Here is a 55,703-nt window from a genome sequence, read left to right on the forward strand (position 1 = left end):
GTGGAGGTAGCGCCTGCGGTGCGTGGCTGATGGCCTGACCTGACGCTTCAACAGCATTGGTGGATCCCCCGGCTTGGTCTGGGGGATTTTTTTGTTCTCTTTGCTGGGGTGATCTTTCCCAGAGCTTTTCTAGAGTTAAATTGGGGCCATTGCCTCTGTGACTTAGGGATATGGCAATCATTTCTTCTCGGGATACAGGCCAGAACGCTGAGGGCCCCAAGCGGCGGCAGCAAAAGTCTTCAGCCTGGAGAAAAGAAGGCAGAGAGTTGAGCTTTGCTGGGGAAAGGGGAGCGGATCCCTCTGCCCTGTTGCAGCCGCAAGCCCACCCTGGCGAAGCCCAGGAAGAATCCCTGCGCCCGCGCACCCTGGCGGAATATATTGGCCAGACGGAACTTAAAGAAGTGCTCTCCATTGCCATTGCGGCGGCCCGCGCTCGCCAAGAGCCTCTGGATCACCTGCTGTTCTACGGCCCGCCTGGTCTAGGCAAAACCACGGTGGCAGCAGTGCTGGCGGCAGAAATGGGATCCCAGTTCTACATGACCACCGCGCCGGCTTTGGAGAGCCCCCGCGACATTGCCGGGTATTTGGTGCGCTTGAAGCGGGGGGATGTGTTGTTTATTGACGAGATCCACCGCCTGCCCAAGGTTACAGAAGAATTGCTCTATCCGGCGATGGAGGATTTTCGTCTTGATATCACCATTGGCAAAGGTCGCTCTGCTCGCATCACCTCTCTGCCCTTGGAACGCTTTACCCTCATCGGGGCCACAACCCGCATTGGCGCCCTCACTTCTCCGCTGCGGGATCGCTTTGGCCACGTGCAACGGCTGCACTTTTACGAGCCTCACGAGCTGGTGCAGATCGTGCTGCGCACGGCTCGCCTCTTAAATGTCTCCACCGATCCAGAAGGGGCTGCAGAGATCGCCCGCCGTTCTCGGGGCACGCCCCGCATTGCCAACCGCCTGTTCAAGCGGGTGCGAGATTACGCCCAGGTGCGAGGGGATGGCCACATTAGCCAAGAAGTGGCAGCAGCCGCTCTGGAGCTGTTCCAGGTGGATCCCATGGGTTTGGATTGGATCGATCGCAAGCTGCTGACGGTGCTGGTGGAGCAGTTCGGTGGAGGGCCAGTGGGCTTGGAGACGATGGCCGCGGTGACGGGTGAGGATCCCCAAACCATTGAAGAAGTGTATGAGCCTTATCTGCTGCAGATCGGCTACCTGCAGCGCACGCCCCGGGGTCGAGTGGTTACCCCTGCTGCGCTACGGCATCTGGGCTATGAAGCCCAGTCTCCTCTGCCTTTGTGGAGCTAATTTGTCTTTTCCCTCTCCCACAAAAGGAGAGAAGGGGTTGAGAGCTCCATATCTAGCTGCGGTCATTGCCCACAGGGCTGAAGCTGGGCACCACCAGCTCGCGGTTTTGCTTGGTGAGACGACCGTACAGCTCCTGGGTGTTGGGGAAGTTGGCCGCCGGCAAGGTGGGGAAGCGGCGATAGGGCACCGTGTCCTCGCCGAAGAGATCCCGATACTCCTGGGTGTTCAGCAGGGCGCGCACAAAGGCTTTCACCCCCTGGGTGGCCAAGATCTGGTTGTACTTGCGGATCTCCTGCTGGTTGAGAGGCGCACGGCCCAGGAAGTGCTTGGTGCCCAGCTCGATCACCTTGGTGTTGGGATAGGGGGCATAGAACTCGGAGCGGTACAGCTCGGAACACCCCAGGGCCTCGATGAACTCCTTGACGGTGATCTCGCCGTTGCGCAGCTTGGACTCGGCAGAGCTGAGCTCGGCGCTGATGTTGTAGATGTCCATATCCCGCTCGAAGACCTGCCGGTAGGCGGCGCGGATGAGGTTGTTGACTTCCGCTTTGTTGGCCAGGCTGGTGAGCTTGAAGACAGGGATCTCTTGGCGTACCTTGGGCACCCCCTGCTGGGCCCGCCGCTGGATTTCCAGCTCGCCGGAAGGCATATCCCGAGGCTGGCCCAACTTGACAAAGAGAGGGATGTCGTCGTCGGTGCGAATGGGCTTGGTTGCAACAGCCATGTCGCTGGATCCCGACCGCATCCGCCGCAACGCCAGACCGCCGGGGGTGAGGTAGCGCTCATAGGGCACGATATCTTCCCCGAAGACCTGCTGGTACTCCTCGCTGTCGAGGATGGCGTCCACGACGGCGTAGAACCCTTGCTTGGAGGCGATGTCAAATAGGCGGTTCATCTCCTGGCGCCCGTAGGTGGGTCGGCCCAGCAGCTTGCGGTGGATAAACTCGATGGCTTTGCAGACATACAAGCTGGACCAGTACTTGTTGCGGAAGAGATCCGACTTGGCCAGTTGGCGAATAAACTCTTTGACAGGAATTTCCCCCGACTCCAGCTTGATCTCCCAACGGGTTAGCCGTTGGCCTTCGTAGGGCATGTAACCGTACACCTGCTGGTAGCAGGCGCGGATCACCGCTTGCGTCGAGACTTCGCTGCCAACAATCCCCGCCCGCACCCCTAGCCGCCGGCTGCGATCGCCGGGAGTTTGGGTGAGCTTGAAGACTTTGGGGCCAAGGCTACCGGGATCCCCCACTGCCTTGGGATTGGTGCGGGCGTTGGTGAGGGCAAAGCCGCGCCGGATGAGGATGCGCTTGACATCCTTGTTGAAGGGGGCGGGGCGGGCGCTGAGGGAACGGGTTTCCTTGGGGAAGATAGCCCCAAATTGGATCTCCAGCGGGTCGTTGCCGGAGCCATAGGCATGCTGATCCGGCAGAGGCCGGTTGTAGCGGGCAAAGAGGGTAATGAACTGGGGCACCTTGCGGCGGGGGGCAGCGTAGGTGTAGAGGTCGAACTTGGCTCCCCAGTTGGCGCTGGTTTGGGCTTCTATCCCCAGCTTGCGCAGGTAGGGCACCGTCTCCTCGCCGAAGTAGTCCCCGTACTCGCGGCTATCCACCAGCGCGTCCACCAGGCCAGCCAGGCCCTTGCTGGAGATGATGGAGAAGTAGGTCTGCACTTCCTCGCGGGTTTCGGGAGCCCGCCCCAGGAAGTGGCGGAAGGCCAGCTCCACGACGCGGCTGTTAATGTAAGGCTCGTAGAACTGCTTGCGATACAGCTCCGATTTGCCCAGGCGGCGAATGAACTCCTTCATGGAGATCTCGCCGTTTTTCACCTTCGACTCCAGGTCGGAAAGCTTGAGGCCGTAGGCGCGGCGGATATCCCGCTCAAACACCTGTCGATAGGCGGCCTTGATGACTTCTTCTTTCTCGGCGTTGGACAGCCCCGGCTTCATGGCAGAAACGGGAACTTTTTCGGCAGCCAAGTTGTAAACCTGGGGTAGCTGCAGCCCCTGCAGGGGCAGGCCGTCGGCGGTGCTGGCATTGCGCTGCCGCAGCTTGTCAGAAGGGGCGGGGGCGATGAACTCGCTCAGCAAGACATCGAAATATTGGTTGATGATGGCAACTGCTTCGGCATCTTTGCGGAAGTAGCCAGCCGCTGCCCGCTTCATCTCTTGAATGGCGACAATGGTGGCCTCGGCGGAGCAGGCATTTTCGATGATCTCCCGCAGGCCGCGGGTGTTGACGGCGATGATACTGGGATCCCCGGCCACCAGGGCGTAGGTAACGTAGCGCAAAAACCAGCTCAGATCCCGCAGCGATTTGCGCATGTTGGCAGCTCCGTAGCGGGAGATGTTGATGGGGCGGAAATTGGGGGGAATCTCCACACCGCTGGCGCTAAAGATGTTGCGGATGGCCTCAATGAATCCGCCGGTGGATTCCACGTAGAAGGCAGTACCCAGCTTGAAGGCTTCTTTCTCGTCTTGGGTCGCTTCTGGCCGCTCCAGATAGGCCATGGGCGAGCCCCCTGTGAAGATGCGGTTGGCTGCCCGGCTGACGATGATTTCCGAATTGGCCGCAATGACCTCGGCAATCTCTAGCCGTTTCAGGCCGCTGGAGAAAAAGTCCTCGAGGCGATCCAGCTCGGTGCGTCCCAGATAGCGATCCTGCTGTTCCGCCTGGGAGATGGTCGATACAGGCACGGTTTGGTAGAGACGGGGGTTGGAAACGACTGTGCCAGCGGATACGTTGATACCCATCGATCTTTTAAACTCCGTTTTGATCGAAAAAACTGCCGACAAAGGCCGAGGACAGTGCCATCGAAGGGGGTGAAGAGGCTGACCCACGACTGGAGGAGCATCCCTCTCTGAGCTGAGAAGGATCGATGCCCGATCCCTGAGGGGGAAGCCAAGCCTAGAATACTAGGGGCACGGGCCCAGAGTGGGGAGGTTGTTGCAGTTTGTAACACTGTTTCTCATCCACAAAGACATGGCTCTCAACCCAGCTCTACCCTCCCATCTGTTGTCTTCCGCTTTTCTCCTTGAGGATTGGGAGCAGGGACATTACGAACGCGTTACCCAGGTTTTACAGCAACAGCTCGAGCAGGGATCCCCCTCTCCAGAGCTGTATTGGGAGCTGGGAGCCGCCTATCTCCTGCTGGGTCGGGAACTGGAGGCGCAGCTGGTGTGGCAAGAGGGCTTGGCGATGCTGCAAGGGGGGGGGGTGGCCGAATCCGAGGCCGTCTACCACCTGCTGAGGAGCTTGCAGGCTTTGGCGGAAAGCCTGTGGGAGAAGGGCCATTGGCCGCAGGCAGCAGCTCTGTATCGGCAGCTTCTGGAGTTGGGGGATGGACAGCTGGAGCTGTCTTCTGGCCAGGCTTTGGCTGCTCACCGCATTGGCCTGACCCAAGAGCGGAGCCGGCTGTGGGCTGCGGCAGCGGAGTGGTTTGAGCGGGCTTGCCAGCAGGATCCGGCGGCAGCAGAGAGTTTTTGGCGCTGGGGCTTGGCCCTGATGAAGCTGGGCCGTTTGCGAGAGGCGATTTCCCCTCTGCAGGAGGCTGCGCGGCTGCGCCCTGAGTGGGGGGATCCCTGGGTACAGATGGGCCTGGCGTGGCTGGATCTGCAGGATCCAGTTCAGGCTGTGGGGTGTTTCCAGGCGGCTGAGGCGCGGGGCACCAGGACGGCGCAACTCTACAGCTACTGGGCGGAAGCGGAAGTGCGGCTGGATCACCCTGAGGCGGCTTGGGAGAAGGTTTGCCGAGCGGTGGCAGCGGAACGGAATTGGGTGCAGGCGTGGTGCGAGGGCAGCGGCGGAGAAAGCCCTCTGCGATCTGGACTGGAGCAGGCATGCAGAGGGGAGGGCCCCGATTGCCTGCTGTACTCGGCTTGGCGGCAGCGTTGGGCTCCAGAAGGCGTTGCCCTTCAAGCGGACTCCTTTTCCCAGAGCACTCCCCCTACAACTGACTTCTGGCCGGTGCCAACCCAAGGCTACCTCACCACCCGACAGTGGCATCAGGCCACGGGCGAAGGGGACTACCAACTGCTGGATCCAGGGGGGGTTCTCTGTCTGAAAGCGCCCCCTGCGGCTGATCCCGCCATTTTGCAAAAGCTGCGCCCGCAGCGCATCCCCTTGGCAGAGACCTTTGTCGCCCAGATCCCCCGAGGATCCGTCCACGTGGGCCACTATCCCCGCCACCTCTACGCCAGCTTTGCCAGCGGGGTGCTCACCCGCCGGGGAGAATTGCTCGCCGATCTATCCCTGAGCTTGCCGCCGCCGGAGTTCCTCGACTGGGACTACAGGCCAGATCACCTGCGACACCACCCCCTGCTGGGCTTGCCCCATCTCCCCCCACCGATCCCACTGGATGGCCCCGTTGCCCTTTTGCCCTTGGGGGCAGTTAATTACTTTCACTGGATGGTGGATATTCTGCCGGCCCTCGATATCCTGCAGCGGTCGGGCGCCCTGGAAAAGGACATCCCCATCTTGATCCACGGGTATCAAAGAAAGCCCTTTCAGGTGCAGAGCTTGGCTGCTTTGGGGATCCCAGCCGAGCGCATCCTCAGCTTTGAGCAGTTGGGGGGATCCCATCTGCAAGCCCAGAACCTGATCGTGCCCTCAGCAGGCGCTCCGGTGGGGTGCTTGACGCCCAGGGGATTGGAGGTGCTGCGGCAACTGGCCCAGCCGAGTTTCTCCATCGACCCCCTGCAGCCGCGGCGGATTTACATCAGCCGTCGCTCTGCCCGCTGGCGGCGGGTGATCAACGAAGCGGAGGTGCTGGCCTGCTTGCGCCCCTGGGGATTTGTACCGGTGCAGATGGAAACCCTCTCTCTTCCCGAGCAAATAGCCCTGATGCAGGGGGCAGAGGCGGTGATCGGGATCCACGGGGCGGGCCTGACCAACCTCGCCTTTTGTCCACCCGGCACCACCGTCATCGAGATCTTGCCCAGCAATGCAGTGCTCCCCTATTTTTGGATCATTGCCCAGGTGGCAGGGTTAAGGTATTTCCCCTTGGTGGCGCCTGTTTGCGATCCGGCTTTGGTGGCTCTTCTTTCCAGCCCCGATTTGGATCGAGAAGATGCCTGGGTTCGGATCCCGGACTTGCTGAATGTGCTGGAACAGACAGGGATCAAGGGATGATGGGATCGGAGGGACTCGAACCCTCACGTTCTTGAGGAACAACGGATTTTAAGTCCGTAGCGTCTACCATTCCGCCACGATCCCAATCTGTCGGCAATAGCCGTACTACTCTACCAAACTGCTTGCCTTGGGGGGGCAAGTCTTTAAGTTGGTTCACCCAGCCCTGCAGTGGAGGGTATGAAGTAGGGGATTGCTGCCCCTGCTGATGGGATCCCTGCTGTGCCCGCTGGCTTGAAGCTCCTACAACTTCTCTTTCAAAAAAACGTTGGCCACCCAGATCCCCACCACCGCCAAGGCGGCCATCCCATAAAAGGTATAGCTATAGCTGCCCAGCCTATCGCGAATTTGCCCCGCGATCATCGTTCCCACCAAGGCCCCAACTCCATAGGCGGTAAACACAATGCCGTAGTTCTGGGCGTAGCGTTCGGGATCAAACAAGCGCAGGGTCAGGGCGGGAGCCATGGCCAGCCACCCCCCCAGGCAAAACCAAAGCAAGGAAAAAGTTACCCAGTAGGCCAGAAGGGATCCCTGAGGAGGCAGGAGCATTAGCCCACAGGCCAGCAGGATGAGCCCGTAGGAGCCCGTAGTGACCTGATGGGGATGTAATCGATCGGCCAACCAGCCAAACAGAGGACGGCTGAGCCCGTTGAAAATGGCGAAGAGAGCATGACTCTAGTCAATAATAAGCTCAACTATACTGAAAATAATGTATAATATGTTCAGTACGGATTACTACCAGTTGATCTTTCTGTTTACTTTCGAGTCTGCCAACATGGTAGCCAAAGCAAAGCAGAAAATTGGTAGTAAGACGACACGGAAACTGCGCTTTGGGTATTCTACTCAAAGCTTTGCGGGATACCGCCATTCTGGTTGGAAACAAACAGAATGCTATCGCTGCATAGTTGAACAGTGATGTTCAGCAGTGTTCAGCGTAAATGTATCAGCCACGCTGTTGGCAGCCGCAGGGGGATCCAGGCCGATCAGCTCTTCCCCCACAGGACCAGAAATCCCAATGGCGCTTAAACCAACCAGGGTGCCGATGGCATAGCAGATCCACAGGCCATAGAAGGAGGGGTTTCTCAGCAGAGGGAGAGAGCGCCGAGAAGTCAACGGAGAGCGATCTGGGCCATTCGTGGATTTTCTTGGAAAAGATGGGGAAGGGATCCAATCGGGAGGAGGAAATCTCAGTTGGGTTGCGATCCCCAAGATCACCGCTGCAAAGAGGATCCCCAAAATCAGCAGCGTAGGCCGAGCCCCCAGTGCCTCGATCAAGCAGTTGGCCAGGGGAGCGGTAAGCAGGGGGGATAGGCCAAAGCCGATAATGGTGGACCCCACCGCCAATCCCTTGCGATCCGGGAACCAACGGGCTGCCACGGCCATCGGCACCCCATAGGCAACCCCTACTCCGCTACCGGCAATCACCCCATAGCAGAGGGTGATCCACCCAATAGAAGGGGCAAAGCTGGCCAGCCCATAGCCCAAACCCACCAAGCTGCCCCCCAGAGCCAGTACTCGGCGGGATCCCCAGCGGGGGATGACAAACCCTGTGATGGGCATGAGGGTAGCGTAAAACACGAGGGCAACGGTGTAGGGCAGCAGGCTCTCACTGGCCCCAATCCCCAGCTCTGTTTCCAGAGGCTTGCGGAAAATGCTCCAGGAATAGACGGTTCCCAAGCAAAGAAGAACCAGGAGCCCCAGGAGGATGAAAAGCCATCTCCCCATATGGGCCGGTTGTCCATACAAAGTAACGGGGAATCCAACCCTTTTCATGGGTATCTAGAGCTTGTTGGAGCTGAGTTCAACCCATTCTCTCAGCCCTTTCGGGGATAGGCCAACAGAATTTTTAGCCAACCGTTGGCTAGAGGCGTTTGGCCTCTACCGTCTTGGGCAGAGACAAAGGCTCCGGCAGCTCCGGGATGGACAATTCCCAACCGTTGCTCAAGGTGAAAATGGTTTCCCCGGCCTCTGAACGGGTGGCCACAACCGACTCTTCCAGATCTTTTTTGGGAACGTAGACCATCAAATGCCCGTAGGCACTTTCGTGCAGGATGACTTTCATAGCCCTTTCTCCACAAGTTCCAGCTCTTGGGCACGGCACCCCACCACCAAGCCTTTGGCCAAGCAGTGGACGGCATAGACGTAAAACCGTTGTAGAAAGGTGCCAATGGAAATCACGTAACCTTCGTCGCCGGGAACGGCTAAGATTTTCCCCACCGGCTGGCCGAAAAAGGTGCCATCGTTGCGGATGACCTTACGGATGCGGACTTTGTCGCCCAGCTCAAATTGGGGAGGGCGATCCAGCTCCAGTTCGTCGCTCATGGGGTACCTCCTGTGATTTCTGCCAGCACCTGACAAAGCTCTTGGCGGGTTAGGCTGCGGCCTACTTGGCGCGCCCGTCGAGACACGGCTGCCAAAATGGCCTGAGATTTGGAAGTTTCCTTTCCGGACAAGCGGTTAGACAACATCGGGATGGCTCTCCTCTGGGATGGGTTCTGGAGTGTGTTGCGCCCATTGCGTCAGCGTTGCGCGGCAATAACGGGCCAGTTCCGCCGGCGGGATCGGATGTTTGCAGTGGGTGACGTGCTGCCGCACCTGTTCCAGGAGCTTTTCCAGTTGGCCAGGTGGGATCTGCTCGACAGGGATCCCGTGTTCCTTGAGGATTTGCAGCAGCAAATGCCGGCCGGAGTGTTTGCCCAACACCAGCCGCCGCTGGCCGCCCACGGCTTCTGGTGGGAAAGGCTCATAGGTCTGGGGATCCCGCAGCACTCCCGCCGCATGAATGCCCGACTCGTGGGCAAAGGCGTTGTCACCGACGATGGCCTTCCAGGGAGGTAGGGGAGCACCGCTGGCCCGCGCCACCTGTTGAGACAGCTCCCGCAAACGGCGGGTATCCACCCCAACATCGATCCCCAAGGTGCAGCGCAGAGCCATCACCACCTCTTCCAGGGGGGCGTTGCCGGCTCGTTCCCCCAGGCCGTTGACGGTGGTGTTCACCGACTGAGCGCCGGCGCGGATCCCGGCTAAGGCATTGGCAGTGGCCATGCCCAGGTCGTCGTGGGTGTGCATCTCCACAGGGATATCGATGGCCCGCACCAGACGGCGAATCTGCTTGTAGGTGCTAAAGGGATCCAAAATGCCCACCGTATCGCAGTAGCGGAAGCGCCGACAGCCCCAGCTTTGGGCCATTTGGGCCAACTCGATCACCTGCTCCAGGGGGGTGCGGCTGGCATCTTCTGCCCCCACCGAGACCCACAGCCCTTGCTCCAAGGCCATCTCCACGCATTGGCGCAACTGTCGCAGCAGCCGAGGGCGATCCCCTTGGAACTTGGCAGCGATTTGCCGATCCGAGACCGGCACGGAGATGTGGATCCGCTTGAGGCCGCAACGAATAGAGGCGAGGATATCGCTGGGCACAGCCCGGTTCCACCCCAGCAGGTGGGCCCGCAGACCCAGGCTGAGCATGGCGCGAATGGCTTCCGTTTCCACGGCGCCCATGGCCGGGATCCCCACCTCAATTTCGGGTACGCCAATGGCATCCAAGAGGGCGGCAATGGAGATCTTCTCGGGGATTTGGAAGGCTACCCCTGCTGCTTGCTCCCCATCGCGCAGGGTGGTGTCGTTGATGGTAACAGAGGAATTCATGGGATCCATCCTCCAAGACCTACGGCCCGCCTAGGCAATCGGTAACCGTCGATGGTGCTCCGCACCGCTAGCGGGACCCCGGTTGCGTCAGGGCAATCATGTCCAGGGTAGAAAGCTCAACCAAGTTGCCGCAGAATTCATCAGATTCCTGTAAGGCTTGGCTGTTCCTCTTAGCGGGGTGGAGTCTTTGGAGCAGGGGATCCTTGACAAAGTCCGACAAAGTCCGGCCTTTGGGATCCCGCTGCTCTGGCCATCAACGAATTAAGTCGAAGGAGATGTCGGTTTTGCCGGGGATGATGCTGCGCCGATCTGCCTCATCCAGAATGGTGTTGACAATCCAGTTAAGGAGGTTGAGCGCCCCCACATAGCCATAGGTGGGGTAGCGGTGCAGGTGGTGGCGGTCGAAGATGGGGTAGCCGATGCGCACCAAAGGTGTGCCCGTATCCCGCCACAGGTATTTGCCGTAGGAATTGCCGATCAGCAGATCCACCGGCTCGGTGAACATCAGAGAGCGCAGATGCCAGAGATCCTTGCCCCCCCAGACGGTTGCCCCCTGCCCATAGGGGCTAGAGGCCAGCAGCGTCCGCGCCTCGGTCTCAAACTCCTCGTTGCTGTTGGTCACCACCACATGGATCGGCTCCGCTCCCAGCTCCAGCAACAGGCTGAGCAAGCCCATCACCAGATCCGGATCCCCATACAGGGCTACCCGCTTGCCGTGGATCCACGCTTGGGAGTCCGTGAAAGCATCCACCGCCCGGCCCCGTTCGATCTCCAGCTCGGCGGGAATGGGCTTGCCCGTTAACTGGGATAGCTGCATCAAAAACTCATCCGTGCCCCGAATACCCACTGGCCGCGCCGTCAGGGTGGGCCGACCCGAGGCCTCTGCTAGAAACTCCAGGGTCTTGGGCGTGGTGTAGCGCTGGAAGGAAAAAGTAGCCTCGGCGTTGAGGCATTGGGCAGCCGCCTCCAAAGGGGTTCCTCCGGGATACATGTGGAAAGTGCCGTCGTTGGGCGAATCCAAATAGTCGGAGTTGTCCGCCAGCAAAGTCAGCGGGATCCCAAATAAGCCGAAGATGCGCTTGATCTCCCGCAAGTTGCCCACGTAGGTATCGAAGCCAGGGATGACGTTGATGTGGCCATTGCTGCCTGTGCGGCCCACCGGCTCGGTGAGGGTGCTGAGAATGGCCTTGAGCATGTTGTCATAGCCGGTGATGTGGGATCCCACAAAGCTTGGCGTGTGGGCATAGGGCACCGGGAAGTTGTGGGGAATAACTCCCTCATTTCTGGCCGTGGTGATGAAGGCTCCCAGGTCATCCCCGATCACCTCCGCCATGCAGGTGGTGCACACGGCGATCATCTTGGGCTTGTAGAGGGCGTAGGCATTTTCCAGTCCCTCGATTAGGTTTTTGAGGCCGCCAAACACCGCCGCATCTTCCGTCATCGAGGTGGAGACCGCCGAAAAGGGCTCCTTAAAGTGGCGGGTGAGATGGGTGCGAAAATAGGCCACACACCCCTGGGATCCATGGACGAAGGGCAGAGTTCCCTCAAAGCCGACAGCGGCGAAGATGGCCCCTAAGGGCTGGCAAGCCTTGGCAGGGTTTATCGTCAAAGCTTCCCGCTGAAAGTTTTTCTCCCGGTATTCCCAAGATTTTGTCCATTCGGCCACCCGGGCCACTTCTTCCGGGGAAGGGAGATCTTCAAAGGTTTGCTTGCACTGCAGAAGCGCCTGATATTCCGGATCTTGAAACAGGCGGGCGTGATCTTTGATGTCTTGGATATCTTGCGGCATGGTCGGTCTCCTAATGAGGGGCAGGGGAAGGAAGGGCCGTTCGCGTTTGGGATCCCGGCGGCAAGCTAAGACTTCCAGGGGGCTTTGACCAGATCCCAGGTGGGGCTATTCAAGGCCAGATCCATATCGCGGGCGAACACGGCAAAGCCGTCGTAGCCGTGGTAGGGGCCGGAGTAGTCCCAAGAGTGCATCTGGCGGAAGGGCAAAGCCATCTTTTGAAAGACGTACTTCTCCTTGATGCCGGAGGCGATGAGATCTGGCTTCAACCTCTTGGCAAATTCTTCAAACTCGTAGCCGGACACGTCATCGTAGATGAGGGTGCCGTCGTCGATGTACTGGGTGGTGCGCTTGTAGTCGTCGCCGTGGCCGAATTCGTAGCCGGTGGCAATCACCTCCATGCCCAGCTCCCGGAAGGCCGGGATGACGTGGCGGGGTCGCAGTCCGCCCACCATCAGCATCACCCGCTTGCCCTCCAGGCGGGGACGATACTTGGCAATGACAGCCTCGCTCTGGGGCTGGTACTTGGCGATCACCTGCTCCGCCTTGGCCTGAATGGTCTCGTCGAACCGCTGGGCGATGGCCCGCAGCGACTTGGCAATTTGGGTAGGGCCAAAGAAATTGAACTCCAGCCAGGGGATCCCGTAGGTTTCCTCCATGTGGCGGCAGATGTAGTTCATGGATCGGTAGCAGTGGATGAGATTCAGCTTTACCCGGGGGGCAAGCAACATCTCGTTCCAGGTGCCATCGCCGGAGAACTGGGTCACTACCCGCAGGCCCATCTCCTCCAGCAAAATCCGGGAAGACCAAGCGTCGCCGCCGATGTTGTAGTCCCCAATCAGGGCCACATCATAAGGGCCGGGCTCAAAGTTGAGGGATCCCTCCTTGGCTTTCTTGTCAGCAATGGGCAAAACCCAGTCCCGCACCGTATCGTTGGCGATGTGGTGGCCCAGGGACTGGGAGACCCCCCGAAAGCCTTCGCAGCGCACCGGTACCACCGGCTTGCCAATTTCTTTGGAAACTCTCTTGGCCACTGCCTCGATGTCATCCCCGATCAAGCCGACGGGGCATTCGGACTGGATGGTAATGCCTTTGGCCAAGGGGAAGAGTTCGCTGGCTTCCACCAAGAGTTTGGCCAGTTTTTTGTCCCCCCCGAACACCACATCTCGCTCCTGGAAATCGGAGGTGAACTGCATGGTGCCGAAGGTGTTCACCCCGGTGATTCCCACGTAGTAATTGCGCCTTCCCGACCAGGAGTAGTAGCCGCAGCCCACGGGGCCATGGCTGAGGTGGATCATGTCTTTGACCGGCCCCCACACCACCCCCTTGGAACCGGCATAGGCACAGCCGCGAGTGGTCATGACGCCGGGGATCGACTTGATGTTGGACTTTACTCCGCAATCCGTTTTGCCCTTGTCGTAGACGTTGAGGTGTTTGGCTCGCTTTTGCTTGGCCTTTTCCGGATAGGTTTCCAGAACTTCTGCAATAACTTTTCGGTTTTCCTCTTTGAGGGCGCTTTTTGGAGTAGTCATGGGAAGAGCCTCATCTACTGGATTTTTTTGAGAAAGAAACTAGGGGGAACCGAGGGCCGAGGGAGGAAGGGATCCACCCCCAGCCCATCTTTAAGTTCACACTGGGGCCAACTCTTTTTCGGTTTTGCCGATGAGGTGGGCGATTTTCTGGTCGTCGTCCAAAACGCCGAACTCTATCAACAACTGTTCCAGCTCATCCATAGAGATGGGGGTGGGGATCCTCAGATCCGTGTTGTTGATGATTTTTTTGGCTAGGGCGCGGTACTCGTCAGCTTGGTTGCAGTCGGGGGAGTACTCGATCACCGTCATGCGGCGCAATTCTGCGTGCTGAACCACATTGTCGCGGGGGATGAAATGCAGCATTTTGGTGTTCAGCTTTTCGGCCAGAGCCTCGATCAGCTCGATCTCGCGATCCACTTTGCGGCTGTTGCAGATCAAGCCACCCAAGCGCACGCCGCCAGAGTAGGCGTATTTCAGCACGCCGCGGGCGATGTTGTTGGCCGCATACATGGCCATCATTTCGCCGGAGCAAACAATGTAGATCTCTTGGGCCTTGCCCTCCCGGATGGGCATGGCAAAACCGCCGCAGACCACGTCCCCCAGCACGTCGTAGCAGACAAAGTCCAGATCCTCGTAGGCACCGTTTTCTTCCAAGAAATTGATGGCGGTGATGATGCCTCGTCCGGCACAGCCAACGCCAGGCTCGGGGCCACCAGACTCCACACAGCGCACCCCTCGGTAGCCGGTGAGCACCACTTCTTCCAGCTCCACGTCTTCTACGGATCCCCGCTCAGCAGCCAGGTGAAGGACGGTGGTTTGGGCTTTGCAGTGCAACATGAGGCGGGTGGAATCGGCTTTCGGGTCGCAGCCGACGATCATGATCCGCTGTCCCAATTCGGCCATACCGGCAACGGTATTCTGACAGGTGGTGGATTTGCCGATACCGCCTTTGCCGTAGAATGCAATTTGTCTCATGGTTCAGTTCTCCTAATGAAGACTTGAGGAAAAACTTGAGGGCGACTTAAGGGTTAGAAATCTCTTGCCAATGGGCGCAACTGGTCGCATTAGCGAGACGGGATCCTTACTGCAAAGGATTTCAGCTCGCGGGAAGGCAGCCTTGGATCCCTTGGAATCCAAAAGCAAACCGGTCGAGCGGTGGGGCTCTCCCGAATCGAGGCAGGAGATGGGGGAAGCGACGGGGAGTAACAGTGGGGCAGATCATAGGGCTCTCAGGCTTATCGAGAATGGGGAACTAGAGGGCATGCACGGTTAACGTGGGCCACACCTGTTCTTGCAGGCGGGTTTCGATGAGCAACCGCAGCGTGTTTTGCTGGCTGGGGCAGGCGGCGCAGGATCCCTTGAGGCGCACCCACACCTGATCCCCTTCCAGGTCGTACAGCTCCACATCGCCGCCATCGGCCAACAGCAGCGGGCGAACTTCCTCCTCCAGGACGGCCTGAATGCGGGCGATCTTTTGCAAGGTGGTGAGGGGAGAGGGAGCAGCGGGAGAGGGCTCTGTCTGGTTTTGGGAGTTCCCTTTTGAATTTCTTGAATCTTCTGAAGGGGTTGCGTCAGTCTCGGCCAGAACGGCGGCGATCAGGTCTTCAATCTGGGCCAGGCAGGAACCACAGCCACCACCCGCTTTGCTGTAGGCTGTTACTTCCTCAGCGGAGGTGAGGTGGTTTTCCCGGATCAAGCGGCGGATCTTTTGCTCGCTGACGCCAAAGCAGGAGCAGACCAAAGCGCTGTCATCATCCGTGTGGTCAGGCAGAGGAAGGCCGCGATAGCTGTAGATGGCTGCCTCCAGAGCCTCTTGCCCCATCACCGAGCAGTGCATCTTGGCGGGGGGCAAGCCGCCCAGGTAATCGGCGATCTGGCGGTTGTCGATCTGCAGGGCTTCATCCAGGGTGAGGCCGGTGATCAGCTCCGTCAGAGCCGAGGAAGAGGCGATGGCGCTGGTGCAGCCGAAGGTTTGGAAGCTGGCAGCTAAAATCCGCTCGCTAGCCTCGTCCACCTTTAAGTAGAGCCGCAGGGCATCGCCACAGGTGATGCTGCCCACTTCTCCAACCACCACCCGAACACCAGGCTCGGAGCTGGGATCCATTGGCCCTTGGTTTTTGGGGTGGTAGAAGAGTTCCAAAACTTTTTCGCTGTAGTCCCACATGGCTGGATCCTGAGTTGAGGATGCTAACGGTCGAGGGAAGATGAGTTTGAGGGGGGTCAGCGGCGAGCCAGTTCCCGCTCCTGCTGTTGCAGCCAGTCTTCCGCCTCGTGGCTGAAGGGGGAGATGGCCCGCAAATGCTCGATGATCCCCGGCAAAACCTCCAGCACCCGCTCCACCTCTGCCGGCTGGGTAAAGCGGGAGAGGCTGAAGCGGATCGAGCCGTGCAAAACGGTGTAGGGCAGGCGCATGGCCCGCAGCACATGGGAGGGTTCCAGGGATCCGGAAGTGCAGGCGGAGCCGGAGGAGGCGCAGATGCCGTATTTGTTCAGCCAGAAGAGGATCGCTTCCCCTTCCACGAACTTGAAGCCCAAGTTGGTGGTGTTGGGCAGCCGCTGAGTGGGGTGGCCGTTAACCTGGACATCCGGGATCCGCTGCAGCAAGCCCTGCTCCAGGCGATCCCGCAGCAGCCGCTCATGGGGATCCCCCAGGTGGGCTTGGGCCAGCTCCGCTGCCTTGCCCAGGGCGATGATGCCCGGCACATTTTCCGTCCCGGCGCGGCGGCCTCGCTCCTGATGCCCTCCCAGCAGCAACGGACGGAAGCGCAAGCCCCGCCGCACATAGAGAGCGCCGATCCCCTTGGGGGCATGCAGCTTGTGCCCGGAAAGGGTGAGGAGATCCACCGGCAGGCGCTGCAGATCGAGGGGGATCTTGCCCACCGCCTGTACTGCGTCCACATGGACAACAGCCCCATAGCTGCGAGCCAGGGATCCCACCGCCTCGATGGGGAAGAGCACGCCCGTCTCGTTGTTGGCGGCCATGCAGCTCACCAGGGCAGTATCGCCGGTCAGGGCTGCTTCCAACTCCAGCAAGTCCAGGCAGCCTTGCTCATCCACCGAGAGGTAGGTGACGCGGTAGCCTTGTTTTTCCAGGTGCTTGCAGACGTTGAGCACCGAGGCGTGCTCTACCTGCGTGGTGATGATGTGGCGCTTCTGGGGTTGGGCTGCCAAGGCTGCATAAATGGCCGTGGTGTTGCCTTCGGTGCCGCCACTGGTGAAGACGATCTCCGTCGGGTCGGCTCCCAGAAGGGCTGCCACCTGTTCGCGGGCTTGGTTAAGGGCACGCCCCACCTGGCCGCCAAAACTGTGCATCGAGGAGGGGTTGCCGTAGAAGGTCTGCAAATAGGGCAGCATCGCCTCCAGAACCAGGGGATCCACGGCGGTGGTGGCGTTGTTGTCCAGGTAGATCACGGGGTTCATACAGGCTCCGAATCGATACAAGGTAGGGGTTGGGCAACGTTAAACGGCTTGCGGAGCGTGGGAATGGCACTGCTTTGGGCAAATGCGGGCGCAAGCCTGACAGCCGATGCAGAGGGCGGCATTGAGGATGGTCATCACTTTGCGCTCACTTTCTTCTTCCTCTTCGTTTTCGACAAACTCGCCGTCTTCGTTGAGGGCTCTGAGGGCGAACACACCCCGGCCACAGACTTTGAGGCAACGGCTACAGCCGAGGCAGCGGGTGATATCCAGGCTTTCGATAAACTGTGGGATCCAGGGCAGTCCGCCTTTGGTGAGAGCAGTTACAGTAGCCATGGCCGCGTCTCCAAAAGATGAGGTCTCAAGATCGGGAAGATTTGCTGTCCAGGGCCTGGTTGACCAACCAGGTGCGGTAAAACTTGAGGGCCACCGTTTCGATGAGGTCGTAGTCTTCCACCACTTCGATGCCGGCCTCGCGAATACGCTTCATGGGGCAATCGCCAATCTTGGAGACCAATACAGCTCGGCAATCCCGGATGAGATCCAGAATTTGCTCTAGGTTGTTGTCCTCGCCGGATCCCCCGTGGCAGTACTGCGGGATCTTGCGGTGGCCGACAAACTGCGCCCCACGGGCGTTGACCTCGTAGATCAAAAACTCCCGCGCATGGCCGAAGTGGCGATTGACCAAGCCACCGCCTTTGCTGGCCACGGCCACCAGGATGGAGGGGCTGTCGGGAGGCAGGTCTGCTGTCCAGTGGGTCGGGGCTGCCTGCTGCTGAGCTTGCAGTTGGGCAATGCTTGCCTGGACCTGGCGGCGTTTTTCGGGGTCGTACTCGGGGGTCATCTGCATAAAGCGCTCCTTGGTGAACTCTTGGCTGCGGTCTTCCCCCAGAAGGCCCACCGCGTCCGCCCGACACTGGCGACAGTGGCGCATCATCCGCATGTTGCCGGAGCACCGATCTTGCAGGGCTTTCAACTCCTGAGGGGTGGGGCCCCGCTGGCCGATAAGGCCGAAGTAGGTGCCGTGTTCAGGCGCCGAGATCAGGGGCATGATGTTGTGCAAGAAAGCCCCTTTCTCCTGGATCACCCGGTTCACTTCCAAGAGGTGGGTGTCGTTGATGCCGGGAATGAGAACGGAGTTGACTTTGCAGAGGATGTCTGCCTCCCGCAGCAGATCCAGGCTTTCCATCTGCCGTTCGTGCAGGATGCGGGCTGCCTCCACCCCTCGAATGCGCTTGCGCCGCCAGCGGATCCAGGGGTAGATCTTGGCTCCGATCTCTGGATCCACCATGTTGATGGTCAGGGTGACGTGGTCGATGTTCAGCCGTTTGATCTCGTCGATGTAGTCCGGCAACATCAGGCCGTTGGTGGAAAGGCAAAGCTTGAGATCCGGAGCTTTCTCGGCGATGCGGGCAAAGGTTTCGAAGGTTTGCTTGGGGTTGGCCAAGGGATCCCCAGGCCCAGCAATGCCCACCACCGTCAGTTGCGGGATCTTGCCGGCAATCACCAGCACTTTGTGGGCGGCTTCCGCCGGGGTCAGCAGCTCGCTGACCACACCGGGCCGGCTCTCGTTGGCACAGTCGAACTTGCGGTTGCAGTAGTTGCACTGGATGTTGCAGGCGGGGGCTACCGCCACGTGCATGCGGGCGTAGTGATGGTGAGCTGCTTCGCTGTAGCAGGGATGGGTGGCGATGCGTTGCTGCAGATGAGGGGGGAGAGCCTGGCGGGGGCTGCTGCTGCAAGCGCAGGCCGATGGGGAAGGGGATCCCTGGCGGGGCGGAGTTGAAAGGGGCGGCATAGTGGGGTCAACCAGGGGATAGAACGTTACTGGCGGTTATATCAACCGCCCTCTGCCCGCTCCGTTGCACTCAGCCCGGTAGAACTGATCGAGTTTATTGGCTTTGTACTCAAGACCTGCAAAGCCTGATGGCAGGCCAAATCCAACTTTTTTTAGGGGTCAAGGGTCTGGTTTTTCAAGGCCGGGGATGCCGTATTTTGACCCAAAGGGGCGGGGGATCCGGCTGTGGGGAGGATCCCCGGAATCCCTGATTCGACAAGGGCTTGGGGCAATGCTTAGGAAATACTAAAAATCTGCTCAGATGCACTCAAGCGCCGCAGCCTCGGCTGCGTTTTGCATCAATTGCTACGATTTAATATCGTATCAGCCCAAAAGTGTATTGAAAATAGCCGTTTGAGTTTGAGGAAAGATCCCCCTGGGGCAAAGTCCTCGCCAAGGAAGTGAAGACTACTGCGGCGGCAGGCCGTCGGACTTTCTTGTTGTGACAGGGGGGATGTACTCGCTCAAATACCCATACCCTTCCCCAAAAATACCGGATCCCTGCGGGCAAAAGACTCAACCCCCTGCCCTCAGAAAAACTTTTTTTGCCCTCTGGGCCAAGCTTCCAGGGCTTGAGTACATCAGCAATAACTCAATCAATCCTGATCGCCCGCTGCCAAGCCTGAGCCCCTGCAGCCGCTTGCTATAAGCGGGGGATATAAGCGGGGGAACAGAACCCCAACGGTTCTGCCCTCTGCTGAGACTCGCCCCCTGCTTCCCAACCGGTGAGCTTATGTCCCCCCTTGTTTCTCCCCCACCGAAAACGGCTGAAGTGCTGCAGGTGCCCCGTTGCGATCGCTGGCGGATTCTCTACCGTCTGCAGGAGCTGGATTTGACCTGTGGCTGTACCCCGACCGGCCAACTGTGGGTGATGATTCGCACCCCCACCGAAGCCCTCCTCGTCCACAGTGTGCTCCGCCTTTTCACCCTCAACCGCTCTGGCTGGCTGAGTTGGTTGGATCGCTGCTGGTCTCTCCAGACCTGGGATCCCCCTGAGAGATCTGCAGGAGGGGATGACCACCCCTGAACCTCTGCCGTTTGCCTTCTTGCTTCTCCTGTTCACCTCGTTTTGGTAGCGCCAATGACCACTCCATCCCCCTCAACTCGCTCCTTCCAACAAGTCCGAGACAACCCCGTTCACCTGGGACGGGAGATCACGGTTCCCATCTGCGAGGGCCTCAACCTGGCTTGGGCCAGTCTTCAGGGGCTGTATTTGCAGTATCTGAAGCACCATCTGGTTGTCGAAGGAGCAGAGTTCTACTCAATTCATCAATTTTTCAACGAAAGTCTACAGGAAGTTCAGAACCACGCCCATGAGGTGGGGGAGCGCCTGAACGGCCTGGGTGGGATCCCGGCCTCCAGCTTTGCCAAGCTGGCGGAGCTGTGCTGCTTCAGCCCAGAAGGGGACGATGCGTTGGCTGTGCGGCCCATGCTGGAAGCGGATTTGCGGGCCGAGCAAAGCCTAATCGATCTGCTGCGTCGCCAGGCGGCTCTGGCGGAAAGTGTTGGGGATCGCGCCACCCGTCACCTCTACGAGCAGATTTTGCTGCGGACGGAAGAACGGGCCTTTCACCTGGCCCACTTTCTGGCTGCCGACAGCTTGGTTTTGGGCTTGTCCCCATCCTAGCTTGCCCATCTACGCCCACCCCTCGTTTTGGGAGACTCTGCCATGCTTACCCCCGATCGGGCGCCGCTGCTGCAGTTTTTGCAAGTTGAGCTTGGGATCCCGGAATCCGCCCTCACCTTCGCCCTGAAACGGCATGGGTGTGAACAGGGCCCTTTGCCCATGATTCTTTGGCATTACGGGCTGATTTCCTTGGAGCAACTGGAGCAGATTTTTGAATGGTGTGCTCCCCCTCCTCTTGTTACCAATTCTACCCATTCGGAGGTTTAAGCCATGACTTATCCCTACCCTTCTCTTCCCTTTCCCAGAGTCGGCAACCCTTTGGGATGGCTCGGCCTGGTTTTTAACCCAATTTTCAGATCTGCCCTGCAGTGGCCGCGCCGCTGGCTCAACAGCATTGAAATTCGCGGATCCCGGCAGGCCCGTTGGATTTGTCGTTTGATCCCGGCTTCCTGTCCCTTTGAGCGGGATATCCGACTGGGATCCCGCACCGTCCACATTCCGGCCCTCTGTCGCATCAACCCCCTCTACGAGGAGATCATCGCCCTGCGGCTACGGGCGGCGGCTTATCTGGCCGAAGCTGCGGCTCAACCCCAGCCCCCCTCTTCTCAGGAGATCCCATCATGCCCTTGATCAGCCGGACTAAAGTGGCGGAGCTGCTCAACGAGACCGCCTGCGAGCACAACCACAAGAAAGACGGCAAAGGCAAAAACAAAGTCTGTGCCGAGCAAGCCAAGCCAGGAGGAGCGCAGGGAGGCTGTGCCTTTGACGGGGCTTCGATTGCCCTGGTGCCGATCGCCGATGCCGCCCATCTAGTACATGGACCGATCGCCTGCAGCGGCAACTCTTGGGGGACGCGGGGCAGCCTCTCTTCTGGCCCCCAGCTTTATCGGGTGGGCTTCACCACCGATCTGAGCGAGAACGAGATCATCTTCGGGGGGGAGGAAAAGCTGTTCCAGGCCATCCTTGACTTGCAGGCCAAATACCAGCCTGCCGCCATTTTTGTCTATCTCACTTGTGTAACTGCCCTCATTGGCGACGATGTGGAGGCCGTGTGTCAGCGGGCCAGCCGCCAGCTTGGGATCCCGGTCATTCCGGTGAATGCGCCCGGCTTTGTGGGCAGCAAAAACCTAGGCAACCGTCTGGCCGGAGAAGCCTTGCTGGACTATGTTATCGGCACCGCCTCCCCGGAGTACACCACTCCCCGCGACATTAACCTCATCGGCGAGTACAACATTGCCGGCGAGCTGTGGGATGTCTTGCCTCTGTTTGACGAGCTGGGGATCCGCATCTTGGCCAAGATCACCGGCGATGGCCGCTACCGCGAGATCTGTACCGCCCACCGGGCCAAGCTGAACGTTCTCATCTGCGCTAAAGCCTTGCTCAATGTGGGCCGCAAGATGCAGGAGCGCTATGGGATCCCCTACATTGAGGCTTCCTTTTACGGGCTGCAGGAGATGAACCACTGCCTACGGGCCATTGCCCAAGGGCTGAAGGATCCGCAACTGCAGGAGCGTACCGAGGCCCTCATCGAGCGGGAAACTCGCGCCACCGAGGCGGCTTTGGCCCCCTACCGGCAGCGGCTGGCGGGCAAACGAGTTGTCCTTTATACCGGCGGGGTGAAAAGTTGGTCGATCATCTCCGCCGCTCGAGATCTGGGGATGCAGGTAACGGCCACCAGCACCCGCAAAAGCACCGAAGAAGACAAAGCCCGCATCCGCGAGCTGCTTGGCCAGGATGGCATTCTCTTGGACAAGGGCAGCCCGCAAGAGCTGCTCAAGGTGGTGGAGCGCACGAAAGCGGACTTGCTCATCGCCGGCGGACGCAACCAGTACACCGCCCTCAAGGCCCGCATCCCCTTTCTGGACATCAACCAGGAGCGGCACCATGCCTATGCCGGCTATCGCGGCCTGGTGAACTTGGCGCGGGAGATCGATGCCGCCCTCCACAGTCCCATTTGGGAGCAGTTGCGACGGCCTGCCCCCTGGGAGACCTCAGCAGCAAAGGAGGTGGGAGGATGGCCCAGTTGATTCAAGAACGCAAGCCCCTCAGCGTCAACCCCCTCAAACTCAGCGCTCCGCTGGGAGCGGCCCTGGCCTTTCTGGGGATCAAGGGCTGTCTGCCGCTCTTCCACGGTTCCCAAGGCTGTACGGCCTTTGCCAAAGCGCTGCTGGTACGTCATTTCCGCGAGGCCATTCCCATGTCCACCACTGCCATGTCCGAAGTGGACACCATCTTGGGAGGCGAGGAGAATGTCGAAGCTGCCATCCTCACCTTGGTGGAGAAGGCCCAGCCGGAGCTGATTGGTCTTCTGACCACCGGCCTCACGGAAACCCGCGGGGACGATATGCCGCGCATCCTGCGGGAGCTGCGCCGACGCCAGCCGCAATTGCAGGATCTGCCCATCGTCTTGGCCTCCACGCCTGACTTTAAGGGATCCCTGCAGGACGGCTATGCCATCGCCGTCAACAGCTTGGTCAGCACCCTGCCGGAATCGCCGTCGGGATCCGTCCGCCCTGCCCAGGTAACGGTGCTGTGCGGGCCTGCCCTCACCCCTGCCGACGCCCAGGAGATCAAAGAAATGGCGGAGGCTTTTGGCCTAGAGCCGATCCTGGTGCCGGATCCCGCGGGTTCCCTGGACGGACACTTGGGCACCGGCTTTAGGGCGACCCCAGACGGCGGCACCACCCTTGAGCAATTGCGCCAGCTCGGGCGATCCGGCCTCACCATAGCTGTCGGCGAGAGCATGCGCCCTGCCGCTCAGATCCTGGCCCAGCGCTTTGGCACCCCCTATCGGGTTTTCCCCCACCTGACCGGTCTCAAGGCTGTGGATCCCTTTTTGGCAACCTTGGCCGATCACAGCCAGCAGCCGGTGCCCTCTCGCTACCGCCGCCAGCGCAGCCAGGTTCAAGATGCCCTCCTGGATTGCCACTTTTTCTTCGGCAACCAGCGGATTGCCTTGGCCCTAGAAGCCGATCTGCTCTGGGGGTGGGTGGACTGGCTGCTGGATATGGGCTGTCAGATCCAGGCGGCCATCAGTCCCACACCGGATCCCCACTTGACCACCCTTCCCATTGAGGCAGTGCGGGTGGGAGATCTGGGGGATCTGGAGGAGCTAGCACCCGGGGCTGACCTGCTGGTGGGCAACTCCCACGTGGCGCGCCTGGGCAAGCGGCTGGGGATCCCGGTGCATCGGATGGGGATCCCCATCTTCGACCGGCTGGGGGCCAACCACCTCTGTCAGGTGGGCTATCGCGGCACCCTATCCCAACTGTTTGCTGTCGGCAACCTGCTGATGGAGCAGGAGGAAGCCCGTCACCCCAGCCCACCCCAGGTTTCTGGGCATGGATTCTAAGGGATCCAGAGCTTCGAGCTAGATCCCCCTAGCTCCCCTAAACCCTCAAGTTCACGGTTCTAAGGAGAACGCCTATGCAAGTGGCCTTTACAACCCGCGACGGCAAGCACGTCAATGCCCACTTTGGCTGGGCCAACCAGATCGACCTCTACGAAGTCACCCCCGAAGGCTACCGATTTTGTAAGACCCTCACCTTTGGGGGCAACTTGGAGGCAGATGGCAACGAGGACAAGCTGGTGCCCAAGCTGCAGGCTTTGGCCGATGTCACCCTCATCTACGTGGCTGCCATTGGCAGCAGTGCCGCCGCCCGCCTGATCAACCGCCGCATCACCCCCATCAAAGTGCAGTCGGAAGAAGAATCCATCGAGAGCTTGTTGCAGCGCCTGGTAACCACCCTGCACAATCCTCCCCCCTGGCTGCGCAAAGTGCTCTTGGCCGAGCGCGCCCGCAAAGCCGAAGCCCCAAATCCCTCTACTTCCCCTGCGGAGGTTTAGCCATGACGGTTACCCCTCTTTCCCCCTCGACCAGCCCCATCCTGCAGGAGATCGTCCGCCAGCTGCGGGCGGCGGATCCCTACGGCACCTACCGCACCTGGAGGGATGAGTTGCTGCTCAAGCCCTTTGTCGTCACCAAAGCCCAAAAACGCCAGATATCCCTCGAAGGGGAGGTGGATCCCGGGGTGCGGAGCCGCATTCTCATCTACTACCGCGCCATTGCCGCCCTGATCGAAAAGGAGACGGGCCTCCTGGCTCAGGTGGTGCTGGATCTCAACAGCGAAGGCTTTGGTTGGGTGCTGGTCTTCTCGGGGCGGCTGTTGTTGGTGGTCAACACCCTGCGAGACGCCCATCGCTTCGGTTTCGAGTCTCTCGAACAGCTCACTGAAAAAGCTACTGCCCTTATCGACAAAGGGATCCAACTGGCCCGAACCTACCCCGAGGTGGGCCGACTGTAGCCGCTTGTCTCCGTCCCGGCAGCCATTTTTTCTTCTTTTTCTTCAGCAATTAGGAGTGCCTTGCCCATGTTGAATGAGAGTGACGTTGAGAATGTTGTGAACGACCTGGCTTTCGAGCCCTTCGAACACCTCTCTGCCGACCAGCTCCGCAGCGAGATCAAGCGCCTAAACAGCAAAGCAGGCCAACTGAAAATGGATCTGCACGATCTGGCCGAGGGGCTACCCGACGGGTTCGAGCGACTCCCCGACTTGGCAGCCCGCACCTATGCCCTGTTTGCCCGGCTGCACACCCTCAGACAACGCTTGAAAACCCTGGAGACCTGCCGATGAGTTGGAACCACAACCGCCGTTGGAAAGACTTCCAAGCCCTGATCAATGCCGAAGATTATTTCGCTTTTTTCGAGCTCCCCTACGATCCGCGGGTGGTCAATGTAAATCGCTTGCATATCTTACGCAAATTTGCTCAGTATCTGGCTCCTCTGGAGCACTTCCAGGGCAGCGAAGAAGAGCGATTGGAGCAAGCCCGGCAAGCGCTGGAAAAAGCGTACCAAACCTTTCTCACCTCTACTCCGCAGCAGGAGAAGCTATTCCGAGTCTTTCAAGACTACGGTTGTCCAGATGCTGTCGGCGGCTGTGCCGGCTGCAGCTCTTTGGGAGAGCGGGGCGAATGCAGCCCTGGGATCCCTGCCTAAGCTCCCTTGTTTACCCCTCGTCAACTCTCTGGAGATCTCATCATGGCTACCTACACAGTTCACTTGGTTAACCCAAAACGACGGCTCGACACCTATATCTCAGTAGATGAAGATTCGACCATCCTAGAAGCGGCTGAGGATCAAGATGTGGATTTGCCCTCTTCCTGCCGCTCCGGTAGTTGTTCCTCTTGCGTGGCCAAAGTGGTAGAGGGAGAAGTCGATCAATCGGAGCAAACCTTTCTGGATGAGGAACAAATAGCCAAGGGATTTGTGCTGCTCTGCGTGGCTAAACCTCGCTCCAATTGTACGATTCGCACTCACCAGGAAGCTTACTTGGTTTGATAGACCGCCGCTCTCCAGCTGCTTGCCGCTAGGCTTAAGCAGCCTTTTTTCTATTTTTTTCTAGAATTAGGGATCCCTATATGTTGGCACCGCCCACCGTCCCTAAGATCTCAATAACCATATCTCCTCTCCAACTCATGAAGGTTGGAGAAGAAGGTCGCATCTACCAACTGCGCGGATCCGAAGCTGCTTGCGCCCAATTGCAGCAAATGGGTCTCACTCCAGGTACCTATCTCCAGGTTATCCAACGTCACCCTGAGTGGATCCTACTCCTACCCAGTGGCCAACTTTCCCTTCCTGCTCATTTAGCTAAACCCATCTGGGTTTACATGGATCCCCGTTGCACCCTAGCGCCTCCCCAAGAACCGAATAAGAAAACAATCTTAAATTTGCCAAGAGCCTTCTAAAATGTAGTCTATTTACCCAATTTTTAACTTGCAATGAGAGACACTCAAGGTAAGCACATCTCTTCATAATCTATCTTGATTTGGGAGCAAAGCTATGAACACCTGTTTGCTACACCTGGGCTCCATCCTTAAAGCTGCTGAAGAGCTTAGCCTTGTGGAAAAGCCATTTCCCAAGTTGCAACACATTCAACTCTGCACAGGGCTCAGCCCAGAAGAAATCGTGCGGGCGCTGGAGCTAGAACCCAATCCCTTGGGTTGGCATCTGGAGCCAAGCCACAACCTTGCCGATGAATCGGCGTATTGGGTGGGCGGACGACCTTGTGTCGGCTTGGTTATTGAGCGTTTCGCCTGACACTTGTTGCAGTTCGGATCCCCAAAAGGCTCTCAAGGGGGAGGAGTAGCCTGCAAAGCCATCTCAAAAGTTCACTGTAAACATTAGAAGTTAAGAGAAAACAAAGCTTTCCAGAAGGTTCACCCTAGACCAAATCTCCCTGGCCTGCCGGGGATCTTTTGAGGTATCGTTCAATCCAGTTCACGAATTGAGCTTAGGAAACAGACCTTAAACTAAGGTCTCTCGCCGGGCTGCCACGGCTTTGCGAGGAAGGTCTCCATGGCCGGGTTTAGGGTTTTGCAGATGCGATAGCAGGCGTGAACAAAGGAGAGCTACAGGGAAACGCTATGGAGTTCGAGGGCTATGGCTTATCAAATCTCAGGGAATTGTATCGGTTGCAACGCTTGCGTAGATAGCTGTCCTACAAAAGCTATCGTTGTCCAGGATGGGGAATACTGGATTAATCCTCTGTTGTGCAATGACTGCGAAGGTTTCTTCCCAGAACCTCAGTGCGTCAGCCTGTGTCCCGGTTCTGCCCCGCAGCCTTATGAAGCCATGAAGGGGCGCAACCGCACGGTCACGGCCCGCATTCGCAGCAGTCCACCTCTATTTTTGAACGGCCATAGCCAGGCTTTTGCTTCGTCAATTGTGGTCTGGGAAGCTTGCAATTTCCTATCTCAATTTCAATCTCTCAATCTGCAAAAGCAGGGAGATAACCAGGTTTGCTATCAGAAATCTGTTGGCCACAACCAGGGATCTCTGACCCTAACTCTATGTTTGGACGGGATCCCACAAAGTGCTCCGATCGATGTGCGAACTGCCTGTTTGCATCTTATTTTTGCTGCCTATGCCGCCGGGTTGGATAGCCCCTGGAAGGAATCCTTTGTTTTCACCGACTCACAATTGGAGTCCTATTTGGGCTGGGATAAACGTAAAGATCTGAGCAAGATGACCCGTCTCCACCTGTTCATGACCTGGATAGAGCAGCTCTGTCGGATTCAAGTCTCCATCGATTGGCCGGATCAGGGGCGGGTGAAGGGGTTTTCAGTACCGGCTGGCCCCCTGTGGAGGCTGCTCAAGATGCATCGCCACTTTCAAAAAGATGAGCAGGGCTGCAACCATCTGGTGGGCCTGACTTGGGCGATTCAGCCCGGCGAATGGACACGGTACTTTCTCAATCAACAAGGGTGCCGCCAGGGGCAAGCCTTTTATCAGTACAGCAGCCTGCCCCTATCCCTGCTGCAGGCCGTGATGAGCCATTGGCAACACCATGAAGGAGCCATGCGCCTGCTGCTGTGGCTGTTGTTCAAAGTGAGGATGGGGCGGCAACAGCGTCTGACGGTGCCCACCCTGATGCGAGTGGCCTACGGGGAAGAGCGACTGCAGGAAGCTTATCTCAATCTCCAAGAACGCAAACGGCTGGTGCGCACCTTTGAAAGCGATCTGGAGGTTCTCAACCACTACGGCCTCAAGCCGGAGTTCGATCCCCTCACCTATCCTTCTTCCATTCAACCCCTGTGGGCTCGCCTGGAAGCTGTGCCCGAGGATGCGGACGAGGCATTGAACTTTTGGATTGAAGATGCCAATAATGGCGGCCTGCTGACCGCTGCCGGGCCGCGGGGCAAGTGGGGACTCTTGATGCAGGCTCGCATTCAACGATTTCATCTGCCCTCCGACTGGCATCGTCGAGTAGTTCAAGAAGCCAGATCCCCAACCCGAGAATCGGGATCTCGGCGGCAGCGTAGGGCAAAGTCTGCGCCTGTTGCAACAGACTCGGATCTCCCTGGCCCTCCCGAAAACCCAAAAGACTTCCCCTCAAGCAAAGCTTTGCGTGGAGCGGATATCTCGGCGGCACGCCGGCAAAAGGGAATCAGCCAGCGGGAATTGGCCCAGAGGCTGGGGCGCAGCCAGAGCTGGGTGCGGGATGTAGAGAATGGGCGGCTTCGGATCAGCCTAAACGATCGCCAGCGCCTTATCAAAGCCCTGTATTTGGATCCCAGGCAACATCAAGTCTAGGCCAGTTACTCAATTCACTCATCCACTCACTCATCCACGGCAATGACCACATCTGAGGCTTTGATGGCAGCATACGCTTCTTTCCCAACTGCTATGCCCAACCGTTCGGCAGAGTGCTTAGAAATAATGGCTGTTATTTCTATGCCTGGTGCAACTTCCAGAATAATTTCGGCATTGACCATGCCTACCTGGACACTTTTTACAGTTCCTTTAAACAAGTTGCGAGTGCTGATTTGCATGATTTCTCCTTTGTTGAACACTTAAAGCAACAGGGGTGTTGACCAAACTGAACAAGAAGGATCTCGGCAGATGGCCATTCAACATTGGTTTCAATACTATCAGATGCTTATCGTTGCCTCTGGGGAGGAATGGCTGCCGATAGTCTAGGTGTGTATCTACAGATACAAATTACAACCCAATTCCGACAGTCAAAAGCACCGAACCATTGGCGGATTTTCCTGCTCTGAGAGTTGTCACGGGTCAAAGAAAAATGGCTATGAAACGAAGAACTGCAATGTTATTCCTGGGGATCCTGGCCGCCCTGGCTTTGAGGTGGGGGTCGGCTCCCGGCTTGGCACAATCTCAGCCCATTTTGGTGGGGGCTGCGGTGAGCTTACAACCGGCTTTAACGGAAATCGACCGGTTGTTCACCGCCCGCTATCCCGACATCAAGGTTGAGTACAACTTCGCCAATTCCGGCTCTCTCCAGCAACAGGTGGAGCAGGGGGCTCCTTTGGACGTGGTATTTTTCGCAGCCGCCTCTTTTATGGACGCCCTTGCCAAGCAAAACCTGCTGGTGGAGGGATCCCGGCGAGATCTTCTCAGCAACCGCATGGCTTTAATTGTGCCTGCCAATGCCAGAACCAAGGTTCAGGATTTTGCCGACCTGGTGGCGGAAGAGATCCGGGTTCTGTCCATTGGGGATCTGCAGGCCATGCCCGCCGGACGCTACGCCCAGGAAATTCTCACCCAAGCAGGGGTGTTTGAGACGCTGCGGCCCAAGATGGTGTTTGCCAGCACGGTGCGGGAAATCTTAACGGCGGTAGAACAGGGCAATGCCGACGCTGGGATCCTGTTTACCTCGGATGCTCAGCTTTCAAATCGGGTGCGAGTAGTGGCTACGGCGGATCCCATTACGCCAATTATCTACCCGGTGGCCTTGGTGCGCGATACTCCCGCCGGACGGTCTTACTTGGAGTTTTTGACCTCAGGGGAAGCGGCAGAGGTGTTTGTGAAGTACGGCTTTATCCGCCTGTGAGGGATCCCTCTGCAATGGCGCGGATGAGTTACTCCAAATGAGCGACTACGACCTATCCCCGCTTTGGATCTCCCTACGGATTGCCAGCTTAGCCACAGCTATCACCTTTGGGGTGGGGACGCTGGCAGCTTATGGGATGTTGCACTACCGAGGTCGGTGGCGCTCTCTCCTCGAGGCCATCTTATTGGCGCCGCTGGTGTTGCCGCCCACCATGGTGGGGTTCCTATTGTTGCTGCTATTTGGTCGGCGAACCCTTCTGGGACAACTTTTGGCCTCGCTGAACCTATCGGTCATCTTCACCTGGTATGCCGGGGTGATCACGGCAGTGGTGGTGGCCCTGCCCCTGATGTACCGCACGGCCCTGGGAGCTTTCCAGCAGATCGACCCGACGCTGGTGGCGGCAGCCCGCACGCTGGGGGCAAGCAGGGCCAAGATTTTTACGCGGGTGCTGATCCCACTGGCCTTGCCGGGGATCCTAGCGGGGGTTACCCTCAGTTTTGCCCGCGCTCTGGGGGAGTTTGGCGCCACCTTGATGCTGGCAGGCAACATCCCAGGCCGCACGCAAACCCTGTCCATGGCCATCTTCTTTGCCGTTCAGGCGGGGGATATGCGGGGGGCGGCCATCAGCTCGGCCCTGGTCTTGGGGTTGTCCTTGGGGGTGATGACGGCAGTTAACCTTTGGTTTCAGCGACGGCCCTGGCAGCGACCTCCCTCTCGTCCTCTACAGGTTCTCACCAGAAGGGATCTGGATTTCTCAACTCCGGCCCCCCGCCTCTGGGTGGACATTGACAAGAAGCTGCCCCAATTTGAGCTGCAGGCGCAACTGAGCTGCGACGGGCGGCCATTAGGACTGCTGGGGGCCTCTGGATCCGGCAAAAGCCTACTTTTGCGCTGCATTGCCGGGATCGAAACCCCGGATGGTGGGCGCATTTTGCTCAACGAGCGGGCGTTGTTTGACGCCGAACAGGGGATCCGGCTGCCTCCGGCTCAGCGGCGGGTGGGGGTGATCTTCCAGAACTACGCTCTGTTTCCCCATCTCACCGTCGCCCAGAACATCGCCTTTGGGATCCCTGCGGGCTTGAGCGAAGCGGAAAAACAAGAGCGGATCCAGGCCCAGCTGCGGTTGGTCAAGCTGAAGGGCTGGGAAAACCGCTATCCCACGGAGCTCTCCGGAGGACAGCAGCAGCGGGTGGCCCTGGCGCGAGCCTTGGCTTCTGAGCCGGAGATCTTGCTGCTGGATGAGCCTTTTTCTGCTTTGGATGCCCACCTGCGCAGCCAACTGGAGCAGGAGATGGGGGAGATCCTAGCCGACTACAAGGGAGTCACGCTTTTGGTAACCCACAACATTGAGGAAGCCTTCCGCCTCTGCGGGGATCTGGCTGTAATGGAGCAGGGGCGAATCATTGCCCAGGGGGACAAGCGTCAGCTATTTGAGGCTCCCCCCTGCCTTAGTGTGGCGCAACTGACGGGTTGCAAAAACATCTCGCGGGCCAAGCTCCTGGGCCCTCAACGGGTGCTGGCCTTGGATTGGGGCTGTGAGCTGCAGGTACAGGGATCCCCAGCGGGAGAATACATCGCCATCCGCGCCCACCACCTCACCTTCAGGCCCGACGGGAAGCTGCCCAACACGTTTCCGGCTTGGCTGGTGAAGTGGAGCGAGACCCCCCACCGACTGACTCTCTTCTTTAGGCTGGGCGGTCCTCCTGCCCACAGCCAGGACTACCACCTGCAAGCCGAGGTGTGGCGGGAGCGCTGGCGAGAGGTGGAAGGTTGGGGATCCCCGTGGTGGCTGCAGTTGGATCCCCGGCATCTGATGGTGTTTTGAGTCTGGGCTTAACACCCGTCAAGTGGGTTCTTCGCCCAGGCAATAGCCCCGCGGGGTAATCAGCCGGTCTCCATGGCGAAAGGTCTGAGAGTTGCCGATAAGAACCAGGGTGAGCATGTCCACCTCCTCTGGATCCAGCTCCCCTAGGGTGGTGAGGTGGAGGGTTTCGCCGGGGCGGTAGAGGTTGCGGGCCAAAGCCACGGGGGTATGGGCGGGTCGGGCCTGCAGAAAGATCTGTAGAGCCTTGAGGAAGGGATCCACCCGCTGCCGGGAGCGGGGGTTGTAAAGGGCCACCACAAAATCGGCAGCTGCAGCCGCCTGCAGGCGTTTTTCGATCACCGGCCAAGGGGTAAGCAGATCCGAGAGGGAAATGGCGCAGAAGTCGTGCATCAGCGGAGCCCCCAGCCGGGCAGCAGCCGCCTGGAAGGCAGAGATCCCCGGCAGCACCTCCAGAGAAGGGCGGATCCCATCCCAGCCAGAGCGGGCCAAGCACTCCAACACTAGCCCCGCCATGCCGTAAATGCCCGCATCCCCCGAAGAAATCACCGCCACCTTCAGCCCCTGCTGCGCCCAAGCGATGGCCTGTTTGGCCCGCTGCAGCTCTTGGGTAATGGGAGAGACCTCCCGGATTTGGCCGGGGTGCAAAAGGGGATCCACCAGATCCAGATAAAGCTGGTAGCCAACAACCACATCGGCCTGAGTTAAAGCCATACGGGCAGCCAAAGTCAATTGACCCAGATCCCCAGGACCAGTGCCGATGAGCCAGAGGTGGCCGCTGCGAGGGGAATACTCCTGCGCCGCGCGGGCAATGGCCAGGGTGCAGGCCCCTTCGGTTTCTGACGTGAAGACCTGCTTGGGGCAGAGAAGAGTTGCCTTCCCCTCCGCAACGCAAGAGGGCCTCTCAAAAGCTCGGTCACCTCTTCCCCAGATCTGAGCCGCCAAAAGAGCAGCCGCCTCGGCTACGGAGGGAGTGCCCACCGCCTGCCGCACCGCCTCCGAAGGGTGGGGCACTGGGATCCCAGCCAAAGCCTCTGCCGAGAAAAACTCAATGGGCCAGCCATAGGCTTGGGCCAGCTCCAGAAGACCTGGCTCGTTTTGCTTCAGCTCCAAGGTGGCCAAGCCGGCAATGGCCTCAAAAGCCAGCCCCTGGGCCTGCAACAGGCGGCGCAGGGATCCCTCTAGCCAAGCGCGGGTGGTGCCCCGCTCGCAGCCCACCCCCACCCACAGCACCCGCGGATGCCAGTGCACTGTCGGGATCCCCGTGGGAGGGGAGAGGTATTCCCCAATCCAGATCTGGGCAACGGGATGGGGAGGAGAGGAGGCCACTAGGGGATGATCTGCCGGCCAAGCTTGTCGCCAAAGCCGCGTGCCGCAGGTCTGGTGAACGGCCACCGGCTCTCCCCGCGTCAAGGCGGCTGCCACCCCGTTCCAATCTCCAGCGCCCCGCCGCCAGCCGTAGGGATCCCCCAGCAAATCCAAAGGCGGGATCCCCAGCCCCTCGGAAGCAGAGGTGAGAACCGGCTGGGCTCCCAAGGTAGCGGCCACCTGCCGCGCCAGGGCATCGGCCCCCCCCACATGTCCCCCGCACAGGCTAATGGCCCAGCGACCGGCTTCGTCCACCACCACCACCGCTGGATCCCGCTGCTTGTCCTGCAGGAGAGGGGCAATGAGCCGCACCACCGACCCTGCGGCCAAGATGAAGAGACAGCCCTGCACCTGGGGCCAGGTTTGGGCAACGGCTTCTGCTAGGGAGCCTGGCGCTGTGGGATCCTTGGGATCCCCGTAGGCTTGCCAGGGGGAGGGCAGCCCCTGCGGTTCAGCTTTGCTCCAGCAGATGACCTCCTTGCCTAGGAGGGGGATCAGGGAGTCGGCCAACCGGCGGGCGCGCGGGCTGGGGGCAAACAGAGCAAGCTTCATCGAGCGTGGGCCAAGGCCAGGATTCTCCCCGGATCCTATACTGGACATAGAGCCACCCGCGAAGGGACAAGTGCCGATGGTCATCCCACCTGGACTGATGCTGCCCCTAATCCCCCTGGAGGTTTTGCTCTCCACGAAGGGGCTGATGTTTTTGCTGCTATCGGCCTATGGGGGGGCCATGTGGACATTCTTAAGCGGCGCTCCCCGCGTCCACACCATCATCGTGCCGGACTTGGAGCAGGCCAGAGGGTTTTACGAGAAGGTGTTGAAACTGCCGGAAGCGGAGCTGCCCCTGCAGTACTACTACGGCTACGAGCAAAGCATGGTCGGCTACAGCCTAGGATCCGCTTACTTTCCAGGGGATATTGGCCTCAGTCCCCGCTTCGATGCCAAAGCCCGTCCCACCTCTGGGCCCACCCAATTGGATACCCCCGGACTTTGGTACCAACTCTCCGACAATGTTCAATTGCACGTGATCCCTGGCTCTACAGATCCCTATGCGGGGTCCGGTTCCTACGGCAACGCCTCTAGGCCTAGCTCCTCATCTGCTTCTGCTTACGGGACTGTACCGGCAGCGGGCCGCAGCAGCGGCGTTCGCTATCGCCATGTCAGCTATGAGCGGGAGTCCCTTAAGGCCCTTCTGAAGCGAATCAACAAACAAGGGATCCGCAACAGCATTCGCTCCGAGAAGCCCTTCGTCTTTTGGGTGCGGGATCACCAGGGTCAAATTATCGAATTTGCCGAACTGAAAGGCTGACGGGATCCCCTAAGATTGTTAAAGGAAAGCCAAAAGTCGGCGGCGGGGGGATGCCAACGATGAAACGGGTGCTGCTGCTGGTGCTGTGTTTGCTGTGGCTCGGGGTGTGGGGCGGCCAGCCGGCCGTGGCTCTGTCGCGGGCCAAGGACAATCCGGTGGTGAGCGTGCAATCCCCAGCCAAGGACTTCATCACCACCGAGTCGGGATTGCAATACTACGACATCACTCAAGGCAGTGGGCCTTCGCCTCAGCCGGGGCAAACGGTGGTGGTCAACTACGTGGGCAAGCTACAGGATGGCACCATCTTCGATAGCTCCTACAAGCGCAATCAGCCTTTTGTCTTCACCTACGGAGTAGGGCAGGTGATCCGTGGCTGGGAGGAAGGGCTGGCCACCATGCGGGTGGGGGGCAAGCGGTACTTGCGCATTCCGCCGGAGTTGGCCTATGGCAGCCGCGGCGCCGGCGGCGTGATCCCCCCCAATGCCACCTTGGATTTTGAAGTGGAGCTCCTGGCCATCCAGTAGATTCAGATCTTGCAGAGACCGAATATCCAGGCGGCATTGGGCTTGTGCAGGAACTCCCTTCCCCGGAACTGTCTTCTTCTTGGCGGCCCAGTTCTCTGGCAGCAGATCCTGCCCTAGAAAAAGCTCGCCTGCGCCAGCACTTTCGCCAGGTGCGGCAGGGGTTGGACAGATCCCTTATCAGCCAGAAGATCGTGGCTCATTTGGCCTCTTGCCCCCAACTTTTGGCCGCCAAAACCATCCTGGCCTATGTGGCCTTCGGCTCCGAGGTGGACTTGGGATCCCTGTTTGCCCTTTTTCCAGAGAAGCAGTGGGGGATCCCCCGTTGTCTGCCGCAGCGGCAAATGCAGTGGCACCGGTACGGCTCGGCTGAGCTGATTCCCAATCGTCGGGGGCTACTGGAGCCCTCTCCCCACAGCAAAACCCTCGACCCCACCGAGGCGGATTTGATCCTGGTGCCTGCCCTGGCCTGCGATCGTTGGGGAAGGCGTTTGGGCTATGGCGGCGGCTATTACGACCGCTTTTTGGCCGCTTTGCCGGATCCCAGTGTGCCCAAGTGGGGCATCCTCCCCCAAGCCTGCTTGCTGGAGCAGCCTCTACCTCAGGATCCTTGGGATCAGCGCCTGGATGGGATCCAAACCGAGGAGAGGTTCTACGAGACGGGGATCCCCTAGACTAAAGAGGGTGGGCCTTGGAGGAAAAACGATGAGCCAAGTTTGGAAGCCGGCGCAGTGGCTAACCCAAAAGCTGCGTCTTGTCTGCATGAGCTTTGGCTGTGTGGCATTGGCGGTGCTCTTGATGGGCTTTGGGGCGATCCCCCTGCAACTGAAGGATCTCCACGTCACCCCCTGTCCCGATACCCCCGAATACACCAACCTGGTGACCAGCAACGGCAACCCCATACCGGCCAGGTGCCTGTTCGTCGAAGGCACAGTGGTCAACCGCTCCAAAAATACCCTGCTGAACGCGGATGTCTTCGGTCGGCTTTACGATGCCAACGGCAACGAGGTTCTGCCGGAGCGTACCCGCCTGGGGGCCATTGCAGAAGTTCCTCCCGGCGAGAGCCCTTTTTCAATTCGCATCTCGGTGCCCATAACCAGCCCCCTGCCCCTCACCCTGGAGCAATTCAAGGCCAGCGGCTTCAGCGGTACCGTGCGCCGATGAGGTCCAAAGCTGGCGGGTGAACTCCACCTGGGTGGGGCGCTCAGGCAAATGGAGTTGCGCGACCACAGGCGGCGTTTGGGCGATAAGCCGGCCCCGGCGGAAGACATACAGGCAAGCCGGTTTCAGGCGAATAGCTTCGACGGCATCGGCGGCCTGGAGCACCACCAGATCGGCATAGCAACCGGGTTCTAGGCCGTAGCCTTCCAACCCCAGAATGCGGGCCGGATTCTCCGTAACCGCCAAGAAACACTGGCGCATCTGCTCATAGCCTGTCAGGTGGGCGGCGTGGATGGCCATGTGGGCCACCTCCAGCATGTTGCCGCTGCCCAAAGGGTACCAGGGATCCATCACACAGTCATGACCAAAGGCTACCGTCAAGCCTGCGGCCATCAGCTCGGGCACCCGGGTCAGCCCCCGCCGCTTGGGGTAGGTATCGTGGCGACCTTGGATGACCATATTGACCAGCGGGTTGGCGATCACCCCCAGCTCTGCCTCGGCCATCAGGGGGATCAGTTTGCTGACGTAGTAGTTGTCCATCGAGTGCATGGAAGTTAGATGGGATCCGGCTACCCGCCCCTGCAAGCCCAGCCGCAGCGTTTCGTAGGCCAAGGTTTCCACATGGCGCGAAAGCGGATCGTCGGTCTCGTCGCAGTGCAGATCCACCCGCAGGCCGCGCGCCGCAGCAATCTCGCACAGGGCCCGCACCGAAGCCGTCCCTTCGGCCATCGTCCGCTCGAAGTGGGGGATCCCGCCCACCACCTCCACCCCCAAATCCAGAGCCTTCTCCAGGAGCTGCACCGCCCCTGGTGAGCGATAGTAGCCATCCTGGGGAAAAGCCACCAGTTGCAAATCCAAGTAGGGAGCCACTTTTTGCTTGACTTCCAGCAGCGCCCGCACCGCCAACAGGTTGGGATCGCACACATCCACATGGGTGCGGATGGCCAGGATCCCACGCGCCACTGCCCAGTCGCAATAGGTCAAGGCCCGCTCCATCACCGCCTCGGGGGTCAACAGCGGCTTCAACTCCCCCCAGAGGGCGATCCCTTCTAGCAAGGTGCCCGACTGGTTGACGCGCGGGATCCCATAGGTGAGGGTGGCATCCATGTGAAAGTGGGCATCCACGAAGGGGGGCGACACCAAGCGGTTGCTGACATCAATTTCTTGGGGGGCAGTGGCTTGTAAGTTGCTTTCCAGAGCCACAATGCGATCCCCCTGGATACCGATATCGATTCCCTTGCGGCCATCCGGCAAATTGGCCCGGCGCAAAATGAGATCCATATGTTGTGGCTATTTGTTTGAACTTAGGATGGAAAGAAGCAACTACAGTTGACTGAATGATAGGCCAAATCAGATAAAGATGTCTTAAATTACCTCAAAGCCCGAATTTAGGAAACCAGTTGATTGGGTTATTGCTCACTTTATAAAAGAGGGCTGTAGTCCCCAACAGCATCCGGTTGTGCAAGATATCAACCAAGTAGTCAGAGGGATAATCTATCGAGAGCTGATTTGAGAGGACTTGGCCCTTACATCCATTCCAACCGTCAGCGAAACTTCGTTGTCCATTACAAACAAGCTCCTTCTCAAAAAATTGTATTTCAGGATACATATTTTCAGGGATCCCCCCCTTAGGATAAGCCGAGCACTAACCCGATCTCGAAGTAACCTCAACAGAAGCGACTATGGCACGTTTAGAACTCTCCCGGCGGGACTTCTGCCTGCGTTCTGGGGCTTTTGTGGCTGGCCTGATGGGGAGCCGCTGGTTGGTTCGCGATGCCGCGGTGGCTCAAGGAACCAAGCTGAAGGTGGCCGGGGTTTATACGGTTCCCATTGAGCAGCAGTGGGTAAGCCGGATCCATAAAGCCTTGATGACCGCCCAGGAGCGGGGGGATATTGACTATACCTGGTCGGAGTCAGTTTCCAACACCGACTACCCACGGGTGCTGCGTCAGTATGCCGAGAGCGGCGTCCAACTGCTGGTGGGTGAGGTCTTCGGGGTGGAGCGGGAAGCGCGGGAAGTAGCCAAAGACTATCCCAAGGTCAGCTTTTTGATGGGATCCAGCCTCAAGCCGGATCCTGCCCTGAGCAATTTTGCCGTGTTTGACAACTACATCCACGAGCCTTCCTATCTGACGGGAATGGTGGCCGGGGGGCTGACGCGCTCCAAAATTATCGGCATGGTGGGGGGCTATCCCATTCCAGAGGTGAACCGCCTCATGAATGCTTTTATGGCAGGGGCGAGGGAACTGCAGCCGGAGGTGAAGTTTTTGGTCACCTTTATCGGCAGTTGGTTTGATCCCCCCAAAGCCAAAGAGGCGGCTTTTGCCCAAATTGATGCCGGTGCAGATATCCTCTATGCAGAGCGGTTTGGGGTATCTGATGCCGCCAAAGAGAGGGGCGTTTTGGCCATCGGCAATGTGATCGATACCCAGCCGGACTACCCGGAAACGGTGGTGGTCAGCGCCCTGTGGCACATGGAACCCACCATCGACAGAGCCATTGCCGCGGTGAAGGCCGGAGAATTTAAGGCAGAGGACTACGGGATCTACAGCATGATGAAATATGGGGGATCCAGCCTCTCCGACTGGGGAACCTTCGCCGACAAGGTTCCGGCTGAACTGAAAGCTAAGGTGATGCAGAGGCAGGCAGAGATTCTGGCAGGGTCTTTTGTTGTAGCCATCGATGATAGCGAACCCAAGTCCACCCTCTGAAGCGCCTTTGGCCTTGAAGGTGGTGGGCATTACTAAGCGCTTTGGTGCTCTGCTGGCCAACGACCAGATTGATCTTGAGCTGCGGGCCGGGGAGATTCTGGCCATCTTGGGGGAAAATGGGGCGGGCAAAACGACACTGATGAACATCCTGTTTGGGCACTATGTTCCCGATCAGGGTCAGGTGTGGGTGTTTGGTCGGCCCCTCAAGCTGGGATCCCCGGCGGCTGCCCTGGCGGCGGGGATAGGCATGGTGCATCAGCATGTGGTCTTGGCCGATAATCTATCGGTGCTGGACAACATTCTGCTGGGCACTCAGCCCCTGTGGCACCTATGGTCTCGGCGGCGAGAGGGACGGCGGCGCATCCAAAAGCTGGCTGAGGAATTGGGGTTGGCCGTGGATCCCGATGCTCTGGTGGGATCTCTAACCTTAGGGGAGCGGCAGCGGGTGGAGATCCTCAAGGTGCTGTATCGAGGGGCGCGGATCCTGATTTTGGATGAGCCTACGGCGGTGTTGACCCCACCGGAAATTGAGCCGTTTTTTCACACCCTACGGCAGATGGCCGGTCGCGGGCTGGGGATCCTGCTGATTTCCCACAAGCTCCAGGAGGTGATGCGCACCAGTGACCGGGTGATGGTGCTGCGGTCAGGGCGGGTGGTGATGGCGGGCAAGACGGCTGAGATCCATCCCACAGCTCTGGCGGAAGCGATGGTGGGGCAGCGGTTGGCGGCGGTGGTCAAAGCCCCTTTGTCTCCGGGGGAGACGGTCTTAGAGTTGCAGCAGGTCTCCTGTCGGGTGGGGCAGCAGCATCTGGAGCAGGTTTCTTTGACGGTGCGGCGTCACGAAATCGTGGGTATTGCTGGGGTGGCGGGCAATGGGCAATCCGTCCTGGCAGATCTGGTCTGTGGGGTGATCCGGCCCCACCAAGGTCATCTCCATCTGCATGGCCGAGTCCTGCGGCTGATCTCTCCTGCTGAGATGGTGCGGCAAGGCATGGCCCGGATCCCGGAAGACCGCCACAAGACCGGACTGATCGGTTCCCTTAGCCTGTGGGAGAATTGGGTGATCAAGCGCTATCGGGATCCCGAATTCTCGCGGTGGGGGATCCTGCGTCACCGGCAAATCTATCAGCAGGCTCACACCTGGCTACAGACCTACGACGTGCGGGGACTCCAGAGGGGGGATCCGCGGCAGGCGCTCCAGATGCCGGTGCAACTGCTGTCCGGCGGAAATATGCAAAAAGTGATCCTCTCGCGGGAGCTGTGTCGGGATCCCCAGGTAATTGTGGCTCACCAGCCAACGCGGGGACTGGATCTGGGGGCTGTGGCTTACGTGCATGCCCAACTGCTGGCAGCAGCCCGAGCTGGAGCCGGGATCCTGCTCATTTCTGAAGACTTGGATGAATTGCTGAGTTTAGCGGATCGAGTGGCGGTGCTCTATCGCGGTCGGCTTTCCCCAGCAATCCCAACCCAAACCACAACGGTGACCGCCTTGGGGTTGCGCATGGCCGGGCAGGAGGTGGCCGATGCGTGTTGAACCCCGTTCCACGGTGCCCCTCTGGCTGATCCTGAGCGCGCCGATGGCAGCCATTGTCCTGGCTTTCCTCTCCTGTAGCCTGTTGATCCTGTGGACGGGATCCCCGGTTTTGGCAGCCTATGGAGCTTTGCTGCGGGGAGCGGTGGGATCCCCCTTTGCCCTGAGCGAAACTTTGACGCGGGCCATTCCCCTGATCCTGACGGGATTGGCGGTGGCGGTGTGTTTTCGGGCCAAGTTGTGGAACATCGGTGCAGAAGGCCAGTTTTATGGTGGGGCTCTGGCTGCCAGCCTCTTGGGCACCGCTGGGCTTTCGCTGCCGCGCCCGTGGTTGGTGCTGGTGCTGCTGCTGGCGGGCTGGATTGCCGGAGGGCTGTTGCTGTGGATCCCGGCCTGGCTCAAGACTCAGTTCCAGGTGGACGAAGTGGTGACCACCCTGCTGCTCAATTTTGTCATTCTTCTCGGGATCAGCTATCTCCTGGAAGGCCCCCTCAAAGATCCTCTGGCTCTCGGTTGGCCCCAAGGTCGTGCCCTTGTGGATGCTGCCCTACTGCCGCGGCTGATCCCCCGCAGTCGTCTCCACGCCGGTTTGATCATTGCCCTGCTCGCTGCCCTGGGGGTGTGGGCCATAGAGCGGTTCACCGTTTGGGGCTTAGAAATGCGAGCCGTAGGCGCCAACCCAGAAGCGGCCAGGTTCCTCGGCATCCCAGTCCGGAGAGTTATTTTATATACCTCATTGTTGGGAGGTGGGCTGGCAGGCTTGGCGGGAGCTTGTGAACTTCTCGGGCTCAAGGGCTATCTCACCTTGGATTTATCCCCGGGCTTTGGCTACACCGGCATTGTTGTTGCCCTGTTGGCCCAACTGCATCCCTTGGGGGTGGTGGGGGCCGCAGTTTTCATTGCCGGGGTTTATGTGGGAGCCGATACCATGGGGCGTAGCTTGGGCGTTCCCACCTATCTTGCCGATGTCATTGTTGCTGCTGCCCTGCTGTGGATGTTGGTCTGCATGGGATTGGCCCGTTATCGTCTGCGCTGGGACTGAGCACCCGTGTCTGCACTCCTGAGTCTAATCAGCTTAATCAGCACCACCAGCTTTTGGGTGGCCACCCTGCGCATTGCCACTCCCTTGCTCTTTGGCACTTTGGGCGAAGTCCTCTGTGAGCGGGCCGGCGTTCTCAATCTGGGCATCGAAGGGATCATGACCCTGGGGGCTATGGCCGGTTGGCTGGTGGTCTATCAGGGAGCTGGATTGTGGTGGGGCGTAGCCTTTGCTGCCGTCCTCGGTGCAGGTGTGGGCTTGATTCACAGCCTGTTGACCGTCCGCCTTGGGGTTTCCCAGCACGTCACCGGCATTGGCATTACCCTCTTGACCATGAATGCTGCTTATTTTGTTTATCGCATGGCCCTGCCCCAGGTCACCTCTCCCCCCAAAATCGTCCCCTTCAGTCCTTGGCCGATCCCCGGTCTCTCCAGCCTGCCCTTTCTGGGAGAAACCCTGTTTACCCAGCCGCCCCTCACCTACCTCAGCCTTCTCCTGGTGCCCCTCATGGCCTACATCCTCTACCGAACTCCTCTGGGCCTCGCCGTGCGCATGGTTGGAGAAAATCCCCAGGCTGCCGCTTCCCAGGGGATCCCGGTCTATGCCGTTCGTACCGGAGCGGTGATGGTGGGCAGCGCTCTTATGGCCGTGGCCGGTGCTTTTTTAACCCTCTCTGCGTTCGATGCGTTTTTCTTCAATATCGTCAATGGGCGGGGGTGGATTTGCATTGCTCTGGTGGTTTTTGCCGCTTGGGATCCCTGGCGAGCCTTAGGAGGAGCGTTGCTGTTTGCCGGGTTTGATGCTTTGCAATTGCGCCTTCAGCAGCTTTGGGGTAGCCGGATCCCCTATCAGTTTTTCTTAATGTTGCCCTATCTGCTCAGTATTGTGGCGTTGATTTTGGTCTCTCGCCATGCCAAAGCGCCCCGCGCCCTTTTGATCCCCTTTCGCCCTGAAGAACGGATTTGACTACTGGACTTTCAAGAAGCCGAAAATTACTCCCATTGAGCCTTTGCCCTTGCCCCAGAAGCCTGTATGTCTTACGTCAAGACGATTGTCTGTTTCGCCAACTCCAGAAAAATGGCCGGTCGCTGTATTGCCGGCAAGGAATGGCAGAACGGAGAGCCAGGAGAATGGGTGCGTCCTGTCAGCAGCCGCCCGTCACATGAGGTCTCTGAACATGAGAGGTACTACGAGAGCGGTGGCGACCCAGAACTTCTTGATATTCTCTGTGTCTCTTGTGATACACCTCAGCCACTACCTCACCAGAGGGAGAACCACGTTATCAATCCAAAGCACCGCTGGAAAAAAGTTGGCCACCTGCCTTGGGAGGATATCAACAGTTGGCTAGACAACCCTGAGAATCTCTGGGGCACTGGCGAGAGCAGCTATGCTGGGTGGAACAACCGGTTAAGTGTCGGGCGAGAAAGCGGAGTTTCTCTTTACCTTGTACCGGTCGAGCATTTGCGTCTGTTGGTTGGTTACAAGGCACCAGGATACCCGAATTCTAAGCGTAGAGTACGCGGCGAGTTTGTATACAAGGGAGTAAAATACTGCATGGATGTTACCGATCCTGTGATTGAACGGGATTTCCTAATGGGCGAAGACGGTCAATATGACATCCCCGATCCGGTGCTGTGTGTTAGCCTTAGCGATCCCTACTTGGGCTATTACTACAAGCTGATAGCGGCTGTTCTCTACTCAGGTCGACTCATATGAAATCAGAGATCTACACGATTGGTCACTCAAACCACGAGATTGATTTTTTCATAGACTTACTGCGCCAGTACAACATCACCGGTATTGGCGACGTTCGCTCACGTCCATATAGCCGTTACGTCCCTCAATATTCACAAGAAAAGTTGAAAAGTGCTTTAGCGGCAGCAGGTATTGCTTACGTCTTTCTGGGCAAAGAATTGGGAGGACGTAGCGAAAATCCGAGCTGCTATGATCAGGGTAGGATTCAGTATGAACGACTGGCAAATGAGCCAGCCTTCCTCGAAGGGATCGACCGTCTGATCCAATGTTCTAGTCGGTATCGGATCGCACTGATGTGTGCTGAGAAAGACCCTATTGAATGTCATAGATCGTTGCTGGTGGCGCGTAAACTTTTTCAAAGTGGGATTCCGGTCAACCACATCTTGGCCAATGGCTCTTTGGAGACTCATGAGGCTCTAGAATCTCGTCTTCTTGCCCTTTGCAAACTTCCAGAGGGGGACTTGTTTAGAAGTCGGGAAGAGTGTATAGCCGAAGCCTATCTCATTCAAGGCAGGCGTGTCGCCTATCGAGATGAGAAAATGTCAAAAAATGATGAGCGGAGCGCGAGGCCATGAAGATATTTACGATAGGGTTTACGAAGAAAAGTGCAGAGCAATTTTTTAATCGCTTAAAACAGCCTGGTCTGGTTCGAGTTGTTGATACTCGACTTAATAACACCTCGCAACTGGCGGGATTCACGAAAAAGAGGGATCTAGAGTTTTTTCTTCGCGAGATCTGCAAGCTTGGATATGTTCATTTGCCGGAACTTGCACCAACTCAAGAGATTCTCGATGCTTACAAAGCCAGTGGTGAATGGTCTAACTACGAGAGACAGTTTTTGTCGCTGATGGCCGAGCGTCGCATTGAAGATCAAGTGGATAAAAGTATTCTCGATGGAGGGTGTCTGCTTTGTAGTGAAGCTACTCCTGAGCACTGTCATCGTAGGCTGGTTGCTGAATATTTGCACAGAAAATGGGGTGATGTTGAAATCGTGCATCTATGATAACTAAGAGCTGGCACTACGGATTTTTCCGATTTATGCAGCTACTCCGAGTTGCAGCAGGATTCCGGCAACACGGAGCGAAAGGGATCCCTGACTGCCCAACCGATTTGGAAACTCTCTCACCGACAGCAAGCTCAATACAGGGATCCCAGCTTGGGCAGATCCAACACATTGACATCTTTGGGGTTGACCTTGAGCAGATGATGGGCGAGCAGGAAGCCTGTGATCGTCTGGGTTTGGCTGCCCCATGCGTACCTCTGTTGGGTCATGGAAGTATTCCGCCTACTTTTGTTCGGGAATGACCTTGGTTTGAATGTTGCACCCGTTGCTGATGACATCGCCGTACTGTTGCCCCCGCAACACTGGGCCAGTGTTTGCCACCGTTGCTTTTGGATCCCAAGTTCCTGCGGGCAGCTAGCGTGTATGGTAGATGAAAGCTTGTTTTTGGGTCTTTCCCCGTCCCTATGCCCAGGGCTAGCACCTCTCGCCATCAGACCGACCCCCGCTTCAGCTCTGCTATCGCTCCACGACGCTTTCCCGAACAGGCCAAAGGGTTAAAGCCCCACCAACAAAAGCAACTGCAACGGCTCTATCAACTGCGCCTACCCCCCGACCGCTTGGTGACGGTGGAGTTTGCCCAACGGCTGGGATCCCTGACCCAAGAGTTGGAAGGCCGGCCCATCAGCGTTTACCTCAACCGGCGCGGCCAGGTGATCCGCGTAGGGGTGGGATCCCCTTTTGAAACCCAGATTCCCGCTTGGGAATTGCCCCGCCAGGGGGCCGAGCGCCTATCCGGGATCCGCTGCATCACCACCCAAATGGGGGAGGGGGGCCCCGGTCAAAAAGCGCTGACGGCCATGGCTTTGCAGCGTTTGGATGCCCTCATCACCCTTTCCGTGTCCAAGTCAGGAGGGCACCGACGCCGGGGAGGAGCGGCTACGGGCTTTGTTCACCGGGCCTATCTGGCCCATCTGCTGCCGGAGGGAGAGCGCCGTTGGCAGGTTTCTGAGCCTTTGCCTTTGGGGATCCTGGCAGAACAGGATCTGCAGGAGCTGGTGGCGGAGCTGGAGGATGGGTTTCGGCGCCAGTTGACCGCCCGCCAGGTGGATCTGGATCAGGATCGGGCCATCCTGGTGGGGCTGCAGGAGTCCGGGCAGAGCTACGAGGATCTCATGGATGGGTTGGCGGAGCTGAGCCGCCTGGTGGAGAGTGCCGGCGGACAGGTGCTGCAAGCCCTCTGGCAGAGGCGGGAGGGCCCCAATTCGGCCACGGTAATCGGATCCGGTAAGGTGCAAGAGCTGGCTCTGCTGGTCCAGGATCTGGGCGCTAACTTGGTGGTGTTCGACCGGGAACTTACCCCCAGCCAGGTGCGCACCCTGGAAGAGGCGGTGGGGGTGCGGGTGGTGGATCGCAGCGAGGTGATCCTGGATATTTTTGCCCAGCGGGCCAGAACCCGAGCCGGGAAGCTGCAGGTGGAGCTGGCGCAACTGCAGTATTTGCTGCCTCGCCTGGCCGGTCGCGGTCGCACCATGTCGCGGCTGGGGGGTGGGATCGGTACTCGGGGCCCGGGGGAAACCCAACTGGAAATGGAGCGGCGGGCCATCCAGCGGCGCATCAGCAAGCTGCGGCAAGAGGTGGAAGAGCTGCGCCGCCACCGCCAGCGGCTGCGCCAACGGCGCGAGGCATCCCAAATTCCCGTGGTGGCCCTGGTGGGCTACACCAACGCCGGCAAATCCACCCTCCTCAATGCCCTCACCCATGCCCAGGTCTACGTGGCCGACCAACTCTTTGCCACCTTGGATCCCACTACCCGGCGGCTGGATCTGCCCAACCGGCAGGCGGTCCTGCTGACCGACACGGTGGGATTTCTAACCGAATTGCCAGACCAACTGGTGGATGCCTTTCAAGCCACCCTGGAAGAGGTGACGGAAGCGGATGCCCTGCTGCATGTGGTGGATCTGTCTCACCCCAACTGGGAAGGACAGATCGAGGCGGTGGAAACCTTGCTGGACAAGCTGCCCTTGGCCACTGGTCCCCGCCAGCTGGTGTTCAACAAAATCGACCGCCTCGACCCCGAATGGGTGGAAGACGTCCGCCTGCTCTACCCCAAAGCCCTGTTTGTTTCCGCCACCACCGGCCAAAACCTGGATCAGTTGCGCCACACCCTGGCCCAATTTGCTGCAGTTCTAAGCCCCAACCCCTTCGATAGTCAGGAACCCAAGGATCCCTAAAAGCATTCCATAAGGATTTCCAAACCTGCATAGCTCATCTTCATCCGCCGTCAACATAAACATTCAGTTACATTGAGATCAGGATTGTGACCCGACTTAAAGTTAGGGAGAGAACATGGCCACCACTGCAGTTGCACCTCAAGTCGCACCTCGCCTGGCCCAGCCCCATCTGACGCTGCAAACTCTGCCCATCGGGGCCGACACCCTTGCCATTCGCTCCCAAGATTGGGATCGGGATCGATTTGACATCGAATTTGCTCTGGAAAATGGCACCACCTACAACTCCTTCTTGATTCGCGGCGAGAAGGTGGCCCTCATCGACACCTCCCACGAGAAGTTTCGCCAGTTGTACCTGGATTGCCTGCAAGGGATCGTGGATCCCACTGCGATCGACTACCTGGTGGTCAGCCACACCGAGCCAGATCACAGCGGCCTGGTTGGGGATCTGCTGGAGCTGGCGCCCCAGATGACGGTGGTGGCCTCCAAGGTGGCGGTGCAATTTCTGGAAGATCTGGTGCATCGGCCCTTCCAGCGGCTGGTGGTGAAACAGGGAGATCGCTTGGATCTGGGCAAGGGGCATGTCCTGGAATTTATCTCTGCCCCCAACTTGCACTGGCCCGACACCATCCTCACCTACGACCACGGCACCCAGATCCTTTACACCTGCGACGTGTTTGGGATGCACTACTGCGACGATTTCGCCTGGGACGAACATCCCCACCTGTTGCAGGCCGACTTCAAGCTCTACTACGACTGCCTCATGGGGCCCAACGCCCGCTCGGTGTTGTCCGCCCTGAAGCGCATGGAAGCCTTGCCTCCCATCGCTGCCATTGCTACCGGCCACGGCCCCCTACTGCGCCATCACCTGTCCGACTGGGTGGGGCAATATCGCACCTGGAGCCTCGAGCAGGCCAAAGCCGAGCGCCTGGTGGCAGTGTTCTACCTGTCCGGCTATGGCCAGGCGGAAACCTTGGCTCAAGCCATTGCCCGTGGGATCCAAAAAACCGGCATCCAGGTGGAGCTGGCAGATTTGCGGCTGGTGGATGCCCACGAGGTGCGGGAGCTGATGAGCTTGGCCGCCGGTGTGGTGATAGGCATGCCGCCCCAATCGGGGCCAGAGGCGGCCACTACCCAGGTGCTGCTGAAAACCCTGCTGGCCTCTGCCCACAGCAAGCAGGGCTTTGGCCTGTTCGAGTCAGGGGGGGAAGACGACGAGTCGGTGTACCTCTGCCGCAACACCCTGCAGGAGATCGGCGCCAAAGAGGTGTTTGCCCCCATTCTGCTTAAGCAGCCTGCCGGCGAGGCTCTGCTGCAACTGGCCGAAGAAGCAGGTACCGACCTAGGGCAGTGGCTGACCCGGGATCGCAGCATTCAGCAGATGAAAGCCTTGGATGCCGACCTGGATCGCGCCCTGGGCCGCATTAGCAATGGCCTCTACATCATCACTGCCCGCAAAGGGCAAGCCACCAGCGCTATGCTCGCCTCCTGGGTAGCCCAAGCCAGCACCGATCCGCCGGGGATCAGCATTGCGGTGGCCAAGGATCGGGCCATCGAATCCTTCCTGCAGGTGGGAGATACCTTCGTGTTAAACGTGCTGCAAGAAGGCCATTACCAACCCTTGATGCGCCACTTCCTGAAGCGATTTCCACCGGGAGCCGACCGCTTTGCCGGGATCAAGACCTACCCTGCTGCTAACGGATCCCCCATCTTGGCCGATGCTTTGGCCTACCTGGAGTGCCGCGTGGTGAGCCGCCTGGAAACCAGCGATCACTGGGTGGTGTACAGCACCCTAGAAGCTGGTCGGGTCTCCAGCCCAGAGGGCCTTACTGCCATCCACCACCGCAAGGTGGGGAATCATTACTGATTGAGGCGTGAGCAGTGAGAAGGGAGAAGTGAGAGATGATCCCTCACCTCCAGCCCTTCTCCCTGGGGAAGCTGGGATCCCTGTAGCGAACAGACTCACAAAAACTTCAATAGGACTGCCGATAGACCAACCCACTGGGATGTAGGAAGAAGGGGCTGTCTTCTCCCAGGCGGATCCCGATCTGCTCCAGCTGTTCCCCTTGGCGGGTCGCAGGCCCTAAGGGCAGCCCCTCTGTTCCCTGTTGAATCCTTTGGGATCCCTGCTGGGCTGGCCGATAAGGGACGCTGCCCAAACCCGAAGAGAGGGGATCCGAGGGGGCATACCTCTGTCGCCAGCGCTGGTAGGGGCTGACCGGTTCGCGAAAATGTTGCGTAGCGATAACCTCTGCCTTGTCGAGTGCAGTAGCAGTGTGGAGCACTTTCTGGGCTGTCGAGAGAGTAGAGGCAAGTGTTGACGATTCTGACAACTGCAACTGTGAAGAGGGCGAAAGGACGACCACCGGGCATGGCTCAGCTTGTGCCCAAGCCCCCGGCGCAAAAAACAAGGCCAGAAGGCAACCGCTCCAGCAAAAGAAGATGGCACGCCGCACGGGAAGATCCCTCCATAAGCTCAACCCAGCCGCTTCTCAGGCCATTTTCTGAAGAGGCAGGACTGAGAGCGCAGCTCCCATCTTGCCCATGCCAATTTGCAGGCCGAGTGACCGGGATCCCCTTGGCTGGGTGATCTGGATCAGCAGACCCACTCTTGACCCAAAAGTGCTGCGAGGCCCCCAGCTCATCCGCACCGCTAGAGCAACTGACTATAGGGGTGTATGGTCATTTCAATTCAAACTTCGATTCAAACTAGGACATTGCACCCACACCTCAAACAGTGAATGATTGAATGCACGAGGCCAGAAGGCTTTTCAAGGACTCCGTCCCGCTGGCGCGATCGGTAGTCCAGGCGTCTCACCCTAAACTGAAACGACCATAAAGCGCGGTGTCCCAAGCGAGATTTCAGCGGCAGGGCAGTCAACTGCTGAAAAAATGTGCTTTGAGTGCCAAAGTTTTGGCTTGTTTCCGCGAACGGTGCCCAAGGGCAAGGAGCATGTCATGAAACCGCGGATTTGCCAGGATAGTCTGCGCTGCTGACCCGTACATAGGCGTGCCAAGCCAAGTCCAGCAGGCCATCCAACACCGCTGCAGCCACTGCCGGGCCTCCTTTGCGTCCCTCAGTGCGGATGTGGGGCACCATGGAATCGGCTAGCTCCTGCTTGGCTTGCACCACGTTCACAAACCCAGCCGGCGTGGCGATGACCAGAGCAGGGGCCACCTCCTTCTTTCTAATCAGCTGCACCAAGGTGGAGAGGGCAGTCTGGGATTGGCCAATCACAAAGATCGCCTCAGGGTAGCGTTGGGCCAGGGTTTCCAAGCCCCAAGCGGAGCGGGTCTTGTCCCTTTGGGGACGGGTAATCGCTTCGCTGCCGCAGTAGATGGGGTTGGAAAAGGTGTTCTGAACAGCCCAGGCAATGCCCACCTGTACCATCGGCTCATCGACCACAATGGTGGTACGCGCTGCCAAGGCCGCCGCCCCAGCCTGTAAGGCTTCGTTACCAAAACGGATGAGGTTTAAGTACTCAAAGTCGGCAGTAGCATAAATAACCCGACGAACCACCTCGTACTCAGCAGGAGAAAGCTCGTGCTTGCCCACCTCCTGGTCGATGATCATCAAACTCTCTGCATCGGTTACGTGCCACTCCATCGATCCCAGACCCCGCCCGCCGTTTGTCCTCAGTAATGACAGGATTGTACCTGCAGAGGCTCCAATGGGTGGGAAAAACCATCGCTCAACCTGGGGGCCAGCCCATCCCCCGACCGCCCAGAACGTGAATGTGGAGATGAAAGACGGTTTGCCCGCCGTCTTCTCCTTCGTTGATCACCAATCGGTAGCCTTTATTTAAACCTGCCTCGGCAGCCACCCGCTGAGCGGTCAGCAGGAGATGTCCCAGCAATGCCTCATGTTCGGGCTTGGCCTGGGAAATGCCGGGGATGGGCTCTTTGGGCACCACCAAAATGTGTACAGGGGCTTGGGGGGCAATATCTTTGAAGGCCAGGGCTCTATCGTCTTCGTAAACGATTTGTGCAGGGATCTCCCTGCGAATAATCCTGCCGAAAACTGTGTCGCTCATGGGTGCTCACAAATTAGTTCTGCCCTTAGCCTACCTGCTAACCGCACATTCTCCCACCCAGGTGGCGAGAGTGGCGCTCGGCACCTACTGCTTCAGCAGCCATTCAAATTCCTGCCGCAGTGATTGAATATGCCCCACTCGCGAGACCAACAGCGCATCTCGCCCGGCATCGCGAAAACGAGAGCGCCACAAACTCACCAAATCGGGGTTGCTGCACCAAAAGCGGATAACAGCGTCGACCAACTGATCCAAGTCCCAGCCGCGCCGGGCCGGCACTTCCTCCAGGGATCCCAGCAACGCATCGAGGGTGCAGGAGCTGGTACCCAGGTATTCCACCCCACAGGGCCGCTGGGCCAGCTTCTGTTGCTGATGAAAGAACTGTAGAGCAGGGGCGATGCCGATGATCTCGAAGGTGTAAACCATGTTGCTCCGCAACGCTGACGCGACTGGGCTCAGTCCTACAGAGTTTTTTGCGAAAGATTCTAAAAAGGGGGCTAGCAGTCTCAAAACCAAATCAAGGTTGGGATCCCTTCCCAACTATCCTCGATCTGATCCTGGATGTTAGGTATTGATTATACTCAACTTGGGCAAAATGCCAAGGCAAAGGACAGGCAGATCCCTGCGTGGCGAAATACTTTTGCGCCACAGAGGAAGGCTTTGCCTGATGGGTACTCCCTCGTTCAGCTCTGTGTAAATAATCTGTGCAGAAATCTGTGCAGATAAGAGGTAAAGCTGCTAGCAAACACAAGTGAGGACTGCTAGCATCCAATGGGATCTTTTGCTAATTGGCTTTAGCTACACAACTACAGCCCACTAAGGGACCACGGGATACGGTTGTATGGTCATTCTAGGCTAATTGAGACACTCCCCAAGCGTTCCGCGCCGCTGCCGCGACCACCCCCAGCCCCTTTCCCAGAGGGAGTCATCCCTCACCCCCAACCCCTCTCCCAAAGGGAGAGGGGAGTTAGGAAGCAATACAACAGAAATCTTTCAGTTCTGTTTAAAATGACTATAAACCTGCTTGTTTTAAACCTCGTTGGGGTCAAGCCTCGGAAACACGATTTTTGTATCCCCCAGTTTGTGAACAGGCTGTATTGTCACCTGCCTTTTCTGCAGACATTGAAGCAGACATTGAAGATTGTGACTTGAGGCAAGCAAAAGCACAGGCATCAAAAAACTGGCGTGGCCGCATTCTCCGACCGCGCCACCAGCTCAAGCCCTCTCCTCTATCCAAGTCGGTATTGCGTCTTGGGCCTTTTCTTGAGTGGGGGGGAGTTGAAACTGAATGCGCGGCTGCCCTACCCCATACGTGAGGGTGTAGCTCCACTGCAGGCAGCGCAGCCACAGGCGGGGGTAACGCGCTTCTAGCCAGGGCTGCAGGCGACGCAGCAGATTTGGAAGCCAGCCCCTGAACAAAGTAGAGGTCAAGGCCAGGCCGGTATAGCTGAAGTAGGTGGGCAGCCACTGGGCAAAGCCTTTGGCCCCTACGGCCTCCCAGATCCACAGCAGCAGCCGTGGGTTTTGTAGGGCAGCTTTGATGGCCATGCGGTTAAAGGCCAGCCAGCCAGCCCGGTCTTTGATGAAATCGTCCACCACCTCCGGCGGCTCGGTGGCGAGAATGCCGAAAAAGCTGTTGAGAGTGGCATTGATGCGCTCGGGGGGCAGCACCTTGCCGGTGGGCACCATCATCCCCCGCGAGAAGAGCCAGGTGACGGCCGAGTTGCCCTGGTAGGCCCGGATCTGGGCTAAGTCCGCCGCCCTGAGCAGGTCGTGGCGCAGCGCCGTATTCAGCAGATCGCACAGGCGGGGGCAATTGCGCACCAGGGATCCAAAGCCGGTAAAGCTAAGGGGCGATTGCATAGCCGCCGCATCCCCTATGAGCAGTATCCGGTCAAAGGGTTCCGAAGACTCCGCCCCGCTGCCGCGAACAGGGTGCCGGGGCTGGCCAAATCGTCCGGGGATATAGCCGAAGGTCGCTTTTTTCCACTGCAGGCGCTCTGGGTCGCAGCGGCGGTATTCCGGCAGAATGGTGAAAAAATCTTCGTACAGTTCCAGCAGGGATCCGGGGTTTTCCGGATGCACCTGGTGGTAGTGGAACAGATAAAAGGTAAGATCTTCGCCTGGGCCGGGGAACAGCTCCCAAATGAGTTGCCGACCGCGGCTGATGTCCCCGTGGCTGGCCAGAATGTCCCCAAACTGGGGATCCCATACCCCTGGCTCAAACCCCCCCGCAATGGTAGCCCCCACCGTGGGGCAGACGCTATCAAAAGCCCGATGGCGGTAAAGCTGCTGGGCAATGGGAGAGACTGTTCCCATAGCATCCACCACAAGGCGGGATCCCAGCCGAAACTCCTCGCCGGTGGGCAAATCCTTCAAAACCAGCGTGACGCCTTGTTCGCCAACATAGGCCCGCTGAAACTCGGTGCGCTCGTAGATAGCTCCCCCGCAGGAAGTGAGGATTTGGCCACAGAGCTGCAATAGCTTTTCCGCGTCAATGGCCAGATTGAGTACCGTCGGCGTGTGCAAAACGGGAGCGCGAACCGGGCTATTGCCGTCAAAAAACTTGTTGAACCCATCCGTGTATTCCCGCAGGATCAAGCTCTCCATCTGCTCGGCGCTCAAAAGGCCCAAATCCACCAGGGTTTGCAGCTCCCGCCGGGAGATGTTCCACTCGCGGTTCATGCGGCCAAAAGGGAGTCGCTCCACCAAGGCCACGCGGTAGCCCAAGCGAGCCATGGCCGCTCCATAGATGGCTCCCAGCGCTCCTCCCACGATGGCCAGATCCCACTCCACCGGGGCCGGCTCAGGGGCAGGCTGGCGAAACAAGACCGGCTGAGCAGGGCGGTGGGCTGCGTGGCAATGTTGCACTTCTTCCCGCCAGCGCTTTTCCCACCAGTACACCCGCTGCAGGTCAAATTCTCCATTGGGGATCCGCCGAAAATACTTCACCGTTTGCGGGTAGAAAGGCTCAAGCTGATCGAAGATGGATCCCCGGTTCAGATCGATCTGGGGCAACTGCGGGTAGCGGTGGGGAAATTGGCTTTGAATGGCCTGTTCCAGCTCTCCCAGCCAGCGAGCTTGGCGGGGGAAGGGCTGTTCCGACCACTGGAACACCTTGAGATAGGTAGTGTTCAGCCCCGACCACAAGAAAAGGGCCAGCTCAGCGCCGGATCCCTGTAGGCGCAAGCCCGTGGGGGTAAGAACCTTCTGGCTGCCTTGGGGCAGGGGGATACACTCCTGTAGCCAGCGCAGCACTTGAGCACTATCGGGGCAAGGGATCTCGCGGTAGTAAAGGGAAGTAAGCACGGCGCCGAGATAAGAAACCGAGCAAATCTTTACCCATTGTGACATGAGGGGATCCCTCCCTTTGCCGATCCCAGGGATCACCCTCTACCCAGTTGTTCCCCGAGCTGCAGATCGGCAGGGGTGTTGCAATTGGTGAGCATCCTCTCAAGGGACTCCGTCCCGCTGTCGGGAACGGCCAGGGGTAGGATGGCTGTTGGCACCTGGGATAGCCAGACCTGAAAGGATCTTCCTCCTGCCTGCAAGAAACTCTCCAGAGAACCTAGCTGCGCCAGGCGATAGAAGCCACACAGGGGCTCCCAGCCCCGCTGACTTTTGGGCAGGGCGGCCACCGTCTGAGGGGGCAGGGTGGCAAGGCGCTGTCGCCAATCCCCAAGAACCTGCTCCTGCAAGCAGGGCAGATCGCAGGCCAGCAGCAGGATCCACTCCGGGGGAGCAGCCAAGGTTTGTAGCCGCCGGATCCCCTCTTGAAAGGCCAGCAGCGGGCCTCGGTGTTGCTCCGCAATGCTGTCCCGACCACGTGGGTCTTGCCCGACCAGGGGGGGAACGTTTTCCCGCCAGAGATGCCAACCGGGATCCACCACCGACGCATAGCGCTCCGGCCAGGGGGTGAGGATGTAAACCGCGTCGGCGCAGGCTGCTGCCACCTGAGCCACCCGTCGCAGCAGGGGGATCCCATCCCAAAGCACCAAGGCTTTGTCGGATCCCATGCGGCGGCTGTTGCCCCCGGCCAAGATCAGAGCCACGACCGCAGGCAGGGAATCTTCAGACATCTTGGGCATGCGGCTTTTCCACAGGGTTGCCGAGCACCAGGTATGGGTGGAGGAATAGGATAGGGATCCCATCCTCTCCTCACTCTAGCCGCTATGTCTGAGCCCTCTGGTCGTCTGGTTTGGAACCACTCCACCCACATCTCAGGGTTGATCCCTGTTTTGGAACGCCTGACCCGGCAGGCGGGCATTAAAACCGTGACGCCGGGCGCTCTGTCCTGCAGCCGTGGGCGGATCCCCCAGTTGCAGTTGCGGGTTTCGGTGCCGATCCGGGGCGGGTACAAGCTGGTGGCCCGCAAGGGAAGCAGCGTGCAAGAGGTGTTTGTGGTAACGGATCTCAGCCAAACCGAGCTAGAGGCGGCTATTCTCCGCTGTTTGTAGTCAACTGTTTGTAGTCAACCGAGCCTCGTTATTGCTCCGCAACACTGTCCCGACCCAGAACTTCGTCCTGCTGGGGCAAATGGCACATCAGTTGAGGATGAGTTAGCTATGTCTCGTGCTAGTCTCAAGCCCGCCCGTATCAGCGCTGTTTTACCCGGATCCCTGGCAGCAGAAGTGGGCATCCAACCTGGAGAGGCCCTGGTCAGCATCAACGGCGAACGCCCCCGCGATCTCATCGACTACCGCTTCCTGATCGCCGAGGAGTATGTAAGCCTGGAGATCTTGGATAGCCAAGGGATCCCGCGCACAGTTGAGCTGGAGAAGGGAATCGACGAGGATCTGGGGCTAGAGTTTGAGACAGCCCTGTTCGATGGCCTGATCCAGTGCGCCAACGCTTGCCCCTTTTGCTTCATCGACCAACAACCTCCGGAAATGCGGGCAACGCTGCACCTCAAGGACGACGACTACCGCCTCAGCTTTCTCTACGGCAGCTACCTCACCCTCACCAACTTGCCTGCTGCCGAATGGGAGCGCATCGCTCGCCTGCGCCTTTCTCCCCTCTACGTGTCAGTGCATGCTACCGACCCGGAGCTGCGCAGCCGCTTGCTCAAAAACCCGCGGGCTGGCCTGATTTTGGAGCAGTTGGCCTGGTTTCGCCAGCATCGCTTGCAACTGCACGCACAGGTGGTGGTCTGCCCAGGCTGGAACGATGGGTATCACCTCACCCGCACACTCCTCGATTTGGCCGCCTTTCGCCGGCCCGTAGACGGGATCCCCACCGTCCTCTCGGCAGCAGTGGTGCCGGTGGGGTTGACGCGCTTTCGCCCCCCTGGTGATGAGCTGGTTCCTGTCGATGCGGCCAAGGCCCGAGAAGTGATCCGGCAGGTGGAAACCTTGCAGGTCGGGTTTCGGCAAGAATTGGGATCCACCTTTGCCTGGCTGGCCGATGAGTGGTATCTGCTGGCGGGGTGGGAACTGCCCCCGGCAGAGCACTATGAAGATTACCCCCAACTGGGGAATGGCGTGGGATCCCTGCGGCTTTTCCTCAGCCAGTTCGAGCAGCTCAAACTGCCGCCTGAGCTCCCTTCTCCCCTCAAGGTTCTGTGGGTGGTGGGCAATGCCGTAGAGCAAGCCTTCCAGCCT

Annotated in this window: 54 protein-coding genes, 1 tRNA gene and 3 pseudogenes (1 of these 58 running past the window's edge); 34 read left to right on the forward strand and 24 right to left on the reverse strand. The window is 58.9% G+C overall.

Annotated features, from left to right (window positions below; genetic code table 11):
- The first annotated feature begins 170 nt into the window (after positions 1–170).
- On the forward strand, positions 171–1,307 hold the full coding sequence (gene ruvB, locus ACVWZU_RS06765; protein WP_457388670.1) for a Holliday junction branch migration DNA helicase RuvB: 1,137 nt from the start codon (positions 171–173) through the stop codon (positions 1,305–1,307).
- A 52-nt stretch (positions 1,308–1,359) separates the two neighbouring features.
- Here ruvB and ACVWZU_RS06770 read toward each other — a convergent pair whose 3' ends face one another.
- Positions 1,360–4,056, reverse strand: a complete 2,697-nt coding sequence (locus ACVWZU_RS06770; protein WP_457444038.1) for a phycobilisome rod-core linker polypeptide — start codon at positions 4,054–4,056, stop codon at positions 1,360–1,362.
- Positions 4,057–4,249: 193 nt separating this feature from the next.
- On the opposite strand from ACVWZU_RS06770, the gene ACVWZU_RS06775 reads away from it, so the two are divergent.
- A complete protein-coding gene (locus ACVWZU_RS06775; RefSeq protein ID WP_457444040.1) occupies positions 4,250–6,433 on the forward strand; it encodes a glycosyltransferase 61 family protein in 2,184 nt (727 codons plus the stop codon).
- On the opposite strand, the gene ACVWZU_RS06780 is transcribed toward ACVWZU_RS06775, so the two are convergent.
- Positions 6,434–6,517 (reverse strand) — tRNA-Leu (locus ACVWZU_RS06780).
- A 156-nt stretch (positions 6,518–6,673) separates the two neighbouring features.
- Positions 6,674–7,105 (reverse strand): annotated as a pseudogene (locus tag ACVWZU_RS06785) (MFS transporter); the annotation flags it as partial.
- A 46-nt stretch (positions 7,106–7,151) separates the two neighbouring features.
- Here ACVWZU_RS06785 and ACVWZU_RS06790 point away from each other — a divergent pair.
- A pseudogene (locus ACVWZU_RS06790) lies at positions 7,152–7,335 on the forward strand (hypothetical protein); the annotation flags it as partial.
- A 40-nt stretch (positions 7,336–7,375) separates the two neighbouring features.
- Here the strand turns inward: ACVWZU_RS06790 and ACVWZU_RS06795 are convergent.
- From ACVWZU_RS06795 to nifB, 11 genes and pseudogenes are all read right to left on the reverse strand, one after another.
- Positions 7,376–8,203: pseudogene (locus tag ACVWZU_RS06795) on the reverse strand (MFS transporter); the annotation flags it as partial.
- Positions 8,204–8,291: 88 nt separating this feature from the next.
- On the reverse strand, positions 8,292–8,492 hold the full coding sequence (nifT, locus tag ACVWZU_RS06800; protein ID WP_011430645.1) for a putative nitrogen fixation protein NifT: 201 nt from the start codon (positions 8,490–8,492) through the stop codon (positions 8,292–8,294).
- Complete coding sequence (locus ACVWZU_RS06805) at positions 8,489–8,752, reverse strand: nitrogen fixation protein NifZ (protein ID WP_011430646.1); 264 nt, start codon at positions 8,750–8,752, stop codon at positions 8,489–8,491. Before ACVWZU_RS06805 ends, nifT begins: the two co-directional genes overlap by 4 nt.
- Positions 8,753–8,887: 135 nt before the next feature.
- Positions 8,888–10,075, reverse strand: a complete 1,188-nt coding sequence (nifV, locus tag ACVWZU_RS06810; RefSeq protein ID WP_457444042.1) for a homocitrate synthase — start codon at positions 10,073–10,075, stop codon at positions 8,888–8,890.
- A gap of 253 nt (positions 10,076–10,328) precedes the next feature.
- Positions 10,329–11,864, reverse strand: coding sequence for a nitrogenase molybdenum-iron protein subunit beta (gene nifK / locus ACVWZU_RS06815; RefSeq protein WP_457403731.1), 1,536 nt, complete (start codon positions 11,862–11,864; stop codon positions 10,329–10,331).
- A gap of 65 nt (positions 11,865–11,929) precedes the next feature.
- Entirely contained in the window at positions 11,930–13,393 is a 1,464-nt protein-coding gene (gene nifD / locus ACVWZU_RS06820) for a nitrogenase molybdenum-iron protein alpha chain (protein WP_457444044.1), read from the reverse strand.
- A gap of 96 nt (positions 13,394–13,489) precedes the next feature.
- Complete coding sequence (nifH, locus tag ACVWZU_RS06825; protein WP_011430651.1) at positions 13,490–14,368, reverse strand: nitrogenase iron protein; 879 nt, start codon at positions 14,366–14,368, stop codon at positions 13,490–13,492.
- 277 nt (positions 14,369–14,645) lie between these two features.
- Positions 14,646–15,557, reverse strand: coding sequence for a Fe-S cluster assembly protein NifU (nifU, locus tag ACVWZU_RS06830; protein WP_457444046.1), 912 nt, complete (start codon positions 15,555–15,557; stop codon positions 14,646–14,648).
- A 56-nt stretch (positions 15,558–15,613) separates the two neighbouring features.
- Positions 15,614–16,813 (reverse strand): cysteine desulfurase NifS, encoded by a 1,200-nt coding sequence (nifS, locus tag ACVWZU_RS06835; protein ID WP_041438416.1) that lies wholly within the window; start codon positions 16,811–16,813, stop codon positions 15,614–15,616.
- A 39-nt stretch (positions 16,814–16,852) separates the two neighbouring features.
- On the reverse strand, positions 16,853–17,146 hold the full coding sequence (gene fdxB / locus ACVWZU_RS06840; protein ID WP_414412564.1) for a ferredoxin III, nif-specific: 294 nt from the start codon (positions 17,144–17,146) through the stop codon (positions 16,853–16,855).
- Between the two features lie 25 nt (positions 17,147–17,171).
- A complete protein-coding gene (nifB, locus tag ACVWZU_RS06845) occupies positions 17,172–18,608 on the reverse strand; it encodes a nitrogenase cofactor biosynthesis protein NifB (protein ID WP_414332068.1) in 1,437 nt (478 codons plus the stop codon).
- Between the two features lie 772 nt (positions 18,609–19,380).
- On the opposite strand from nifB, the gene ACVWZU_RS06850 reads away from it, so the two are divergent.
- The 14 genes from ACVWZU_RS06850 to ACVWZU_RS06915 all read left to right on the forward strand — a co-directional run bounded on the left by ACVWZU_RS06850 (position 19,381) and on the right by ACVWZU_RS06915 (position 28,366).
- Positions 19,381–19,674: an Asr1405/Asl0597 family protein gene (locus ACVWZU_RS06850; RefSeq protein WP_099813101.1), complete on the forward strand. Its 294-nt coding sequence runs from the start codon at positions 19,381–19,383 to the stop codon at positions 19,672–19,674.
- A 54-nt stretch (positions 19,675–19,728) separates the two neighbouring features.
- On the forward strand, positions 19,729–20,274 hold the full coding sequence (locus ACVWZU_RS06855; RefSeq protein WP_011432075.1) for a ferritin-like domain-containing protein: 546 nt from the start codon (positions 19,729–19,731) through the stop codon (positions 20,272–20,274).
- Positions 20,275–20,316: 42 nt separating this feature from the next.
- Complete coding sequence (locus ACVWZU_RS06860) at positions 20,317–20,541, forward strand: DUF2949 domain-containing protein (protein ID WP_011430659.1); 225 nt, start codon at positions 20,317–20,319, stop codon at positions 20,539–20,541.
- A gap of 3 nt (positions 20,542–20,544) precedes the next feature.
- Positions 20,545–20,904 carry a Mo-dependent nitrogenase C-terminal domain-containing protein gene (locus tag ACVWZU_RS06865; protein WP_457440172.1) on the forward strand — a complete coding sequence of 120 codons (360 nt, stop codon included), beginning with the start codon at positions 20,545–20,547 and terminating at the stop codon, positions 20,902–20,904.
- A complete protein-coding gene (gene nifE, locus ACVWZU_RS06870; protein ID WP_457403726.1) occupies positions 20,895–22,301 on the forward strand; it encodes a nitrogenase iron-molybdenum cofactor biosynthesis protein NifE in 1,407 nt (468 codons plus the stop codon). The genes ACVWZU_RS06865 and nifE overlap by 10 nt, the downstream gene beginning before the upstream one ends.
- Entirely contained in the window at positions 22,289–23,626 is a 1,338-nt protein-coding gene (nifN, locus tag ACVWZU_RS06875) for a nitrogenase iron-molybdenum cofactor biosynthesis protein NifN (protein WP_011432072.1), read from the forward strand. The genes nifE and nifN overlap by 13 nt, the downstream gene beginning before the upstream one ends.
- A gap of 74 nt (positions 23,627–23,700) precedes the next feature.
- Positions 23,701–24,120 carry a nitrogen fixation protein NifX gene (gene nifX, locus ACVWZU_RS06880; RefSeq protein ID WP_414342057.1) on the forward strand — a complete coding sequence of 140 codons (420 nt, stop codon included), beginning with the start codon at positions 23,701–23,703 and terminating at the stop codon, positions 24,118–24,120.
- A gap of 2 nt (positions 24,121–24,122) precedes the next feature.
- Entirely contained in the window at positions 24,123–24,578 is a 456-nt protein-coding gene (locus ACVWZU_RS06885) for a NifX-associated nitrogen fixation protein (protein ID WP_457444049.1), read from the forward strand.
- A gap of 66 nt (positions 24,579–24,644) precedes the next feature.
- Entirely contained in the window at positions 24,645–24,908 is a 264-nt protein-coding gene (locus ACVWZU_RS06890) for a CCE_0567 family metalloprotein (protein WP_414351585.1), read from the forward strand.
- Complete coding sequence (gene nifW / locus ACVWZU_RS06895) at positions 24,905–25,270, forward strand: nitrogenase-stabilizing/protective protein NifW (RefSeq protein WP_457444051.1); 366 nt, start codon at positions 24,905–24,907, stop codon at positions 25,268–25,270. The genes ACVWZU_RS06890 and nifW overlap by 4 nt, the downstream gene beginning before the upstream one ends.
- Before the next feature lie 42 nt (positions 25,271–25,312).
- The gene (locus ACVWZU_RS06900; protein ID WP_099813376.1) at positions 25,313–25,612 is read left to right on the forward strand and encodes a 2Fe-2S iron-sulfur cluster-binding protein; all 300 of its coding nucleotides are present in this window, start codon (positions 25,313–25,315) and stop codon (positions 25,610–25,612) included.
- A 137-nt stretch (positions 25,613–25,749) separates the two neighbouring features.
- Entirely contained in the window at positions 25,750–26,019 is a 270-nt protein-coding gene (locus ACVWZU_RS06905) for a ferrous iron transport protein A (RefSeq protein WP_414390678.1), read from the forward strand.
- Between the two features lie 94 nt (positions 26,020–26,113).
- Positions 26,114–26,371 carry a hypothetical protein gene (locus ACVWZU_RS06910; protein WP_011430669.1) on the forward strand — a complete coding sequence of 86 codons (258 nt, stop codon included), beginning with the start codon at positions 26,114–26,116 and terminating at the stop codon, positions 26,369–26,371.
- A gap of 342 nt (positions 26,372–26,713) precedes the next feature.
- Positions 26,714–28,366: a helix-turn-helix domain-containing protein gene (locus ACVWZU_RS06915; protein WP_457444053.1), complete on the forward strand. Its 1,653-nt coding sequence runs from the start codon at positions 26,714–26,716 to the stop codon at positions 28,364–28,366.
- Between the two features lie 26 nt (positions 28,367–28,392).
- On the opposite strand, the gene ACVWZU_RS06920 is transcribed toward ACVWZU_RS06915, so the two are convergent.
- On the reverse strand, positions 28,393–28,605 hold the full coding sequence (locus ACVWZU_RS06920) for a TOBE domain-containing protein (RefSeq protein WP_414382929.1): 213 nt from the start codon (positions 28,603–28,605) through the stop codon (positions 28,393–28,395).
- 257 nt (positions 28,606–28,862) lie between these two features.
- On the opposite strand from ACVWZU_RS06920, the gene modA reads away from it, so the two are divergent.
- A complete protein-coding gene (gene modA / locus ACVWZU_RS06925; protein ID WP_457394917.1) occupies positions 28,863–29,624 on the forward strand; it encodes a molybdate ABC transporter substrate-binding protein in 762 nt (253 codons plus the stop codon).
- Positions 29,625–29,661: 37 nt separating this feature from the next.
- Positions 29,662–31,449, forward strand: coding sequence for a molybdate ABC transporter permease subunit (gene modB / locus ACVWZU_RS06930; protein ID WP_457444056.1), 1,788 nt, complete (start codon positions 29,662–29,664; stop codon positions 31,447–31,449).
- Between the two features lie 18 nt (positions 31,450–31,467).
- Here the strand turns inward: modB and cobJ are convergent, their stop codons facing one another.
- Positions 31,468–33,366 carry a precorrin-3B C(17)-methyltransferase gene (cobJ, locus tag ACVWZU_RS06935; protein ID WP_457444058.1) on the reverse strand — a complete coding sequence of 633 codons (1,899 nt, stop codon included), beginning with the start codon at positions 33,364–33,366 and terminating at the stop codon, positions 31,468–31,470.
- A 76-nt stretch (positions 33,367–33,442) separates the two neighbouring features.
- Between cobJ and ACVWZU_RS06940 the strand changes: the two genes are divergently transcribed.
- From ACVWZU_RS06940 to ACVWZU_RS06955, 4 genes are read left to right on the forward strand one after another with little or no spacing between them, the layout of a single operon-like run.
- Positions 33,443–34,123, forward strand: coding sequence for a VOC family protein (locus ACVWZU_RS06940; protein WP_011432060.1), 681 nt, complete (start codon positions 33,443–33,445; stop codon positions 34,121–34,123).
- Positions 34,124–34,182: 59 nt separating this feature from the next.
- A complete protein-coding gene (locus tag ACVWZU_RS06945) occupies positions 34,183–34,647 on the forward strand; it encodes an FKBP-type peptidyl-prolyl cis-trans isomerase (RefSeq protein ID WP_414407059.1) in 465 nt (154 codons plus the stop codon).
- Positions 34,648–34,691: 44 nt separating this feature from the next.
- A complete protein-coding gene (locus tag ACVWZU_RS06950; RefSeq protein ID WP_457411422.1) occupies positions 34,692–35,318 on the forward strand; it encodes a 5-formyltetrahydrofolate cyclo-ligase in 627 nt (208 codons plus the stop codon).
- Between the two features lie 31 nt (positions 35,319–35,349).
- A complete protein-coding gene (locus ACVWZU_RS06955) occupies positions 35,350–35,808 on the forward strand; it encodes an FxLYD domain-containing protein (protein ID WP_414332474.1) in 459 nt (152 codons plus the stop codon).
- Here the strand turns inward: ACVWZU_RS06955 and ACVWZU_RS06960 are convergent.
- The gene (locus ACVWZU_RS06960; protein ID WP_457444060.1) at positions 35,716–37,086 is read right to left on the reverse strand and encodes an amidohydrolase family protein; all 1,371 of its coding nucleotides are present in this window, start codon (positions 37,084–37,086) and stop codon (positions 35,716–35,718) included. The two genes, ACVWZU_RS06955 and ACVWZU_RS06960, sit on opposite strands and share 93 nt — an antisense overlap.
- Positions 37,087–37,487: 401 nt before the next feature.
- On the opposite strand from ACVWZU_RS06960, the gene ACVWZU_RS06965 reads away from it, so the two are divergent.
- From ACVWZU_RS06965 to ACVWZU_RS06995, 7 genes are all read left to right on the forward strand, one after another.
- Positions 37,488–38,516: a BMP family protein gene (locus tag ACVWZU_RS06965; RefSeq protein WP_011430426.1), complete on the forward strand. Its 1,029-nt coding sequence runs from the start codon at positions 37,488–37,490 to the stop codon at positions 38,514–38,516.
- Positions 38,488–40,050 carry an ABC transporter ATP-binding protein gene (locus ACVWZU_RS06970; RefSeq protein WP_457444062.1) on the forward strand — a complete coding sequence of 521 codons (1,563 nt, stop codon included), beginning with the start codon at positions 38,488–38,490 and terminating at the stop codon, positions 40,048–40,050. The genes ACVWZU_RS06965 and ACVWZU_RS06970 overlap by 29 nt, the downstream gene beginning before the upstream one ends.
- On the forward strand, positions 40,040–41,089 hold the full coding sequence (locus tag ACVWZU_RS06975; protein ID WP_099812063.1) for an ABC transporter permease: 1,050 nt from the start codon (positions 40,040–40,042) through the stop codon (positions 41,087–41,089). The genes ACVWZU_RS06970 and ACVWZU_RS06975 overlap by 11 nt, the downstream gene beginning before the upstream one ends.
- Before the next feature lie 6 nt (positions 41,090–41,095).
- The gene (locus ACVWZU_RS06980) at positions 41,096–42,052 is read left to right on the forward strand and encodes an ABC transporter permease (protein WP_457444063.1); all 957 of its coding nucleotides are present in this window, start codon (positions 41,096–41,098) and stop codon (positions 42,050–42,052) included.
- Positions 42,053–42,118: 66 nt separating this feature from the next.
- On the forward strand, positions 42,119–42,802 hold the full coding sequence (locus tag ACVWZU_RS06985) for a dual OB domain-containing protein (RefSeq protein WP_011432051.1): 684 nt from the start codon (positions 42,119–42,121) through the stop codon (positions 42,800–42,802).
- Positions 42,799–43,416 carry a DUF488 domain-containing protein gene (locus ACVWZU_RS06990; RefSeq protein WP_457444065.1) on the forward strand — a complete coding sequence of 206 codons (618 nt, stop codon included), beginning with the start codon at positions 42,799–42,801 and terminating at the stop codon, positions 43,414–43,416. The genes ACVWZU_RS06985 and ACVWZU_RS06990 overlap by 4 nt, the downstream gene beginning before the upstream one ends.
- Entirely contained in the window at positions 43,413–43,844 is a 432-nt protein-coding gene (locus ACVWZU_RS06995) for a DUF488 domain-containing protein (RefSeq protein WP_457394941.1), read from the forward strand. Before ACVWZU_RS06990 ends, ACVWZU_RS06995 begins: the two co-directional genes overlap by 4 nt.
- A 134-nt stretch (positions 43,845–43,978) precedes the next feature.
- On the opposite strand, the gene ACVWZU_RS07000 is transcribed toward ACVWZU_RS06995, so the two are convergent.
- Complete coding sequence (locus tag ACVWZU_RS07000) at positions 43,979–44,113, reverse strand: glycoside hydrolase 100 family protein (RefSeq protein WP_238376854.1); 135 nt, start codon at positions 44,111–44,113, stop codon at positions 43,979–43,981.
- Positions 44,114–44,308: 195 nt separating this feature from the next.
- Between ACVWZU_RS07000 and hflX the strand changes: the two genes are divergently transcribed.
- Both hflX and ACVWZU_RS07010 read left to right on the forward strand, forming a co-directional pair.
- Positions 44,309–46,075 carry a GTPase HflX gene (gene hflX / locus ACVWZU_RS07005; protein WP_457444068.1) on the forward strand — a complete coding sequence of 589 codons (1,767 nt, stop codon included), beginning with the start codon at positions 44,309–44,311 and terminating at the stop codon, positions 46,073–46,075.
- A 115-nt stretch (positions 46,076–46,190) separates the two neighbouring features.
- Positions 46,191–47,939 carry a diflavin flavoprotein gene (locus ACVWZU_RS07010; RefSeq protein WP_457444070.1) on the forward strand — a complete coding sequence of 583 codons (1,749 nt, stop codon included), beginning with the start codon at positions 46,191–46,193 and terminating at the stop codon, positions 47,937–47,939.
- A 106-nt stretch (positions 47,940–48,045) separates the two neighbouring features.
- On the opposite strand, the gene ACVWZU_RS07015 is transcribed toward ACVWZU_RS07010, so the two are convergent.
- The 6 genes from ACVWZU_RS07015 to ACVWZU_RS07040 form a co-directional block, all read right to left on the reverse strand.
- Entirely contained in the window at positions 48,046–48,528 is a 483-nt protein-coding gene (locus tag ACVWZU_RS07015; protein WP_457444072.1) for a hypothetical protein, read from the reverse strand.
- Between the two features lie 500 nt (positions 48,529–49,028).
- Complete coding sequence (locus tag ACVWZU_RS07020; RefSeq protein WP_414342089.1) at positions 49,029–49,679, reverse strand: precorrin-8X methylmutase; 651 nt, start codon at positions 49,677–49,679, stop codon at positions 49,029–49,031.
- 85 nt (positions 49,680–49,764) lie between these two features.
- A complete protein-coding gene (locus tag ACVWZU_RS07025) occupies positions 49,765–50,106 on the reverse strand; it encodes a histidine triad nucleotide-binding protein (protein ID WP_457444074.1) in 342 nt (113 codons plus the stop codon).
- An 84-nt stretch (positions 50,107–50,190) separates the two neighbouring features.
- Complete coding sequence (locus tag ACVWZU_RS07030) at positions 50,191–50,529, reverse strand: hypothetical protein (protein WP_414390140.1); 339 nt, start codon at positions 50,527–50,529, stop codon at positions 50,191–50,193.
- Positions 50,530–51,318: 789 nt separating this feature from the next.
- Positions 51,319–53,457 (reverse strand): FAD-dependent oxidoreductase, encoded by a 2,139-nt coding sequence (locus ACVWZU_RS07035; protein WP_457444076.1) that lies wholly within the window; start codon positions 53,455–53,457, stop codon positions 51,319–51,321.
- A gap of 32 nt (positions 53,458–53,489) precedes the next feature.
- On the reverse strand, positions 53,490–54,254 hold the full coding sequence (locus tag ACVWZU_RS07040; protein ID WP_457444078.1) for a molybdenum cofactor guanylyltransferase: 765 nt from the start codon (positions 54,252–54,254) through the stop codon (positions 53,490–53,492).
- Positions 54,255–54,275: 21 nt separating this feature from the next.
- Between ACVWZU_RS07040 and ACVWZU_RS07045 the strand changes: the two genes are divergently transcribed.
- Positions 54,276–54,560 carry a DUF2103 domain-containing protein gene (locus ACVWZU_RS07045; protein WP_011432039.1) on the forward strand — a complete coding sequence of 95 codons (285 nt, stop codon included), beginning with the start codon at positions 54,276–54,278 and terminating at the stop codon, positions 54,558–54,560.
- Positions 54,561–54,668: 108 nt separating this feature from the next.
- On the forward strand, positions 54,669–55,703 hold the 5' portion of the coding sequence (locus tag ACVWZU_RS07050; RefSeq protein ID WP_457444081.1) for a TIGR03279 family radical SAM protein. It continues 408 nt past the right edge of the window; the window shows 1,035 of its 1,443 coding nt (coding positions 1–1,035); its start codon is at positions 54,669–54,671; its stop codon lies beyond the right edge, outside the window.

Source organism: Thermostichus sp. MS-CIW-26, from assembly GCF_054059115.1.

Excerpts from the sequence above, each read along its gene's own strand:
- nifH (WP_011430651.1), bottom strand. The coding sequence starts at position 14,368 with ATGAGACAAATTGCATTCTACGGCAAAGGCGGTATCGGCAAATCCACC.
- hflX (WP_457444068.1), top strand. The coding sequence starts at position 44,309 with ATGCCCAGGGCTAGCACCTCTCGCCATCAGACCGACCCCCGCTTCAGC.
- ACVWZU_RS06985 (WP_011432051.1), top strand. The coding sequence starts at position 42,119 with ATGTCTTACGTCAAGACGATTGTCTGTTTCGCCAACTCCAGAAAAATG.
- ACVWZU_RS06805 (WP_011430646.1), bottom strand. The coding sequence starts at position 8,752 with ATGAGCGACGAACTGGAGCTGGATCGCCCTCCCCAATTTGAGCTGGGC.
- ACVWZU_RS06865 (WP_457440172.1), top strand. The coding sequence starts at position 20,545 with ATGACTTATCCCTACCCTTCTCTTCCCTTTCCCAGAGTCGGCAACCCT.
- ACVWZU_RS07025 (WP_457444074.1), bottom strand. The coding sequence starts at position 50,106 with ATGAGCGACACAGTTTTCGGCAGGATTATTCGCAGGGAGATCCCTGCA.
- nifK (WP_457403731.1), bottom strand. The coding sequence starts at position 11,864 with ATGCCGCAAGATATCCAAGACATCAAAGATCACGCCCGCCTGTTTCAA.
- nifB (WP_414332068.1), bottom strand. The coding sequence starts at position 18,608 with ATGCCGCCCCTTTCAACTCCGCCCCGCCAGGGATCCCCTTCCCCATCG.
- ACVWZU_RS06965 (WP_011430426.1), top strand. The coding sequence starts at position 37,488 with ATGGCACGTTTAGAACTCTCCCGGCGGGACTTCTGCCTGCGTTCTGGG.
- ACVWZU_RS06860 (WP_011430659.1), top strand. The coding sequence starts at position 20,317 with ATGCTTACCCCCGATCGGGCGCCGCTGCTGCAGTTTTTGCAAGTTGAG.
- nifU (WP_457444046.1), bottom strand. The coding sequence starts at position 15,557 with ATGTGGGACTACAGCGAAAAAGTTTTGGAACTCTTCTACCACCCCAAA.
- nifE (WP_457403726.1), top strand. The coding sequence starts at position 20,895 with ATGCCCTTGATCAGCCGGACTAAAGTGGCGGAGCTGCTCAACGAGACC.
- ACVWZU_RS06910 (WP_011430669.1), top strand. The coding sequence starts at position 26,114 with ATGAACACCTGTTTGCTACACCTGGGCTCCATCCTTAAAGCTGCTGAA.
- ACVWZU_RS06945 (WP_414407059.1), top strand. The coding sequence starts at position 34,183 with ATGAAACGGGTGCTGCTGCTGGTGCTGTGTTTGCTGTGGCTCGGGGTG.
- ACVWZU_RS07035 (WP_457444076.1), bottom strand. The coding sequence starts at position 53,457 with ATGTCACAATGGGTAAAGATTTGCTCGGTTTCTTATCTCGGCGCCGTG.
- nifS (WP_041438416.1), bottom strand. The coding sequence starts at position 16,813 with ATGAACCCCGTGATCTACCTGGACAACAACGCCACCACCGCCGTGGAT.
- nifX (WP_414342057.1), top strand. The coding sequence starts at position 23,701 with ATGCAAGTGGCCTTTACAACCCGCGACGGCAAGCACGTCAATGCCCAC.
- modA (WP_457394917.1), top strand. The coding sequence starts at position 28,863 with ATGAAACGAAGAACTGCAATGTTATTCCTGGGGATCCTGGCCGCCCTG.
- nifD (WP_457444044.1), bottom strand. The coding sequence starts at position 13,393 with ATGACTACTCCAAAAAGCGCCCTCAAAGAGGAAAACCGAAAAGTTATT.
- ACVWZU_RS06890 (WP_414351585.1), top strand. The coding sequence starts at position 24,645 with ATGTTGAATGAGAGTGACGTTGAGAATGTTGTGAACGACCTGGCTTTC.
- ACVWZU_RS06770 (WP_457444038.1), bottom strand. The coding sequence starts at position 4,056 with ATGGGTATCAACGTATCCGCTGGCACAGTCGTTTCCAACCCCCGTCTC.
- ACVWZU_RS06920 (WP_414382929.1), bottom strand. The coding sequence starts at position 28,605 with ATGCAAATCAGCACTCGCAACTTGTTTAAAGGAACTGTAAAAAGTGTC.
- nifT (WP_011430645.1), bottom strand. The coding sequence starts at position 8,492 with ATGAAAGTCATCCTGCACGAAAGTGCCTACGGGCATTTGATGGTCTAC.
- ACVWZU_RS07000 (WP_238376854.1), bottom strand. The coding sequence starts at position 44,113 with ATGACCCAACAGAGGTACGCATGGGGCAGCCAAACCCAGACGATCACA.
- ACVWZU_RS06855 (WP_011432075.1), top strand. The coding sequence starts at position 19,729 with ATGACCACTCCATCCCCCTCAACTCGCTCCTTCCAACAAGTCCGAGAC.
- nifV (WP_457444042.1), bottom strand. The coding sequence starts at position 10,075 with ATGAATTCCTCTGTTACCATCAACGACACCACCCTGCGCGATGGGGAG.
- ACVWZU_RS06940 (WP_011432060.1), top strand. The coding sequence starts at position 33,443 with ATGGTCATCCCACCTGGACTGATGCTGCCCCTAATCCCCCTGGAGGTT.
- ACVWZU_RS06970 (WP_457444062.1), top strand. The coding sequence starts at position 38,488 with ATGATAGCGAACCCAAGTCCACCCTCTGAAGCGCCTTTGGCCTTGAAG.
- ACVWZU_RS07020 (WP_414342089.1), bottom strand. The coding sequence starts at position 49,679 with ATGGAGTGGCACGTAACCGATGCAGAGAGTTTGATGATCATCGACCAG.
- nifW (WP_457444051.1), top strand. The coding sequence starts at position 24,905 with ATGAGTTGGAACCACAACCGCCGTTGGAAAGACTTCCAAGCCCTGATC.
- ACVWZU_RS06900 (WP_099813376.1), top strand. The coding sequence starts at position 25,313 with ATGGCTACCTACACAGTTCACTTGGTTAACCCAAAACGACGGCTCGAC.
- ACVWZU_RS06975 (WP_099812063.1), top strand. The coding sequence starts at position 40,040 with ATGCGTGTTGAACCCCGTTCCACGGTGCCCCTCTGGCTGATCCTGAGC.
- ACVWZU_RS06960 (WP_457444060.1), bottom strand. The coding sequence starts at position 37,086 with ATGGATCTCATTTTGCGCCGGGCCAATTTGCCGGATGGCCGCAAGGGA.
- ruvB (WP_457388670.1), top strand. The coding sequence starts at position 171 with ATGGCAATCATTTCTTCTCGGGATACAGGCCAGAACGCTGAGGGCCCC.
- modB (WP_457444056.1), top strand. The coding sequence starts at position 29,662 with ATGAGCGACTACGACCTATCCCCGCTTTGGATCTCCCTACGGATTGCC.
- ACVWZU_RS07040 (WP_457444078.1), bottom strand. The coding sequence starts at position 54,254 with ATGGGATCCCTATCCTATTCCTCCACCCATACCTGGTGCTCGGCAACC.
- ACVWZU_RS06885 (WP_457444049.1), top strand. The coding sequence starts at position 24,123 with ATGACGGTTACCCCTCTTTCCCCCTCGACCAGCCCCATCCTGCAGGAG.
- fdxB (WP_414412564.1), bottom strand. The coding sequence starts at position 17,146 with ATGGCTACTGTAACTGCTCTCACCAAAGGCGGACTGCCCTGGATCCCA.
- ACVWZU_RS06850 (WP_099813101.1), top strand. The coding sequence starts at position 19,381 with ATGTCCCCCCTTGTTTCTCCCCCACCGAAAACGGCTGAAGTGCTGCAG.
- nifN (WP_011432072.1), top strand. The coding sequence starts at position 22,289 with ATGGCCCAGTTGATTCAAGAACGCAAGCCCCTCAGCGTCAACCCCCTC.
- ACVWZU_RS06990 (WP_457444065.1), top strand. The coding sequence starts at position 42,799 with ATGAAATCAGAGATCTACACGATTGGTCACTCAAACCACGAGATTGAT.
- ACVWZU_RS07030 (WP_414390140.1), bottom strand. The coding sequence starts at position 50,529 with ATGGTTTACACCTTCGAGATCATCGGCATCGCCCCTGCTCTACAGTTC.
- cobJ (WP_457444058.1), bottom strand. The coding sequence starts at position 33,366 with ATGAAGCTTGCTCTGTTTGCCCCCAGCCCGCGCGCCCGCCGGTTGGCC.
- ACVWZU_RS06995 (WP_457394941.1), top strand. The coding sequence starts at position 43,413 with ATGAAGATATTTACGATAGGGTTTACGAAGAAAAGTGCAGAGCAATTT.
- ACVWZU_RS06905 (WP_414390678.1), top strand. The coding sequence starts at position 25,750 with ATGAAGGTTGGAGAAGAAGGTCGCATCTACCAACTGCGCGGATCCGAA.
- ACVWZU_RS07010 (WP_457444070.1), top strand. The coding sequence starts at position 46,191 with ATGGCCACCACTGCAGTTGCACCTCAAGTCGCACCTCGCCTGGCCCAG.
- ACVWZU_RS06915 (WP_457444053.1), top strand. The coding sequence starts at position 26,714 with ATGGCTTATCAAATCTCAGGGAATTGTATCGGTTGCAACGCTTGCGTA.
- ACVWZU_RS07045 (WP_011432039.1), top strand. The coding sequence starts at position 54,276 with ATGTCTGAGCCCTCTGGTCGTCTGGTTTGGAACCACTCCACCCACATC.
- ACVWZU_RS06955 (WP_414332474.1), top strand. The coding sequence starts at position 35,350 with ATGAGCCAAGTTTGGAAGCCGGCGCAGTGGCTAACCCAAAAGCTGCGT.